We start from the raw sequence: 57671 nt of genomic DNA on the forward strand, positions 1-57671 counted from the left end.
GGAACCAAGATGATTGGCGATAGTTTCGTGAGTGATTTTCAATTCATTTGCACCTTCAATAGAGGTCTCTTCTAAAAGAAATGAAGCAACACGCTTATCCAAACTCTTCCACATGATTTGTTCAATCAGCCACATGACATCAGAAAAACGGGTAGCCATTAACTCATTGGTATAGTTTGCAACGGGAGCAGATTCCTTCATAATACCTTTATAGATTTCAGCAGGGATGATCCAAAGATCAGTATCTTTTTCTGCTTCAATGGTTACTTCAAATTGAATGGATCGTATGATACATGAGGCGGATAAAAGACACATATCCATATCGAACAGACGGTAGAGTGTAATCTCCCGTCCTTCATCTGAAAGTATGTAAGTTCGAAGCTGCCCGGATTTAACCAGTAATAATCCAGTACAATCCAGGTTTCCGTTGTGAATGACTGTTCCTTTTTTTACATGCTGTGTGATTAAATTATCTGAAATTAGTTTTTTTTGTGCTGTATTTAACTCATTCCATACTGGAAAATGATTTTCGAAGTTCATAACAGTTATCTCCTTTACGAACATAGTATACTTGCTTTTTTAGGATGCGTCAATCCTATAATTGACATATGCCATTTATAAGGTTATTATATAAGAAAAGCGAGAAAGGAGCAGTTTATGCCGAGACCAGTAAAATGCAGAAAAGTTTGTTATTTCCCCAATATTTTAGAATTCCTTCCGGCAGATAATACTGAGAAAAAAACACCTATTGTTCTGACGGTAGATGAGTATGAGACAATTCGTCTTTTGGACAAGAAAGGCTATAGTCAGGAGCAGTGTGCAGCATCTATGCAAGTCGCAAGAACAACAGTTCAACGGATTTACGAGATTGCCAGGAAGAAAATAGCAGATGCACTTATTGATGGACATCCGCTTAGAATTGAGGGAGGGGATTTCATAATCTGTGACGGTCAGAGCAGCAACTGTAGCTTTGGAGGATGTTACAAACAGGAAATTTACCAAAAATATGCAGCAGAAAAAGGAGAAGGTATTATGAGAATAGCAGTAACATATGAAAATGGACAGATTTTCCAGCACTTTGGACACACAGAGACATTTAAGATTTACGATGTAGAGGAAGGAAAAGTAGTACATTCAGAAGTAGTAGATACAAATGGAAGCGGACATGGTGCATTGGCGGGAGTTCTTAGTGCATTGAACGCAGATGTTTTGATCTGTGGCGGAATCGGAGGCGGTGCACAGACAGCGTTAGCGGCAGCAGGCATTAAGCTTTTTGGAGGAGTTTCCGGAGATGCGGATGAAGCAGTAGAAGCCTTTATTAATGAAACATTGGATTACAATCCAGATGTGAAGTGTTCTCATCACGAGCACAGTCACGAGGAAGGACATACATGTGGCGAGCATGGGTGTGGAAGCCATAGCTGTCATTAAGAAGAATAGCAAAAAATAATGTGACTGTTCAGAGCCAACCTCCAAAATGATACGTATTTTGGAGGTTGGCTCTGAACGGTTACATATTTTTATTGTTTGCTTAACTGGGAGCAGTTTTATTTTTGGTTTTCTGCCTGATATTTCTTGTATTCTTCTACAGGCATATCCAGGCCGGTATATAATTTATAAGCCGCAACGCCCTGCCACAGAAGCATACCTTTTCCACCGATAGTTTCTGCACAACCGGCTTCTTTTGCTTCCCGAAGAAGTTTTGTTTCTTCCGGATTATATACAACATCACATACGATCAAATCAGAACGAAATACAGATTTGTCCGTGATTGGGGAAAGGTCTTCGTGAGGTTTCATTCCTACCAGTGTTCCATTTACCAGAATATCTGCTTTTGCAATTTCTTCTTTCAAATTTTCTTGATCATCCAGACAAAATACCTGAACATTACAATCCGGTACTTCGCTTTTCAGTTTAGCAGCGGTGTCTTTTGCGCGATTAAGAAACGGATCGTCTGGATTGAAGACGGAAATGGATGTTGCTCCATCAAGTGCACACTGTACCAAGATGGCTGTTGCAGCTCCTCCTGCACCTAAAATCACCATTTTCTTTCCTTTTACATCTACACCATGATCTCTTAGATTTTCCACAAAACCGATACCATCTGTCATGTGTCCGATCAGTTTTCCGTTCTCATTAACAATTGTATTCACTGCACCGATAATTCTTGCAGCAGGTGATAACTCATCCATGTTCTGAGCTGCTGCCGTTTTACATGGCATAGTTACATTGCACCCTCTCATTTTGAACAGACGCATCGCATCCAATGCTGCCGGTACCTGATCTTCCTTAATGTCAAAAGCCATGTAGCTGTAGTCCAAATTATGATAACGGAAGCAGAAGTTATACATATCAGGAGATCCTGAATGTCCTACTGGACTTCCAATCAATGCTAATAAACCTGTTGTTCCTTTAATTCTCTGTTCCATTTTCTCCTCCTGTTTTGAGTCTGAATTTGAGATGCGACTTCATAAGTTTCTTTTACTCGCTGTCCATCTGGCGCAGTCTGAGAATTAGTTCTTCGCAAATCTGCAATTCATCTTTTCCGTCTGTTTCAATGATAATATCCGCTGCTGTTTCATATTTTTCTCTTCGTTTCTCCATAAGATCGGCAATAAACGGAACTGTTTTGTTATTTTCAATCAGCGGACGGTCATGGCTGTCTTTGACACGATCCAGAATAGTTTCAGGTTTGGCAGTCAGAAGAACTACACGTCCGTTTTTCTTCATCTCAACGACATTACATTCTCTCATCGGAGTTCCACCGCCACAGGAAATCACGACATTCGTTTTGGACTGCATTTCGATAAGAAGGTTGGTCTCCAGGTTGCGGAAATACTGTTCGCCATATACTTCAAAAATATCGGAAATAGTCATACCTTCTCTTTCAGCTATGATCTGATCCATCTCGATTACTTCCATTGCAAAGGAGTTTTTCAAAAACTCTGAGATGGTACTTTTACCGGCTCCCATGAATCCAATAAGCACAATATTATAGTTAAACAATTTTCTGGACTGGATTCTTTTACTGTTCAGTGTGATGCTTTCAAATACATCTGCTACTTCAGTTTTATGACGTTTTTCTTCCATTCTCTTTTCCAGCCATTCTTTCTGTTTGGCTTCTTGTTCCGGCTGTAAGATTGGAAGATCATTGGCCTCCTTATAAGCCATGATATCTTCTACAATACGATTACGCATAAGCAATGCATCCAGGATGATTTCATCACACTGGCCAAGACTCTCTCTTAATATTTCTAACTGATCCATTTTATCACCTTTCCTATCTTATTATTTTTAATATTATAACAGCTGTTTTTGTATACTACAATACAATTTAGTGATTTTCTGCTTTAAATCGCTAAAGCTTTTTGAAATAGCAATTATACCAGAATGTGTTGACGTGTAATCGTAATGACGGTACAATTATTGTAGATATTGAGAGGATACTAAGGAGGAAAATCAAATGAATGTTACTGAAATCAGACGTCCGGCTGACATGGAAAGAATTACAACGCCAGAACTTGCAAAGGCTTTTATTGACGAGCAGGTTGCATTGATCAAAGAACAGGTAGGAGATAAGAAGGTTCTTCTTGCACTTTCCGGTGGAGTAGATTCATCTGTTGTTGCTGCACTTTTGATCAAAGCTATTGGTCAGCAGTTAGTATGTGTTCATGTTAATCATGGTCTGCTTCGTAAGGGTGAGCCAGAGCAGGTGATCGAAGTATTCCGTAATCAGATGAATGCAAATCTGGTTTATGTGGATGCTACAGATCGTTTCCTTGATAAATTAGCTGGAGTTGAGGATCCGGAAGAGAAGAGAAAGATTATCGGTGGAGAATTTATCGAAGTATTTGCTGAAGAAGCAAGAAAGCTTGATGGTATTGAATTCTTAGCACAGGGTACAATCTGGCCAGATATTCTTGAGTCAGAAGAAGGAATCAAAGCGCATCATAATGCAGGCGGACTTCCAGAAGATATGAATTTTGAACTTGTAGAACCAGTTAGAATTCTGTTTAAGGATGAGGTTCGTGTTGTTGGAGACGAACTCGGTCTTCCACATGGTATGGTTTATCGTCAGCCATTCCCGGGACCGGGACTTGGAGTTCGTTGTCCGGGAGCTATCACACGCGATCGTTTGGAAGCAGTACGTGAATCTGATGCAATTCTTCGTGAGGAATTTGAGAAGAACGGACTGGAAGGAAAGATCTGGCAGTATTTTACTGTTGTTCCGGATTTTAGATCTACAGGAATTAAGGATGGAAAACGTGCTTTTGAGTGGTCTTGTATTGTTCGTGCAGTATGCTCTATCGACGTTATGACAGCAACTGTTGCTGAGATTCCACATGAATTAATGGTTCATATTACAGAACGTATCACACATGAAGTTCCGGGAATCAACCGTGTACTTTATGATTTTACACCAAAGCCGACAGGAACAGTGGAATTCGAGTAATATTCGCAGCATCTATGTAACAAGAAAGAGAAGCATCATATGAAACATACATTTACATTGGCTAATGGAGTGGAAATCCCAGCAGTGGGGTTTGGCACATATAAAGCCGCAGACAACACCGATGAAGCAATTATAAGTGAAGCAATCCGACAGGGGTATCGCCATCTTGATACGGCAGCCTTTTATTTCAATGAAAAAGCAGTAGGAAAAGCTGTGCACGAGAGTGGAATTCCACGAGAAGATTTTTTCCTGACATCAAAGGTCTGGAAAGATTATCTAGGATATGATTCAACTTTGCAGGAGTTCGAAAGCACTTGTAAAAGATTAGGTACAGATTATTTGGATCTTTATCTCATCCACTGGCCAAGACCTTCTGATCTGAATGCAGAGTGGAGAGATTTGGATGTGGAGACATGGAAAGCACTGGAAGATCTCTATAAGTCGAAAAAGGTACGGGCAATCGGTGTCAGCAATTTTCTGCCACATCATTTGAACAATCTGTTAGAGCGGACAAGCATTACTCCTATGGTGAATCAGTTAGAATTCCATCCGGGATATATACAGAAGGCTGCAGTTGATTTCTGTAAGCAGCTGGGTATTCAGGTAGAGGCATGGAGTCCGATCGGTCGAGCCAGAGTTCTCAAGGAGCCACTTCTTATGGAACTTGCAGAAAAATATCAGGTATCTGTCGCACAGATCTGTATCAGATTTGCTCTGCAGTGCGGTGTGTTACCGTTGCCAAAATCCTCTTCCAGTGAGAGAATGCATCAGAATCTGGATGTTTTCGGATTTGATATAGAGGAAAATGATATGTATCAGTTGATGACTTTACCGCAGATTGGATGGTCGGGAGAACATCCGGATCGGGAGCGGGTAAGATTTTAATACAATGAAAATAAAGCTATTGAAAATGACACCCCTAAATGAGGTGTCATTTTCTTATAAGAGCTTTTTATAGAAGAGAAGTAGTCGTTTATACAACTTCTGTCATAATCTGAATGTCTGCTCATAATTTATTTCTTATTTTTAATCTGGCCATATTTGTAGAGAGCGACCATAGCATTTACGGCTTGTTCAGCAGTCGGATAAGCTGGGATTCCATGATCTCTCAACTTCATGATAGCTTCCTGACATTCTTCACCACCCTGGCATTCCATAATGAACGGTTTTCCAAGATGCTTATATGTCTCGTAAATATCGATAACCAGATCTGTTACAGCCGGAACATCTGTTACTGCTGTCGGACAGATGGATCCAAGTATTCCATGTACATTTGGGTCACGCATTACCTGTGTGAATGCACCTTTATACTGAACAGGTGAAGCTGTTCCGGAAATATCAACAGGATTAAGCGGAGAACCAAACATTGGCATATATGCACGGATTCTTCCTGCTAGATTAGGAGAAATCTCTGCCAGCTCATGCATTGGCATTCCCCGACGTTCAAAGTGATCACAGCTGAGAAGACCTGAACCACCACCGTTGGTAATCATAACGATATTGTCACCCTTTGGTGCCGGCTGCATTCCTAATGCCATTGATATATCGAGGAATTCTTGCCATGTGGTCGCACGGATAGCTCCAGCCTTTTCAAAAATATCATCATAAAATGCATCATTTGTTCCTTTGTTTTCAGAAGCAGTATGTGCAAATGCAGCTTTTTCACCAATCTTTGAACCACCGACTTTTATTGTTACGATCGGTTTATCAACACTGCGGCAAGCTTCAATAAATGCATCAGGACTATCCAGTCCTTCAATATAAATTGCAAGACATTTACTGTTTTCATCTCTTCCAGCGTAGGATATAAACTCACAGAAATCAACGTCAGCTTTATTTCCAAGTCCTACGAAGAAGCTCATTCCAAAATGATCTTTCTGTGAGGTTCCAAGTGCCGCAAGCAAGTTGGCACCTGACTGAGAAATCATTGCTACAGGACCTTTGATTGGAAGATAAGGGATAAATCCGCAGTTGAAATTAAGGTATGGACTTCCCATTCCTACAAGGTTTGGTCCAATCAGAGGCAGCTCATGATCACGACAATATTGAGTGAGTTCATCCTGCAGTGTTCCACGTCCGATTTCTTTAAATGCACTTGTGGCAATAACAACAATCTTAACTTTCTTTTCAACACAATCTTCCAAAACAGATTTAACAATGTGTGCAGGTACAGCAAGAAAAGCAAGATCGATTTCATCAGGAATATCCTTTACAGTCTTATAAGCTGTAAATCCGGCAACTTTATCTGCTCTTGGATTTACAGGATAAATCTTTCCTTTATATCCCCATGTTAAAAGGCCATCAACAACTTTATAGCCGACTTTTGTAGAATAACGGCTGGCTCCGACTACGGCAATCGTTTTTGGATTTAATGCATATTGAAGTTTATCAACAACATATTCTCTTGGATGTTTTACGATCATATTACTGCACCTCCTCTGAGTCAGTTGAGAAACGACATTTTACGGAACCGGATTCCAGTCTGTTCTGTAAAAAGTCATCCGTCATAACGCATTCTTCCCAATATCCGTTATCATCATCAAGACGGGCTACCCAACGTCTGAACTGTCTCTTTGAATTTGCTACCTTTACTTCTTCGATCTCAGCGTATCCTTCCAACATTCTTCTGATTGCTTCTACGTCATTTACTTCGGTATAAACAGTCAGCATGCAATCGTAGAAAGAGTCACCGAACTGAAGAATATCTACGAATTCCGGCATAAGTGAGAATTCATCTACGATTTCTGCCTTCCTGTAACTCGGAACATTCTGGAACATACGAACCAGATACATATGCATTGATATTCCAAGTGCTCTGTAATTAATATAAATCATTGGTAGCATAAATTTTCGTTCATCAACACACATTACAATGTCTTTTTTCATTTGCTTGCCATCTAAGCCGGATAACTTCTCCAACATATCAAAATCAAACATATCTGCGATTGATTTTGTACTGTTAAGAGCTTCGATAATAGCAAAATCTTTTTTATCTATTTTGTTCTGAACTTTAAGGAATTTCTTCTTCTGTTCTTCTCCAAAAATAAATTTTCTGTATCTGTCTTCCGGAACATCCCACTGGTTCACCAATGATTCCCTGACATCTGCTCTGATTGGGCAAAGATGTACATATTCTACTTCCGGTCTGTCTTTCCATGGCTGGATAACATCTGCAAGAAGATTGTCCAGAACTCTCATGTGATTTCCGTTAAAGAAATCGAAATCGCCCTCTGCGAGATATCCTGTACAAATATCATCTTTATTCTGATACCACTTGGCAAATTCAGCTTTTACCTTTGGATCTGTACCGTCTTTTAATTTGACAACCCAATAATAAAGTCCCCAACCGTAAACACCAACATTTGGATTCATAACGAACATGATAAGATGTTCATCATACATTCGTTTTAATCGATCCTTGATATCAGCTGGTTTGATTCCGGTTTCCTTTGCAATATAATCGATATTCCAGACTTCCGGATAGACCTGATAAAATGACTTCGCGACATTGTATGCTGCAACTTCTGTAGCATCGAGAGAATATGTTCCCGGTTCAGAGTAACCGTATCCTCTAGGTGGAAAACAGTTTTTTTTCATCCATGCCTGCTGCTGATCCGTTCCTATTGTGTATAATGTTTCTCCCATAGAATACCTACCTCCTTCTATTTTTATATACACGCTTCTTATATACCCAACATAACATAAACAAATCGATAAACCAATCTCTTTCAGATGTGTTTGAACAAAGCTAATCAGATTGTTTAAAATAGCCTAAAATCTGGAAAAGATACTTTATTTTTATGTCAATTTATACTATAATTATATATATTGCGGAGCTTTTAAAAATATATGAAAGAAGAAAAAACAATTTTATTTCAAGACAATTTTATACATAATTCTATTAAAGATGCATTCCTGCAACTCCTTATGAAAAAGGATTATATGCAAATCACTATAACGGATCTTTGCAAATATGCAGGTGTTAGCAGAGGAACATTTTATGCTCATTTTGGTAACATAGGGCAGGTGGTTGATGAATTGTTTTCAGATGCATTATGTGATATTAAAAATATGGCGTTGCTATCAGAAAATGCATCGAATTCAAATTCAAAGAAGGGGCTTTGTTGGGTTCTTCGAAAGAATCCAAAATATCAGCCGCTTTTTTTCTCAGAAGCGTTGTTTCTTCAAGCTGTAAAGCATACTGTTGCGGCACTAAGGCAAGATTTTCTTGATTTAATGAGTGGCAAGACGGAATTGGATGAAGCTTCATTAACAGATTTATTGACAGTTCAAATTATGGGATGTTTGGGGATGTGCAGAAAGCATCTGGGAGAGTCTGATGAGGAATGGTGCAGATTCCAGGGTTGCTTTGATCTCTTCCTTAAAGCAGGTTATCAGGGGATTATTCAAAAATAAGGAGAGTATTTCTACTCTCCGTTAGCGAAGAAGGGACATTGCCATTCTTCGGTATGTATGGCGTTTTCCACGAATTGCCACGCTATAGGCTGTGATATTCTCAGGTAATGCCATGCCCATATATCCGCTGTCTCCAATATGATGAATATCCGCACCGGCCATTTTACACATAAGAGCAATCTGACGAATGGTATCTTCATCTGCACCTTCCTGAGATGTTCCAATCGTTGTCATTGCCAGAGCACCTTTCTCATGCGCCTTTTTAATTAATTTACCGGCATATTCCATTGTGATCCCAGGAACTGTTCCAGGTGCCGGAAGTAATATCACGTCGGCGCCAGCATCGATAAAATCTACAATATCTTTTTCAGTAAGAATTTTTTCGCCTGCTTCTGAAATGATTCCGGATGCATGCATTTTCCCGGCTGTAAGGATTACTCGGTCACCAACAGCATCTTTTAGCTTTGAAAGTGCCTGTATGATTGCTTCATTGTCTACCCCTACTCCAGGATTGCCTGTCAGAACAATCATGTCTACTCCCATATCGGCAGCTTTTCTTGCATTATCAACGGTTGCCTGGCGACCTGTTGTCAGATTCCAGACAGACTCCTCGTCATTGTTTTTAATTGTAGCCGGTTCTAGATTTATCGCAACCATTCTTCCGGTAAGACGTTTTACTTCACGAATAGTATCTTCCGGTGATATATGTGGCAATCCCTGGATTACAGGCTGATTGACATCGAAAATATTTAACATGATCAAGTCTGCTCCAAGTGAGGTTACAAATTCTGCATTTGTAATGTTCACTAACATCGGTGTTACTGTTCCAATTGTTTCCGCAGCAAGTGTTCTTCCTTCGCTATTTGCAATAGAAGTTAATAAATCAGACTTGCTATAGGAAGATAATTCAGTTGCTGTTGTGTCTATAAGTCGCTTTGTCATGAGAGTAGTTCCTTTCTAATAATATATATTTTTCTAAAAAATTTCCTGATTAAAGTAATTTTGATTGTCTGACATCCTTCTCATGTTAGTTTTTTTTATGATTAACAATATAAATCCCTGCGCATACTAAAACTAACGCCATCAGACTCCCTACATTAAATGCCTGTTTTACCTCTCCGAGTATCAGTGCTGATAAGATCACGCTGCAAAGTGGATTCACAAATCCGAAAATCGCAACCTTGGAAACATCATTCCATGCAAGCAGTATAGACCAGAGCGTATATGCCACTGCTGAAACCAGCGCAAGATAAAATATAATTGCCAAACCACCGGCAGTTACATTTCCCAGGCGTCCGCCCATTCCAAGTCCAATTAAAGTCAGAACAATTCCGCCAATCGTGAACTGGGTTCCGCTTAATACGACCGGTGATACTTTTTTAGAAAAAAGATTAATCAGCACAGTGGATATTCCATAAGACAACTGTGCAATCAGGATAAACCCTTCTCCAATCAACTGAAAACCCATGTCCAGAGAATTTCCCATCAGATTGATTACTACAACGCCTGCAAATCCAAGAATACATCCTGCAATTTTTCTGCTTGTCATTCGTTCATTTCGAAAGACCAGACAAGACAACAGAATTGCGATAAAATTTCTAAGTCCGGTAATGATTCCACCCTTCACTCCTGAAGTGTGAGCAACGCCTATATAAAAGAAGAAATATTGTCCTACTGTCTGAGCGAGACATACGGGAACCGCATATTTTAAAAGTTCCCGATCAGGAAGCATCATTTTCTTTTCTTTGATTGATGCAAAAATTAATACCAAAATCCCAGCTAAAGTAAAGCGGATTCCGGCAAAGACAATCTGACTTGCAGTGTCTGAAGAATCTACCTGCAGAAGGTGATACCCTGTCTTAATCACCGGGATTGCACTTCCCCACAGGATACAGCATACACAAGCAAGAAGTGCTACAATACCAGTTTGAGTCAATTTGTTTTGTTTTTGTGCCATTTTCTTATTTCTCTTTTCGTATAAATTTCGTTATTTCGATTTTTTCAGGTTTTATTTTCAATATCTGATAGTTATTCGTTGCATAACGTTCATAAATAACATTATCACAAGAATGATACAATGCCAAGCTGAATTGATAAAGCGTCTTGACATCAATATTATTTTAACATATGATGAAAAATATCTTGTTGCATAAAAGTATAGCTGGCTGATTTTAAAAAATTAGGAGAAGGATAATGGATTTGAGTAAGTTATCTATGAAAAAAATTCGAGAACTGATTATTTTTACAGTGCTGCTTGTAGTTGCATTGTGGAAATTTGAAGTAGTGATCGATGTACTGAAAACGATAGGGGGAATTCTATTTCCCTTCGTACTTGGCGGAGCAATCGCTTTCGTGATCAATGTGCCAATGAGTTTTTTGGAAAAGAAGATTTTTGGCAAGGCAAAAGAAGAGAATAAGGCAGGAAAAAAGCTCGCCAGGCCGGTAAGTTTGCTTCTTACGATCATTTTGGCTGTCGGTGTAGTTGTATTAGTAATGTTTGGTGTGATTCCACAGCTTACCCGGACAATAGCAAGTCTGATGATAAGTATTGCTAATTTTATTCCACAGATGCAAGACTGGATTCGAGAGTTTTCACATAATAATCAAGATATTATGAAATTAGTAAATCAAGTACAGTTTAATCCCGATCAGGCAATTAAATGGGGAATCAGTATCCTTGGCAGCGGAGCAGGAAATATGATGAATACGACAATGTCGGCAGTGGGCTCTATTGTCAGTGGATTTGCTACATTTTTCATTGCGTTTTCTTTTGCGTGCTACATTCTTTTTCAGAAAGAAAAACTGTATGTACAGATAAGAAAAGTATTTTTTGCATTTATTCCGAAACAAAAAGCAGAGGCATTCCTGAAAATTTGTTCTCTGACCTATCGAACATTTGCAAATTTCCTTACAGGGCAGTGTGTAGAAGCTGTGATTCTCGGAAGTATGTTTGTTGTTACACTCAGTATTTTAAAAATGCCATATGCACTTTTGATCGGAACTTTAATTGCATTTACTGCATTGATTCCGATCTTTGGAGCTTTTATCGGATGTGCAGTGGGTTGCTTTTTGATTTTTATGGTAAGTCCTAAGCAAGCAATTTTATTTATTATTGTATTTTTGATTCTTCAGCAGATTGAAGGCAATCTGATTTATCCGCATGTGGTTGGTGGCTCTGTCGGGCTTCCGTCAATCTGGGTGCTTGCTGCTGTTACGATCGGTGGCAATCTCATGGGAATCGTAGGAATGCTTATTTTTATTCCATTAGTTTCAGTTTTGTACACTATTTTCAGGGAATTTGTATATCTTCGTCTGAAGGAAAAAAATATAAAACAAGTGACAAAGACAGTGGTGGAAGAATATACGGCAGAGGAAATTGCTGCAATGGAAAAAAATATAAAAAAGAATAGAGAATAAGAGGAAAACAAAAAGCGGAAAATCTCATTAGATTCAGAGGTTTTCCGCTTTTAAGTGCTTTGCTTTACAAGAGAAACGAAGGAGAGCCGCTATTTGAAGTTTTCTTCATGATCGTTTTCTTTTGCTTTTTTCAGTTTTTTGAATGTTATTTTTTTGATGCTTTTCTTAACTATAACTACGATAACAGCTATGACTGCTGCACATACAATAAGAATCGGTAATGCACCAAGAATTCCAATGATGAGATTCCTGAAACCGTGACCTACTTTATACAGGTTGTCTCCGAATCGATCTTTAATCTCTTCGAAGAAGCCCTTATCACCCGCATCTGTCATACGTTCGACTTCAAATATCTCTACATGTACTGTGCTGTAATCAATCTGATTGTCCAGAAGTCTAAGTTGACTTTCGTAGCTTTCTATTTCATATCGAATATCGGATAATTTACTTTCAATGGCTAACAGGTCTTCCATATTTTCTGCAGTAGAAAGCAACTCCATCAAACGTGCCTGTTCCGTTTCTAAAGCTTTTTTATGACTTTCCACATCTACATACTGAAGTGTCACATCTTCCACGGACTCATTTTCTTGTGTTACATTTCCAAGTTCACCGACGATATCCACGAATTCATTTAACTTGTCTGCCGGAATTCGTATGGTGTAGCTTGCATACCGGGTTGTCGTGTAAGAATAACTGTTGCCGCTGATAGAAGAATTCTCGACATAGCCACCTAGTTCCGTAGTTTTTGTTTTTAAGTTATTGAGTACAGAATCAAATTCTTTTGTCTGCAAAGACAGAGAAACCGTTCGGATCAATTTACGTCCATTTTCTACTTGAGCTTCCAATCCATTTCCTGAAGTGATTCCTGTATCGGCTGTTTCCGCAGGTTCTTCGCAGTATTCGTTTTCTGAATAATCTGTACCGTAGACAGATTCCATGGTTGCACTGTCCTCAGATGTCGACATTGATTTGCTTCCGCATCCGACAGTCAGCAGAGCCAACATTAGTGCTAAGAAAAATGCAATTCTCTTTTTGAATTTCATACAAACACCTCCATTCTGTTGATAGGCTTTGAGTGAACATATAAAGGAACATTGATTCACATTGGACAGCTTCTTTTTTCTCCTTTGTCCATGTCTCCGCGTAAATAGTGCCCATTAAATTCCATATTAATGTCACGGATCTCTTTTTTACCTTCGATATACTCATCGTACATTTCTGAAAGTCTTGCCATGCAACCATCGCAGCTTGCAGAAATGTTGCCTAAAGATTCTTTTACGATCTGTTTTCTTTCCTCTACGGTTGTATCTTTTATTAAAATGCTTTTGAATTCCATGATAGTTACCTCTGCTTTCTTAAAAATCAAGTGATATTTCTAATAAAAGTATAACATAAAACATGATCAACTGTATAGTTCTGGGAGAATATAATCCACCCCCTGTCAATCGACAGAGGGCGGATTATCTTAAAAAGATATGAAAAGATTTATTCATATTTATCTGCAAAGCAGATGCGTTTTAATCCTAACAGTGGCGCAGCTCCGGAAGCAGTTGTTCCGAAGAACAGCACCTCCTTATCAAGATCTAAATAATCGATGATTGATCCGTTACAGAGAGTACTTCCGGTGCACAGAATCAATTCTGCATAGGAGTCGCGGATTTCTTCTTTCATGGCAGTTCCGTCTTCAACACGGATTCCAAACTTCAAACTTCCATTGATAATTGCAATAGTTACAGATAAAAGAAACATAACTCCTATTACCCCAAGGAAATAGGCTGTTGCTCTTTTCATCAGAGTTTCTGTGATATATCTTAAGATACTAAGATTTATGACATTAAATATACTTGTAAGAACCGAAATCACAACCATCAACAAAATATATTTCGCATCTATTTTCCAAATATACTTAATGCAATATAATGTATTATTAAATGTTTTATTTTTTTTCAGATAGTCATCTCTCCTAGTATGCAAATTTTAATCTATTTGTTCACCTGATGTTTTTTAAAAATCCAATAACTAAATGTTGAAAATATAATCGCTCCAAATCCATTTACTATCATTGCCATATCCGGCCATTTTATTACTACTTTGCCTATGCTATAGGTTATATATGATTGGAATGAAAAATCCGCAATCTTAGATGGTAATAATGACAACATTCGGCTCCAAGTATATCCACCTGTATCCGGTGATAAAAAGGTCGGTATTATAATTAAAAGAAAGGCAATGATAATAACACCATATGCGTTTTTTAGTACTGCAGACATCAAAAGCGTTATTCCTGCAATTCCCAAGGTAAAGAAATATGCTAAAATCAAGGCATAAATCGTTCCCTCTGCCATTGATAAGTGGTATCCAACTGATACCGCAGGGTATTTTAATTGAATTGGTAAATCTGCACCATCTGTCCCAAGGAGGCCAAGATATACCGCAGAATAAATCAACGTAATTCCCCAATATACACAAGTAGTGAATAGCCACACCACAATAATTTTTGTGGAAACCAACCTGCTTTTCCCATATTTCATACACAATATTAGCGAATCACATTTAGATTGATATTCGCCTGAAAAAATCGGTGCAATTCCAATGCAGATAATCATCATAATCAGTACCGGCCATGTCAATGCATCCAAAATCATATCCCAACCTTTATGGTAACCATACTGATATTCGGATATTTTTTTTACTTCACCCTCCCAATAATCTGCTTCTATAGAAGTAAGTTTCCCATTCTCTTCTAGTAATTGAATATATTTTTGATCTCGGTCAAGACGTGCCTGTGTAAAATCCTTTCCTGCATTATTTTCAAGAACATCTTTTATGTCACTTCCACTTCCAGGCTCTTCATATACATTTGTTATCAAACTTAACAGCTCTTTGTTTGGCAGATAAAATGTACTATATTTTTCTTGGGACAGATAATGGTATGCTTCATTGTTTGAGCTTGTATCTGGGTTATTGATATATTCCAAATATTGATCTACAATTTCATTCACTCTATCCTGTGTTAGTTCTTGCCGCTGCTGAGTATTTTGCAACACCTCAACGGCAGTCATTCCACTAACGGTCTGGCCATTTTCATCTGTTGCTGTAATTTGAAAAATACTTGAACACACACAGAAAACTAAAAACAAACTACATCCTATAACTGATATTTGTGTCAACCTGCTCGTCCAGATCTTCTTCCATTCATATTTGATCATTCCACTCATTAACTATTCTCCCCTGCTTCCATTTCATCTGAAAAATATTTCAAATATAAATCTTCCAATGTCGGTTCAACATTAATGGCGTCATCAATTGGAGCTTCTGTAGATATGATTCTGGCCTCTACATGATTTGCTAATGCATGTGAATTGGCTATACAATACTGTGTCTCAAATTTTGTCCATTCTTTATTTGGAATTTTGCAGGACCATACTTCCCCATTAACTTTATCAAGCAGTTCTTCCGGCGTACCCTGCAAAATAAAACAACCTTTTTTCATCACCAGTACCTGGTCTGAAATATATTCTATGTCTGATACGATATGTGTTGATATAATAATAATTTTATCTTTTGACATTTCAGATATAATATTTCGGAAATATGCACGTTCTTTAGGATCTAATCCTGCTGTTGGCTCATCTAAGATAAGAATTTTAGGATCATTTAACAAAGCCTGTGCAATTCCTAATCTTCGTTTCATTCCGCCTGAAAAAGTCCTTATTTTTCTGTTAGCCTCGTTTTCAAGATTGACCAGTCTTAATAGTTGTCTTGTTTTTCGCTTAGCATATTGTGGCTGCAAACCTTTAATTGAAGCAATATACAGCATGAAATCTTGTGCTGTGAAACCTGGAGTATAACCAAACTCTTGCGGAAGATACCCCAAAATGTCCCGAAATCTTTCACCCATCTGTATATTATTTTCACCATCTATTTTTATTTCTCCAGACGTAGGTTCAATTATTCCACAAATCATTTGTAAAAGCGTTGTCTTTCCTGCACCATTTGCACCTAAAAAACCATATACACCTTCCGTCAATATAGTATCTATTTGTTTCACTGCTATTTTATTTTTAAATTGTTTAGAAAGGTGTTCCATAGCTAATTTCATTTAGATTTCCTCCTGCTCTTTTAAGAAGTTTACGCATTTCTATCATCATACCAAGTAAAGCAATCAACCCTATCCCTATCCATATGCCCAAATATGAGGTTTGAAATATTTTTACATCAGATATTTTAAGTATTGTAATTATGCAACTTAAGCATGCTCCCCATGCCCCCGAATATAACGGTATATTTTCTTCTCTGCTTCTATTTAAAATTAACATACATCCAAAGCACATTATTATATAAGGAACTATTCCATATAAAATAACTTGCCAAATTACAGTTTGTTTTAACATAGATATGCCAAGTGCCATAGTCATAAAAAACAATAGATCAAACAATCCAAATATAGTTAAGCGAACCATTAAAACTTTGCTGAAAGAATTCTTTGCTGTTATCTGTATTTCCAACATCCCCGGTTGGAAGACATTACATAACTCCTTTGCATTAATGAGGCATAAAATGGGGCCAGAAATTGCGATTAATGTCCAAAACCAACTACTTATGTTAATTTGCTCTGTAATCAGCAGATATAATACTAAAGCAGAAACAATAATTTTTAAAAACCATGTTTCTGTTTTTATAAATCTCAACTGATCACAAAAAAATTCAGTGCTACTCATTCTTAAATTTTCTGGATGCAACGTTATCTTTTTCGCTTTTGCAATTGTTTCTTTGTATTTATGTGTATCATAGGCAGGTACCTCAATTTTATTTAGTTCCTTTTTTAAGCGTTTCTGAAACATTTTTATATCTCCAATCTTCTCTTTAAACTTTTTTCCGCATTCTTTAGTTTATATCTTACCGTGGAGGCTGGAATACCCATAACCTGGGAAATATCCTTGATTCTGAAATCTTGATAATATCTTAAAATTATAATTTCTTTTTCTATCTCTTCGAGTGAATTTATCGCTTCCCAAATATTTAATTGTTCTAATTTCCTATCAATCCCTCCAGAATCAAATCCTTCTATAACTGTTTCTAAATTTACTTGTTTTGCTTTTCGCAAATAATCACGGATACAATTCTTGGCAATTACATATAAATAGTTTCTCAGTTTACCATACTCTTTGTACCTATCTATATGCTTAAGAAACTTCAAAAAAACTTCCTGAGTTATATCTTGAGCCGCATTACTATTACCTACATGATAATAACAATACTTATATATACTCATATAATTTTTCTGAATTACTTGATCTATTTCATCATTGCTATTTGTAAGTTTGATCAGTCGTTTATTTTCGAACATAAAATTATCTCCCGGTTTTTCTGCTCTAATTCTCTAATAAATTATTATCCTTCTATAATGTATAACGATTAAACCTCAAAAAAAAGCAAATTTTCTTTTAAATATTTTTGTAACTCTGCCTTTTTATCCATAACTTCAATGTCCCGTTTGATAACAACCAGGCAGAACGTGATCTTCGGATGATAAAAGTCAAGACCAAAGTATCCGGATGCTTACGAAGCTATCAAAAATGCGATTACAGGTCACCCTGATTTCATCTTTGAGTATAGCTGGTTCTGAATAGTTACAGAGATCCTATAAAATAAGGACGTCAAAACTATGACCAGACATTAGACAATTCGTTGTCGAATGTCTGGTTTTTGTATATCCGGGTGTGGTTTGTCCATTGTTGGAAGATAGAAATTGAGCTAAACTATCATAATCTGCAAGACAATGCTTATTGTAGGAGCAGCACTATTAGCAGAGGGTGGAATGAGACACTACATGGTGCATTGCACAGTAAGGACAGAACCGTAAATGTTGGAAACGTGTTAGCAAAACAAAACAGGAGAAAACTACAATGAATGCAACAAATACTTTAAAGAAACTGGGAATCGAGAAAACATTTGAATATATTTATAAAGATCCGGATAAAAATATGCCGAAGATCATGGATTGGGCGGATAAATTTGCAGATGGAGAGTTCCCGACACAAAGAGAGATGATCCGTGAAGCGATTACGAATCCAGAGCATCCATATTATAATTTTATCCTACATCTGCCTGCAACCTTCACTGCACAGGATGCTGGGCAGCAGAATATGGTCACAAACTGAATCTTACTTATGACGAGATTGATGACATTATCTGTCAGGGAAAAAAGCTTGGTGTTTACTTATACATTTACACAGGCGGAGAACCCGGAAAAACTCCGTGAGATGGTTGCAAAGTCAGGAGCACATTCTACAGACCTTCAGTCTCCGGAAACGGTAGAGCATCTCTGCGCAAAATGCGATCAGTACGCAAAGGACTGGCAGCCGGCAGCAGACAGGCTTTGGATGCGTTGAATGGAAATATAATAGATGTGGATGATGATGTGAGATGACAGATTGTAGTTTTATCGACTTCAAGAAATGAAAAGAATATGCTATACTTATAAGAAAAGAAGAAAGAACGTTACTGTTCACTCCCGTGTCAATCACTCCGCTGATTGACACGGAGGATGCGTGTTTTGACTTGAATGCATCTCGCCCCATCGCCAAAGGCGATTTAAAATGGCGAGATGCGTTGCTGGTCGCACATCGTGTGAACAGTAACGAACGAACGGACGGAGAGGCGTAGGTATGGCGGAAGTACATGGGGAATCAAAGTTGACTTTTTTGGAGTCGACGAGTATTATCATAGGACACGGCGTGGGATCGGGAATTCTTTCGGTCCCATTCCTTGCATCCAGAAATAACTGGTATGATATCATCTGGATTGCAGCAGTAGCTTATTGCATGAATCTTCTGCTGCATTTTATGATTGCGGAACTGTCTTTGAATAACAATGGCGCGCAGTTTATCAAATGCTTTGAAAATGAGCTGTTTGTGGGAAAGCTGAAGATGGCATGTACATGGCTGGCGTTTGGTCTGCTTGGCTTTTCGGTTGTAGTGAATGTGAGTGGATTTATTACCGGTGCGGCAGCAGTATTTTCAGCATGGTTTCACCTTCCGTCAGTGGCCGGGATGCTGCTCTTCTATGTATTGGCGGCAAGTGTGGTCTATATCGGAATGAAACTGGTCGGTATCTGTGAAAAAATTGCAGTGATTTCTATGTTTGGAGTCATAGGAATCCTTTTTGTAGCAACGATGCTTTCAGAGACAACAGAGCTTTCGACAAAGTTCTATTCGAATAACAATATGCTGGCACTTTATAGCATGATCGCATTTTCCTTATCTGCGGTTATGTCTGTGCCACAGGTTGTGAAAGGTTTAGAAGGAGACGAAAAAGGCATTCGTAGAGCAATTGCATCAGGCACGGGATTGAATATGGGATTAATCCTTTTGATTACCTTTATGACGCTTTTGGGATGTTCAAATGTAACAGAGAACGGAGCATTAGTGGATCTTTCCGGTCATCTTGGCGGATGGGTCAGCATTATCGGATATGTATTTTCCTTGCTGGCTCTTGCAACATCTTTCTGGGCAAATACATTGAATCTTCGAGATATCGTGAATGAACAGACGAAATGGGGCGAAAAGATCAGCTGGCTTGCGGCTACAGTGCCATGCCTTGTGATCGCGCTTATGGGTGTGCAGAGCTTTGTTGGTTTCACAAGAATGGCAAGTGTGGTTCAGGTTCTGACAGGAGTAGGAGTGATTGTTGCATACAATCGTTCCAGAAAACGTGCGGGAACTAGCTTGATCTGCGGAAGACTTGGTAGTTTGCCGTTCCAGATATTAGCAGTAGCAGCTTCGTTGGTAGCATCTGTAGGAGCAGTGCTTACGGTGACAGTATGAAATTACAAATATGTTATTACAAAAGTTGATGAAGAAGGAGATTAGAAAATGCAAGAACAGATGAAAGGGAACAGTAGTATTTTAGAAAGATTTGAATTCAGGGATATTAGACAGGAAGAGGCCGATCAGGCAGTCTTGATTGAGAAAATTTGTTTCCCGCCAAATGAAGCATGTTCTGAGAAACACATGAAGGAGCGAATCGGTGTGACTCCAGAATTGTTTTTAGTTGCGGTAGATAAAACAACTGGGAAGTTAGCGGGATTTTTGAATGGAATAGCAACGGACGAGGAAAAATTCCGAGATGAATTTTTTACAGATGCATCTTTGAATAATCCAAAAGGAAAGAAAGTTATGATCCTTGGCTTAGATGTATTACCGGAGTATCGAGGACAAGGTCTGGCACGAGAGATTGTAAGATGTTATCTGCAAAGAGAAGAAGAAAAGGGAAGAAAAGAAATTGTTCTTACCTGCCTGGATGGAAAAGTAGAGATGTATAAAAGATTTGGTTTTGTAGATCTGGGAATGTCAGATTCTGTCTGGGGTGGAGAAGAATGGCATGAAATGACATATTATCTGAGATAGAAGCAAATAACGAATGATAGTGAAAGCTGTAAAGTCTAATGGAAAATATTTGCCAAAGACTTTACAGCTTTTTTCTAAAAATGTATGATAAGAAAGGAAAATGGTAACTGTTCAGAGCCAAGCAAAATTTCAAAAGCAGATATGAAATGCTTGCATTTTTAAGGCTGTTTTTGAAATTTTATTTGGCGGATACGCCACACCGACGAAATGCGTAGCATTTTGGAGGTTGGCTCTGAACAGTTACGGAAAATGAAAAACATGAGATAGATAAGACGAGGAGAAAATATCATGGAGTATTGGGATATTTATGATGCGGAGAAACGGCTGACCGGAAGAACGATGAAGCGAAATGACTGGTGCTTAAAGGATGGGGAATACCATCTGACAGTGCTTGGAGTTGTGGCAAGACCGGATGGAACATATCTGATCACGAAACGTGTAATGACAAAAGCGTGGGCACCGGGTTGGTGGGAAGTATCCGGCGGTGCAGCGCAGGCAGGAGAGTCTTCTGAGGAAGCGGTATGCCGTGAAGTGAGAGAAGAGACAGGATTAGATATTTCTAATGCAGAAGGCGGATATGTATTTACTTATAAGCGAGAAAATCCGGGCGAGGGTGATAATTATTTTGTTGATGTATATCGCTTTGTGCTTGATATTGATGAGAATGATCTGAAACTTCAGACAGAAGAAACAGATGGATATATGTTCGCAACTAAGGAGGAGATTGAAAACTTTGCCAAGGAGGGAATCTTCCTCCATTATGACAGTATTAAGAGAGTGTTTGAACAGTTACAATAATTTATAGAATGAGGAAAAGTTATGCATTCAGAAAAGAAGAAAAACAGATTTGAAATTGATATGTGCAATGGCTCGATCATGAATAAGCTGATTTCTTTTTCAATTCCGCTGATGTTATCTGGAATTCTGCAGCTTGCATTTAACGCAGTGGACATTGTTGTAGTGGGAAGATTCAGCGGAAGCGAGGCACTGGCAGCAGTCGGATCAACCACAGCACTGATCAATGTATTTACTAATTTATTTATAGGAATATCTCTTGGGGCAAATGTACTTGCGGCCAGATTCTATGCGGCAGGGCGCGAGAAAGAGATGTCGGAGACGGTGCACACAGCGATTACATTTGCAATTATAAGCGGAGTTGTGATGGCATTAGTTGGATTGTTCTTTTCCAGAGGAGCACTTGAACTGATGGGAACACCGGATAATGTAATCAATCTTTCGACACTATATATGAAGATCTATTTCCTGGGAATGCCGTTTTTTATGCTATACAATTACGGTGCGGCAATCTTAAGAGCGGTTGGAGATACGAAGCGGCCACTTTTCTTTTTGATTGTAGCAGGTGTGATCAATGCGTGTTTAAACCTTTTACTTGTAATTGTTTTTCATCTGGGAGTGGCGGGTGTTGCAATTGCAACTGTGACAGCACAATTTGTATCATGTATTTTGGTACTGCGTTGTTTATATAAATCAGAAAGCAGTTATCAGCTTCGCTTTTCGAAGTTAATGATAAAAAAAGTATATTTAGGACAGATCTTCCAGGTGGGAATTCCGGCAGGAATCCAGAGTACCGTGATCAATTTCTCAAATGTACTTCTGCAGTCATCGGTCAATTCTTTCGGATCTGTGGCAATGGCAGGATATACGGCAGCGAATAATATTTTCGGATTTTTATATGCATCGATCAATGCAGTGACACAGGCATGTATGAGTTTTACAAGCCAGAATTACGGAGTCGGAAAATGGAAACGAATGGACAGAGTCTTAGTTGACTGCCTGATTCTTTCCACAACGATTGCATTAATTCTTGGTGGAGGTGCGTATCTCTTTGGACCGGAACTTTTGAAGATTTATACTGATGATCCTCAGGTTATCAGCTGTGGTATGGAGATCCTTCTGTATACAACAGTTACTTATTTTCTATGCGGATGGATGGATCTGTTCCCGGGATCTCTTCGTGGAATGGGAAAATCAATTGTGCCGATGCTACTTTCCGTAATCGGAACAGTCGGAACGAGAATCGTCTGGATCTTTGGAATATTTCCAAAATTCAGATCGTTAAAGATTTTGTTCATTTCCTATCCTGCATCCTGGATCATTACGATCATGCTGCAAGTGATTTGCTTTATTTTTGTTAGAAGAATCGTCTATGCACCGTTGAAAAAACGAGAGGCCATGATATAGTAAAAAAGAAATGCTTTATTTCCCAAAATACAAGAGGGAAGAAAGCATTTCTTTTTTATGTGCGTATTTTGTAAATGATAATTATTGACAAATCCAACATCCTGGAATAAGCTAGTTTTGTATAACTAATTGATAAAAAATCGCAATAAACTAAAGAGGATGATAAAAAAATGACATTAAAAGAATTAGCGATTGGAAAGAGTGCTGTAATTCGAACAGTTGGAGCTTCCGGTGCGTTACGACAGCATTTTTTGGATATGGGTATGATTCCGGGTGCGGAAGTTACGGTGGTAAAGTTTGCACCGATGGGAGACCCGATGGAATTGCAGGTACATGGATATGAACTGACACTTCGTCTTGCAGAGGCAGAACAGATTGAAGTTGAGGAAATCAGCGAGAGAACAAACAGCCATTCCCGTGGAGAACGTTTGAAACCGGTAGATCATCCGGGACTTGGAGAAGAAGGAAAGTATCATTCTGAAGAAGATGCTAATCCGTTACCGGATGGAACAGTGCTTACTTATGCCCTGGTAGGAAATCAGAACTGTGGAAAGACAACGTTGTTTAATCAGCTCACAGGAGCAAATCAGCATGTAGGAAACTTCCCGGGAGTAACAGTAGACCGTAAGGATGGAACAATCAAAGGTTATCCGAATACGAATGTGACAGACCTTCCGGGAATTTATTCAATGTCTCCATACAGCAGTGAGGAGATTGTTTCAAGAAATTTTGTGCTGGATGAACATCCGAAAGCAATTATCAACATTGTGGATGCAACGAATATTGAGCGAAATCTTTACCTGACAATGCAGTTGCTTGAGATGGATATTCCAATGGTTGTTGCGCTGAATATGATGGATGAGGTGATTGGAAATCATGGCTCTATTGATGTGAATACAATGGAGGCACTGCTTGGAGTTCCGGTTATTCCGATTTCAGCGGCGAAGAATGAAGGTGTGGACGAAGTAATACGTCATGCACTTCATGTGGCGAAATACCAGGAACGTCCGCTGCGTCAGGATTTCTGTGATAAGAGTGATCATGACGGTGCGGTTCACAGATGTATTCATGCAGTGATCCATCTGATTGAAGATCATGCGGAGGAAGCGAAGCTTCCGGTGCGTTTTGCTGCGACGAAGGCAATCGAGGGCGATCCGCTGATTTTGGAGCAGTTAAAGCTTGATCAGAATGAGTTGGATATGCTGGAACATATCGTGCAGCAGATGGAGACAGAACGTGAGGTTGACAGAAGTGCGGCAATCGCAGATATGCGATTCGATTTTATCGAGCGTCTTTGTGAGCAGACGGTTGTGAAACCGAAAGAGAGTAAAGAGCGTGTCAGAAGTGAGAAGATAGACAAAATCTTGACAGGAAAATATACAGCGATCCCATGTTTTATCGGAATCATGGTGCTTGTATTTTATCTGACATTTAATGTAATCGGTGCATTTCTGCAAGGAATTCTGGAAATGGGAATTGATCAGTTGTCAAGAATGGCTGAGGCGGGACTGATCGCACTCAATGTAAATGATGTAATCCGAAGTCTTGTAATCGACGGAATCTTTACAGGAGTAGGAAGCGTGCTTAGTTTTCTTCCGATTATTGTTACTTTGTTCTTCTTCCTCTCTATGATGGAAGACAGTGGATATATCGCGCGAGTGGCATTTGTAATGGATAAACTGCTTCGTAAGATCGGTCTTTCCGGTCGAAGCATTGTGCCGATGTTGATCGGATTCGGATGTACAGTTCCGGCAGTTATGGCAACAAGAACATTGACCAGTGAAAGAGACCGTAGGATGACGATCCTTCTGACACCGTTTATGAGCTGTACAGCAAAACTTCCGATTTATGCATTCTTTGTAAGTACATTTTTCCCGGGTAAGGGCGGACTGATCATGTCGGGTCTGTACGTGCTTGGAATTGTAGTTGGAATTTTAATCGCATTCCTTTATCGAGGAACTCTGTTTAAAGGAGAACCGGTACCATTTGTTATGGAACTTCCGAATTATCGTCTGCCGGGTGCGAAGAATGTGGCACAGCTTCTTTGGGAGAAAGCGAAAGATTTTTTACAGAAAGCATTTACAGTTATTCTGATGGCAACGATTGTTGTATGGTTCTTGCAGAGTTTTGACTTGCATCTGAACCTTGTGGAGAATTCAGCAGATAGTATTCTTGCTATGATAGCAGGTGCACTTGTTCCAATCCTTCGTCCGCTTGGACTGGGAGACTGGAGAATTTGTACAGCACTGATCAGTGGATTTATGGCGAAAGAAAGTGTAGTATCAACACTTGAGGTATTGTTCGGAGGTGGAATTGCATCCGTACTAACTCCATTGTCAGCCGGTGTCCTGCTTGTATTCAGTCTGCTCTACACACCATGTGTTGCAGCGGTCGCATCAGTAAGGCGTGAGCTTGGTACAAAATGGGCTGTCGGAATGGTATTCTGGCAGTGTCTGATCGCATGGGTTGTGGCAATCATCACGAGAGGAATCGGAATGCTACTTTTCTAATGGGGAAAGCTGTTACTGTGACAGTAACGAAATGTCTCGGAATAAATCGTCTGGGAATAAATGATAAAATTTATTGACAAAACAGAATTCATTCGTTATAGTAAGAAACGATGTGTCAGTGAGGCAGTTGTTCATGAGACGAACCGAGCCGAAAGATAAATTAAATATATTCCGTGAGGGAGTAGTTCGCATGAAAATGTGATTTGTCAACATACCGGTGAGAATGAGTTTTAAAAGATCACCTGGCAAATCTTAAAGAATGAGACTCATGTATGTTTTAAATAAGAGGATAAGTTTGTTATGTCAAGCAGGCAGTTCTCTTATCATAGAACATACGTGGGTCTCTTTGTTATATTAGGAAAGTCCTTTCCTAATATATAAAAAACGCTCCGCTCAGGATGCGCACTGCAATTGTAGCGGAACAGATACAGAAGAAAAAAGAAAAGAGGAGAAACATGGCACTATTTATCGAGCTTTTGTTGATGGGGGTCGGGCTTGCGATGGATGCATTCGCAGTGTCCGTCTGTAAGGGCCTTGGAATGAAGAAGCTGAATAAGAAACAGGCGGTAGTGATCGGATTGTATTTTGGAGGGTTCCAGGCATTAATGCCGCTTGTGGGATGGATTCTTGGAATTCAGTTTCAAAAGTATATTACAAGTATTGATCACTGGATCGCATTTATTCTGCTTGGCTTTATCGGTGGGAAAATGATTCTGGAGGCAGTAAAAGAATGGAACGAAGAAGATATTGTTGAAGTAAAAGATCAGCCGTTGGATCATAGAAATATGTTTGTACTTGCCGTTGCGACGAGTATCGATGCGCTGGCAGTCGGAATCACATTTGCATTTCTGGACACACCGATTCTTGAGGCAATTACGATCATCGGAATTACGACAATGGTTATTTCTATTGTTGGTGTAGTGATTGGAAATTATTTTGGTGGGAAATATAAACATAAGGCAGAACTGGTTGGTGGAATCATCCTGGTGCTTTTAGGTGTTAGGATTTTGATCCAGCATCTGTCTGGATTAGCATAAAATGAGGTTGAATATAGTATAGCAGAAAGGAAATAAAAGATGAGTGATTTGTTTCAAAGTGTGCCATTTGCAGTGGTACTTTTAATTATTGGATTTGTGTTTCTTGTAAAAGGTGCAGATGCATTTGTTGAGGGGTGTAGCAGTATCGCAAGACGGTATCATGTTCCGTCACTGATCATCGGAATGACGATTGTGGCGATGGGGACGAGCCTTCCGGAGACTGCGGTCAGTGTGACAGCAGCAGTTACGGGAAACAATGCACTTGCAGTCAGTAATGCGGTAGGATCTAATATTTTCAATCTCATGGTTGTAGTCGGAGCCTGCACGCTTTTTACTTCCGTGGCAGTTCAGATTAATACGTTAAAGATTGATTTTCCGATATCTATTCTGTGTGCGGTATTGCTTCTGATTCTTGGTGCAGCCGGAATGTCACTGGGACATATAGATGGAGTTGTATTTATTATCTTATTCCTGGCGTTTATCCTCTACATGATTCGCTCAGCACAGACATCTCGTGAGAAAAATGTGGAGCCGGGAGTGGAAGAGGAAGAGTATCTTCTGGAAGCAGAGGAGATTCAGGAAATGTCTATGGGAAAGAGTGTGATTTACATTCTTCTCGGCGCAGTAGCGATTGCGGTCGGAAGTGACTGGGTAGTAGACGGTGCCTGTACAGTTGCGGCGGCAATTGGAATCAGTCAGACTCTGATTGGTCTTACTGTAGTTGCATTTGGAACAAGCCTTCCGGAGCTGGTTACATCGATTGTAGCAGCAAAAAAAGGTGAGGTGGATATGGCACTTGGAAATGTAATCGGTTCCAATATCTTTAATATTCTCATGGTGCTTGGTATTGCGGCAGCAATTTCACCGGTCGCATTTTTGACAGAAAATATCATTGATATTGCAGTGCTGATCGTGTTTAGTGTTATTGGATGGATCATGGCGTGGACGAAAAAGGAACTTAATAGAAAAGAAGGTATTATCATGTTGATTCTTTATGCAGTGTATGTTGTGTACATTTGTATGAGATAGTTTGTGATAACTCTGAAAAAAGGATTATGTGAAAGGCAAAAAGTACTTGTGCCAATCACATAATCCTATTTTAGTTTCCTATAATTAATGCAAAGTAGCCCCAGTCCCATAAGAGGGATTCGAAACTGTTTTCCAGATATTCATAAATATCCGCTGTTTCATATCCGGTCATTCGTGTAATGATCACAAGATATTGTCTCAACGTTTCGTAAGAAATTTCAGAAACGTTTGCGTCTGTGCCATCCAGCATCCATCTTAAGAAAATGCTGTGGCGGATTGATGCATATTCAAGGGCAATCCATTGCATCTGTACCAGTACGTTTTCCAGGTCACTGTCAGGAAGCAGGAGATCGGAGAAAATCTCGTTGCGCAGGAAATTGCGAAGCAGTGGTTCGTAAGGGCTCAAGTATTGTGTGAATTGTTCCCATTGTTCCAGTAAAGTGGATTCGTAAGCTTTAGTATCATCAGGATTTTCAGTACTGTCCGAAAGTGATTCCGATATTTCTTCAGCCAAAGCAAGAATTGGATTCAGAGTATCCTGATAGAGCCCTTCTTTTTGATAGTTTACGGAAAGATCTTGTAACAGTTCGTTACATTCGCTGATCAGATCCAAAGGTGGAAGGTCTATATCTGAGATCGCATTTCCAAGTTCTCTTACTGTGTTATCAGAAAAATAATCTTCTAACAGTTCTTTTGTTAATGGCTGATGCTGGTACAATTCCTGAAGAATATAGAAGCTTTCCAAAAGTTCTTCTTCGATTGTTCTGGAAGAATCATCTAAAAGATTGAGTAGTTTTTCACGCAAGAGGAAAAGGACAGAAGTATCTGTATCGCCAGTATCGGACAAAGTGTCTGATACATTTGGAAAATGCAGGGACTTCTGTTTGTTCCACAGGTCAATCACTGCAGGGCAGCAAGGCATCAGCATTTTCTCGTTATGTGTCGGAAAGCGATGTTCCTCTCGTGGAAATGTAGTGCATGTTTCTGATAGGACTTTGTCGCCGTAAGCAACAACAAGGCGGCAGAGCTTCTCAGAGTTAAGGAATGGACAGCGATGATCACTGTCCAGGCCTATCACACGCTGTCCATCTTTTTTAATCGTATAAGCGCTTAAATTTTTCTTTTGTTCAGGTACGGTTTCCGGAGCCTGGAGTTTCTTCCATTTACGGTTCGTATCTGCATCGACGCCAATCTTCCATTCCTGGCAGCAGGTGATCGGACAGCGGTCGGCGATGCAGGTGAACTTAGAATAATAATCAGGTATCAAATAATTAATTTCTGTCATCACGGTTATGGAATTCTGTATGCTGCCCAACATATTTGTATGCCGGACGGATGATCTTACCGGCATTTAACAGTTCTTCCAGACGATGTGCACTCCACCCGGTGATACGCGCAATCGCGAAGAGTGGTGTGAAAAGCTCTTCCGGAATATTCAGCATTGTATAAACAAATCCGCTGTAGAAGTCAACGTTAGCACAGACAGGTTTCAGCATCTTTCTGTGTGTCATGATCTCTTCACCGGCGATTCGTTCTACACGGTCATAAAGAGCAAATTCTTCATCAAGTCCCTTTTCGGAAGCAAGCTGTTTTGCATAGCTTTTCAGAATCTTTTCTCTTGGGTCGGAGATTGTGTAGACGGCATGTCCCATTCCATAGATCAGTCCCGTCTTATCAAAGGCTTTTTTATCAAGAATCAGGCGGAGATACTCACGAATCTCATCCTCGTTAGTCCAGTCTTTGACAGACTTTTTAATATCATCAAACATCCCCTGCGCTTTCAGGTTTGCACCACCATGACGTGGTCCTTTTAGAGAACCGATGGAAGCAGCGATTGCAGAATAAGTATCTGTTCCTGAAGAAGTAACAACGTGAGTAGTGAAAGTAGAGTTGTTACCACCACCATGCTCTGCATGAAGAATCAGTGCAACATCAAGTACCTTAGCCTCGAGTTCTGTATATTGTCCGTCCGGGCGAAGCATATACAGAATATTCTCTGCAAGAGAGCGGCCTTTCTCCGGATTACGGATCAGAAGTGTCTCATCTTTACGGAAATGTCTGTATGCATGATAAGAATATACTGCGATCAGTGGAAGCTTTGCAATAAGTTCAAGAGCCTGACGCAGTGCATTTTCAACAGAAATATCTTCCGGGTTCTCATCATATGTATATAAAGTAAGAACACAGCGCTGGAGTGCGTTCATGATGTTAGAGCTTGAGGCCTTCATGACAACGTCACGAACAAAACGTCCGCTTAGATCTTCTAATTCAGATAAAACTTTCAGAAAATGCTTTAATTCATCTTTTTTTGGAAGACGTCCGAAAAGGAGCAGGAAAGTTGTTTCCTCAAATCCAAAACGTTTGCCTTTCAGACCGTTGATAAGGTCATTGACATTGATTCCCTGATAGTAAAGTCCACCTTCAGCAGGAATTTTACGTCCGTTTATAACATCAAATCCACAGACATCGGATACTTCAGTCAGTCCGGTAAGAACTCCTCGGCCGGTTGAATCACGAAGTCCGCGCTTTACATCATATTCTTCATAAAGATTCGGATCAATGCGGTGTCCTTTCAAAAGTGTTTTCTCTAAATAGTCCATATCACTGCGCAGATCGTCAGTGTTTGCAATTAATATATCATTTGAATTCATAGCTTTCATCCTCACAATACATATATGTTTTCTAGTGTCTTGATAATGCATTTTAATGTAATTATAAACAGTCGAGGTGAAATTTGCAAGAAATATATATGTATTCTTGCAAAAACATGAAAAAAATCAAGAAAAGCACGCATAAAACAGAATAAAATGAATATTGAATTGTTAGATAACTCAAAAATAAGAATGCTTAAATGAATTTTCTGAATCGTCAGAAAGAAAATGATGTGGCTGTGGTCATACCAGATGCCAAAGCGCAAATCTATTGTAAAAATACAAAAATATGGAGAGATATTTTATTATAAAGTGCTGAAAAATAGGAGAAACAGATGCATTTATTGACGCATAATAATAAGAAGAGTATAATGTTAAAAAGATAACAATAGGTTGGTATAACCAATTAAAAGAAGGAGGGGGATAATTATGTTATTCCAAATTTATGGCGATGGTGCCGGCTGGCAGCTGTTAGGGTGGGTACTGGTGTTTGCCGGACTTGTTCTTGCAAATGAATTCGCAAGACGTACAAAAATCGGTGGACTGATCTGTTTTGGAGCTATTCCGGCTATACTTACAGTGTATTTTATCGCAATCTATATCTGTGCAGCAAATGGTGCAGAATGGGCACTGAATAACGATACTTATGTACATATGACAAGTTGGTTCCATTATGCAAAATTGTATGCTGCAACAGCAGGGTGTATTGGTTTTATGATGCTGAAATACAAATGGGGAATTGGTAAGACAGAATGGTTCAAAGTATTCCCGTTTGCAATCGTTGCAATCAATATTCTGATTGCAGTAGTAAGTGATTTTGAATCAGGTATCCGTGGATTCATGGCAATGAAAGAATTCGGTGACCGCTGGTGGCTGTCTTCAGAAAATGTATGGCTCTACGGAGGATGGTGGAACTGGGTGAACGGAATTGCCGGAATCCTGAATATCTTCTGTATGACAGGATGGTGGGGAATCTACACATCCAAGAAACATGATGATATGCTTTGGCCGGATATGACATGGTGCTTCATTATTGCATATGATCTGTGGAATTTTGAGTACACATACAATAACCTGACAACACATGCATTCTACTGTGGTGTTGCATTACTTCTTGCTCCGACATTTGCAAATATGTTCTGGAACAAGGGTGGCTGGATCCAGAATCGCGCGAATACACTGGCACTGTGGTGTATGTTTGCTCAGGTATTCCCATTATTCCAGGATGCAAGCCGTTTCTCAGTAATTCCGGCTCTGTATTCTGACGGATTCATGGATGCAGCAGTAAGACCGACAAGTGCTAATCCAACCATGCAGGGTGTGATCGCGGTAATTGCACTTGCAGCGAATGTGATCTGTCTGGCTGCAATTATTAAGAGAGCAAAACAGCAGAAGAAGAATCCTTATAAGAATGAGATCTTTACAGATCAGAAGGATTATAAGGAAGCAATGGCGAGAGTAGAAGTTTAAATTTGTATTTAGACGTTTGAATTCTGGGTAATGAAGCAAAAACTTTTGTTGGATAAGGGCGTGATGTGGATACTTTATTGCATCGGACACCGGCCCGCTCCTCTTCATCCCTTTGAATGAATGTAACGAAAAAGCCCAAACAGGCATCGTGAGTGATTTCTGTTTGGGCTTTTTCAAACATTCAGAACAAAGTGTATTCAGAACCGCTCCTGCCTTAAAATGTGTCCTCAACAATAAAGTATCCACATCACTTACATTATCCAGGACAGAAGGGATTGCCGTGGAACGAATTCAACACTTAAATACAGAATTCTGGACGGAAGTAAAAAAGGAACGCTATCGACTGAACCTGAGTCTATCTTCTCGTTTACGTGCAACAAATCAAAACTTGTATGAAGTCTTTCAGATTCGTCCCATTAAGCAAACACTTCTGTTTGGAATAAAGAAGCGAGGATGGTGCTATATTGTTGAGGACACATGTAAGGCAGGAGCGTTCCGGTGTCCGATGCAATATAGCATCATCCTTGCGGCCTTATTCACCACCAAATCCTTTGCTTCAATATGGAGAATCAGACAGACAAATACAAATTTATACAAACTCATTGGAATAGTAAATCTGATGCTTCCCATCAATGCAGTCCTGCATGGATTCCTGAATCCATTCAATTGTTCCTTGGGTATCCCGGTCTCGGATATAGGTCCAGGTCTTATAATTGCTTCGATATAATTCTTCTATCCCATAGAGTTCACAATAATGTTCCCACATATTAAAAATTGGTGCTCGGAAAGACTGGAAAATAAGTGGAATCAATGTATTCCCGGAAATCAGGGCAAACTCGTGTTGGAATTCGTAAGCAGCTTCAATGGCAGTGGTGACATCCTGTGCATCACGGATCTGATTAACGAATTCGAGGAGACGCTGGATGTTTTTGTCGCTGATCGTGTCGATGGCGAGCTGTGCAGCAAGTGTATCAAGCGCAATGCGGACTTCGAAGATGGAACGGATCTCCTGATCACGCATGCGTCCGCCGTTGTAATTCATGATCGCGATCAATGTATCCAAAGTTCCTTTTCTTCGGAAATCTGCTACATAAGTCCCACTGCGGGGTTTTACGGTAAGAAATCCTTTCTTTTCCAGCTCACTGATCCCGCTGTTGACAACCGCACGGCTGACCTGCATCATTTCAGCAAGCTGGCGTTCCGGCGGAAGTTTCTCTCCGATCTGTAGCTTGCCGGAAAGAATCAGATGTTCTAATTGTTCAATAAACAGATCCCTCAGGGAAGGGGAACTAATCTTCTGAAATTCCATAATAAATTCTCCGTTTCGTAAGCGTTATCTTCACAAAGTGTGTTTTGATGAGATGAAAATGTTGAAAATCTCGTAAAAAATAACGTTTATTGTTGATAAGTTTATTATAGGGAAAACAGGCGGTGGATTCAATACTCTATATTTATATCAGACGTGGGAGAGAGTAGGAAATTTGCGGAAAAACTCGTTATATTGAATTGAACTTGAAGGAGAAATCTGTTTGACATATCTAATGTATGATGCTAATATGATTATATGAAAGGTGCTACCGATAGACGGTTAGCCCACATTATGATTAATTAAAAAATAACCGTTCAGTTTGCGAGGCTGGGGCGGTTATTTTTTTGTGTGATTGCATCCTATTGCGTAACCAAGTCCAAAGGCTGTTAAGCATAAGCTGATAACAGCAATCAGACCTTCGAGAGTCAACATTAGCATCCCCTCCTTTAGCAAGATTTCCACAGATAGTCTGGGGATTTCTATGTAAACAGAGGGTCACAGTCCCTCTGGAGAAGGACTAACCGCCTACCGTGAATGGTAGCACCATGGGGAAATTATAGCAGAAGTGTTTAAAATATACAATGCTTTGTGTATCCTAAAGCCCCTTTGTGTTAAAAATAAAATAATTGTATCAATTTTTATAAAACATGTAATTTTTCATAAATTTAATGTGTCTAAAAAGTAGAAAGGAGATAAAAAATGCCGGCAGAACAAATTTTGGAAAGACTTATGCGAGAGTACGGAGAGTCTGTTTTTCGCATGTGCTATTTGTATTTGAAAGATTATTATTTAGCAGAAGATGCAACACAAGAAACTTTTATTAAGGCTATGAAATCCTATGATTCTTTTTTACACAATTCTAATGAAAAGACATGGTTGATACGCATTGCTATTAATTCTTGTAAAAATATTATGAGAACAAAATGGTTCCGTTTTCCAATGATGAATGTTGATGATCAACAATATATAGCGGATGATCATTCTATCGAAGAGGTAGTAAAAAAAGACAGTAGTAGCAACCTTAGCTATTTTAATGCTTGGGGGAACAACAGTAGCAGCTAGTTATTCTTTTACAAATAAAATCAGTGTAAATGATGAAGTATTAACTGAATTAGATGAAATGCATGTTATGGTATCGACCTATTGGATACTGAGTTGGCAGATAACAACGATTATCTTCAAGGGCATATCACAACAGATGATAAAGATTATGCAATGATTACGATGAATAATTATATTATAGGAGATACTGCAAATTTCCGTTATTTGGAAGAGGAAGACAGATATGAATACGAACATGGTAAAACCTACTATTCACCAGTCAGCTTAAATATTGATTTGATCTTAAGTGACGAACAGTTGAAAAATGGTTGGGATACTGATTATTTGGGAATGTATGAAAGTATGGAAGAATATCAGTCAGCGCAAGGATATAAGGTCAATCTGATACAAGATAATAGTGATGACGAGAAATTAAATGAGGGAGTTGTGTCAGAAAAAATTGCAGTATTTGTTTCAGACGGAATAAGATATACGTTAAAAGGGCGCGTATCAGTTGATACAATGAAATAAATTTATTAAATATTCTAAAATGTGAAGAGGGTATATCTGCTGAATGGATATATCTTCTTTTTGGGTAATTAAGTTGAGGCTAAAGGATGGACTGAATCTGAAAAGTACAGTAAAATCTACATTAAAAATATTATCGGGAAATATTCGTGGAGGGGAACGCCCTTCTTCGGAAAAACAGGAAGCTGAGGTCGTGCGTTTGCAACAGACTTTCAATAAAATGAAAAAGCAGAATTAAAGAAAGTTCAACAGGCACAGAAAGAATGGAGATGACTAATTTAGACAAAGTCATCAGTCTTTTATTAATTACAAGTAAATATTGATATGGTATACTAAAATAAAGTTTGTATACAAATAAATTGTGCGAGAGGAAAAATCATGGTAAAGATAGATTTGATTACAGGTTTTCTGGGGGCAGGAAAGACAACATTTATAAAAGAGTATGCATCCTACCTGCTTCGTCAGGGTCTGAATATCGGAATTCTGGAAAATGATTTCGGTGCGGTGAATGTGGATATGATGCTTCTTCAGGAGCTGCAGGGAGAAAAATGTGAACTGGAAATGATTTCCGGAGGGTGTGATAAAGAGACACACCGCAGACGATTCAAGACAAAGCTGATTTCTATGGCAATGTGCGGATATGACAGAGTGATCGTGGAGCCGTCAGGAATCTATGATGTGGACGAATTTTTTGATGGATTGAGAGAAGAACCATTGGATCGTTGGTATGAAATCGGAAGTGTAATCACAATCGTAGATGCGGGACTGGAAGAAAATCTGTCAGATCAGGCAGAATATTTGCTGGGATCTGAGGCGGCGGATGCGGGTGTGATCGTGTTGAGCAGGCTGGATAAGGACAATGCTTGTGAAGAACAGGAAAACAGAATTATTTCACATGTCAATCGCTCTCTTGAACGCATTGGATGTACCAGAAGAATTGGGGAAGAAGTAATCGCAAAAGACTGGGATATGCTGACAGAGGAAGACTTTGCTCAGATTCAGAACAGTGGCTATCAGATTGAGTCGTTTCGCAGACCGAAAGGTACAGAAAAGGATGGATTCCAGACCTTATATTTTATGAATCTGAATCGGACAGAAGAAGAACTGGTTCCGGCTGTGGAAAAATTGTTTGGTAAACGTAAATATACAGATGATTTTGAAAAGGAAAACAACAAAAATTATGATGATATCGGAAAAGTGTTCCGTGTAAAAGGATTTATGAAAAATGAATCCGGTGACTGGATGGAGCTGAATGCGACAACGCAGAAGATGACGGTAAATCCAATCAAAGAAGGACAGGAGATTCTGATCGTGATCGGTGAGGATTTGAAAGAAGAAAAGATTTGTGAGTTTTTGGAAGATAAATGCACTGAGGGAGCAGAAAATGAGTGAAATTCAATTGCCGGAAGCATTTCAGAAATTAGGAGAAGCGCTGGAGCAGGGACAGTTTGAACTGCTTTTTACAGAAGAAAAACTGCGGTTGGTTTATTTGATGAATGATGCAGTAGAGAGTTTTCTTGTCTTTGAAAACGCAAGGATGACAGGTCAGTATAGAGAGGATTATCAAGGTGAACTAGAAGCGGAGTTAAGTGTAACAGAAGAGCCAGAGGAGTCTTATGTCCTTGTAGTTCATCAGGGTGAGACCGTGGTTACGATTTTTTTTGAGGATTTAAGTGAAGAAGTACACTTATATGACTATGGAGAAATCGGGCATTTCTGGGTGAAAGGTGCGGAATATCTGCGTCAGATAGAATATAAGATTGCAATCGTACGGGATAAACTGGATTATCTGGGAGCAAAATACTGTAATCAGACGGAACGGAAACTAGCTGTACTGGTGGACTTTCCGCCGCTGAATCATTGCTGTTACCCGGCAGTTTCAGAACAATATGTAGTTCCGAGGGAAAATCCGTGGGTACCGTCAGAAGAGGCACATCAAGTGATGCAGGAGCTTGCGGCAACAGTAGAAGATAAAAAGTTACTAAGATGTCTAAAGTTTTATCAGAAACATCCATGGAAGCGGAGTGCAAAAAAGATTGCCGGGATGCTGCAGGAAAAGCGTCATGCAGAAGTTACAGATCTTCTGATGGAAGAATTGAAGATGGCGGCAGCAAATTACCCGAGAAGAAAATTCACAGATGAAGAAGAAAATCAGAATCGTAAGATTGAGAAGAGAGCATCGGAGAGGAAAAGAGAGTTAGAAGAACAGGGATTTCGGATAAATATATTTCGTGAGGAACCATTTATTGCATCAAGAGATTCACTCCAATACAAAATCAGTCTGATGATCTGGGAAAAGAAAGGAAAAAAACGAAAAGTTCAGATAGAAGAATTTTCTGCTGACCGGAGAGGATAAGTATGGAACTATTTTATTATAGTAAGATGAATAAGATGCAGCAGGCGGCGTATCATGCAATCTGCCAGGGCGTCTTGCAGATGGAGAAGGAGATTCAGGTACCGCGTATGAGTGGGGAAGAATTGTATAATGTATTCTTTCAGATGCGTCTGGATCATCCGGAGATTTTCTGGGCAACGGGATTTAAGTATCGTTATTATCAGGAATCGCCGAACATTCAGTTTCTGCCGGAATATTTGTTTGATCAGGCGAAGGTGAAAGAACATCAGAAGGCAATGAAATCAAGAGTAGAGAAACTTGCACGACTAGCGCAGAAATTATCAGAATCAGAGAAAGAAAAATACATTCATGATTTCATTTGCGAAAATGTAAAATATGATAAATTGAAGAAACCTTATTCTCATGAGATCATCGGTCCGTTGGGACATGGCGTCGGAGTCTGTGAAGGAATTGCAAAAGCGGTAAAAGTGCTGTGTGATGAGCTTGGAGTCTGGTGTATGATCGCTATTTGCGGAAATAATCCGGATAAGGGAATCAAATACCGTCATACATGGAATATCGTGCGAATTAATGGGAAATATTATCATTTAGATGCGACATTTGATAATACACTTACAAGAAACTGTACGATCGGAGAAGAAATCCGTTATGATTATTTCAACCTGGAAGACAAATCAATTTTCCGGGATCATGAGCCTTTGATCGCTCCGGCTATGAAGTGTATGGACGGAGATCATTTCTATTATAAAGAAAAGAAACTGTCTTTTACAAAATCGGAAGAAGTTTATAAAAGAGCACTTCAGATGGCAAAGAAAGGAAGAATTCTGACGTTTCATTGGCGCGGAGGTTATCTGACCAAAACAGTTCTGGAAGAATTACTTGATCTGATTGAAAAAGCAGGTGCAGAGAAAGGAAAAAAACCAAGAATCAGTCTTAACTGGCCACAGGCAGTAATCCGTTTTGGTTATGTTGATGCAGATATAGCAGGAAGTGGCGTAGTAGAAGAAGTGAAAATAGAAGAAGCGAATGAAGGTGAGATGCATTCTGACTAAAATACATATCTTATACATGTTTCAGACTGTGATTGGCATCAGAGTGATAGTTGAGAATTTACAAGAAAAAGTTAGTGTGATAGAATAGGATTGAACTGTGAAAGTTGTTGATATCCGTAGGATATAAGCGGGAGAAGAAACAACTTTCAAAAACCAAAGCTGGTGACAAAAGAGAGGTTAAACAGATGATAATTGTAAAAACATACAGAGGACATATTCGTAACTGGGAAGAACTTTGTGAGAGACTTGGAATTGATCTTACACTTTCCAGAGAAGAAAGAGAACATGAGATTTTGATTAAGGCATATCAGACATGGGGATGCGAGATGGCAGATCATATGCACGGAATGTTTGCATTTGCTCTGTGGGATGAGGAAGAGCAGAAACTTTTCTGTCTGAGAGATCAGTTTGGAACAAAACCATTCTATTACTATGAGACAGAAGATGGAGAGCTTCTTTATGGAACGATGATCCGTGATATTATCGATCAGCCGGGATTTAAGAAAGAATTGAATGAAGAGATGCTTCAGCTGTATTTAAGTCTGACCTATGTTGCCGGAGAGAATACATTTTTCCGTGGACTGAAAAAACTGTTGCCGGGACGCTATCTGATCTGGCAGGATGGAAAGCTTGAGATTCACAGATACTGGAAACCGGAATTTCATCCGGATGAGAGCAAGACTCTGGAAGATTGGGCTGATGAGATTCATAATACTCTGAAAGAAATCATGCCAGAGGTAAAAACAGCGGATGAAAAAGTAGAATCATTCCTGTCTGGCGGAGTTGATTCTTCCTATGTGCTTGCAATGTCTGACGCAGAGCAGGCAGATTCCTGTGGTTATGAAGAGGAAAGATTTGATGAATCTGTACTTGCAGAGAAGACAGCACAGCTTCTTGGAAGAAAATTCTCCAGAAGCATCATTACACCGGAGCAGTTCTTTGATATTGTACCTTATGTTATGTACAATATGGAGCAACCACTTGGAGATGCATCTGCGATTGTATTTACACTTGGATGTAATGCGACAGCAGAACATACAAAAATCTGTTATTCCGGAGAGGGTTCTGACGAATTCTTCGGTGGTTATAATATGTACAGAAACGCAGAACGTTATGGTGAGAATCTGAAGAATTTCTATGTTGGAAATACCAATATCATGAAAGAAGACGAGAAGCAGAAGATTCTTAAGAAATACGATCCAGACGTACTGCCAATCGAACTTGCACGAGGAATCTACGAGGAGACAGAAGGTCTTGATCCGTTGACAAAGATGTCTGATGTAGATATTCAGATCTGGCTGGAAGGTGATATTTACCTGAATGTTGATAAGATGAGTACAGCAGCCGGACTTGAGATCCGTATGCCGTTGACAGATAGAAGAATTTTTGATATCGCATCTCGTATGCCGTCTCGCTTTAAAGTAAATGAAGAGCAGAATAAGGTGGCATTCCGTACGGCAGCTGCGAAGGTTCTTCCAGAAGAAATTGCATTCCGTAAGAAGTTAGGATTCATCGTACCAATTCGTATCTGGATGGCTGATGAGAGATACAATCAGGACGTACAGCGTCTCTTCCACAGTGATATTGCAGAGAAATTCTTTGATGTGGATGCAATCAATGCGATTTTTGATGAATATGTTGGAGGAAATTCTGATAACTGGAGAAAAGTATGGACAATCTATACGTTCCTTGTATGGTATGAAGAGTACTTTGTGAAGAGATAATAAAAAGACTATGTATTAAGACTTTAAACATTTTTAAGTGATGGGGTGGAAGCATAAAAAGCTTTGCCCCTTTTTGTTATCCCATTTGATTATCCGAGATATCCACGAAAAAGAGACAAAAGAAAATCCACCGTATGCACCTACGCTATACAGTGGATCTTCACTTTGTTATTCCATCCATTGGAATATTCCTCCTTATTTACTTGATATCTATCTGAAACTATTATCTCAAATAGTGATTTTATATTTTATTTCATTTAATTATCCCATTGGAATATCCTTCTTTCGATTCTTCTTTTATCTATTTTGGATTTTAACTTATCGTCCCATTGGAATTTACCTCTTTCAATTTATTTGTTTGATGATTTAATGAACTATCCCATTGGATTCTACCTCTCTCTCTTTAAATATCGTTTCCGTTTTTTAAATTACTCTTTCTGGTGGTCTGTACCTCTTTCTTTAGATTTTTAAGGATTTAATTTACCTTCCCATTGGACTATACCTCTGTTTCTTTAAAATTAATTTTAATGAAAGGATTAAGTGTCTGGTGGTTTTTCCTCCTTTTTGTTTTTTATTTCGTTTCCTTTTGTTGATTCTATATTAACTCACAGATAGGCATTTGTCAATAGAAAATCAGAAAAAAGTTAAAAATAATTCAAATATACAGAAAATAAGAAATAAAATACAAAAAATACAGGCTATTAATTGCGTTTAAGGTAATTGCATTAGACAGAAAAGTGGACGCAATCTATGGAAACATGGTATGATACTAAGAAAAGAGTTGCCAGCTGCACATAGAACGAACAGCAACAGAATGCAATGCTACAGGTCCTTGCAACGGGCGGGAAATGGAGAGAGAAAATTGAGTAAAGAGTCAAGAACCAGCTGTGAAACATGCACGTATTATATTTATGATGAGGAGTATGAGTGTTATCTCTGTGATAAGAATATGGATGAGGATGATTACATCCGTCTGATGACAAATCAGCATTATCAATGTCCATATTATCGGAATGGAGATGATTATCTTGTTGTTAGAAAACAGCTGTAGAATCATAGAAAAAGCAAGGAAGTATAAAATTAAAAGAAAGAATAAGAAGAAAAGCGGGAGAATCGTTGGATCAGATTCTCCCGCTTTTTAAGAAAGACCTTTGTGCAAGCACCGGTGGTTTCAGACCGTTTGACCTTGGTATCATTAAATTGTTCTCAATACTTTTAAGAGCCGATTATTGTCTTCTGGTTTCATAATGCAGAAGCGGATGAATTCGCCATCCAGACATTGGAAAGAAGAGCAGTCACGGATCATAAGTCCTTCTTTTATACAAGCTTCGAATACATCGAAAGAAGTTACTTCTGGCTTTAAAATCTTCACAAGGATAAAGTTTCCATATGGAAAATAAACCTTGAAAGAAGACATCTTTTTTAATTCAAGAAACATCCGGTCACGTTCCGTCAGGATTAATGCACGTGTCTGGCGGATGTAGGAAGTGTCTTTGAACATCTGCTCACCGGCATATGCTCCAAGGCTGTTTAAGGACCATGGAATCTGCTTTTCTTTCATCTGAGATAAGAACTCTTTATTTCCGGTAATGCCGTATCCAAAACGCATTCCCGGAGCTGCATAGAATTTTGATACACCGCGCAGTACCATGAGATTAGAGAATTCTTTCGTGTATGGAACAGCGGTTACTTCCTGAACGGAAGGTGCAAATTCTACATAAGTTTCATCAATCATGACAAAGATATCGCGGTTTGCACAGAAGGAAAGCAATGCACGCATTTCATCTTTTAAGATGGCAGAAGAAGTTGGATTGTTCGGATTGCAGAGAATCAGAAAATCATATCCGTTTAACAAAGTCCGGCAAAGATCTTCTACATCTAATTCAAAATCTTCCGCTTCCTGAAGATGATAATAGTCCTGTGTACTTCCGGAGAAAGAAAGTTCTCTGGAGTATTCAGAATAGGTTGGACCAAGAATCAGAGTACGCTTTGGTGCTCTTGTTTCAATCAAAAGTGAAATCAGTTCGCTTGAACCGTTGCCCGGCAGGATGAAATCAGCAGGAACATCGCAGTACTCAGCAATTGTGTTGCGAAGTGATTTATAATCTCGGTCAGGATAAGAAGAAAAGAGGTCCACATGAGCCGCAACAGCTTCCTTAACAGAAGGGGAAAGTCCAAGTGGATTTACATTTCCGGCAAAGTTTGTAATACTGTTTTGGTCGATATGATAATATTCACTGATTTTTTCAATATCACTTCCATGAAAAACAGGTTTTGTATTCGTCATAGGCGTCTCCTCCTTAGCAGGTTTCAAATAAAATTCCAAGCGTATTTGGTCCACAATGGCTGGAAATCGTACAGCTTGCTTTCGTTATATGGATTTCATCAAAATGCATGGTTCCTTCAAGCGTATTCTTAACAAGTTCAATGTATTCAGGGGCAATTCCTGAATGCGTGATAAAGATCAGAGATGGATCAATATCCGGATAAGCAGCAAGTTTGTCTTTTACATATTTCACAAGAACTTTATCAAGCGTTCCACGATATTTCTTTCCTACATTCATACTGCCATCTGCTGTGCTGACTTCGATACACGGCTTTAATTTCAAAACATTTGCTCCGAGAGCAGCGACCGTCGAACAGCGCCCACCAGCATGGAGAAATGTCAGCGTATCCAAAATAAAGCTGGCATGACAATGCTTTGTGCGTTCGCGAAGAGCTTCGGCAATGTCTTCCGCTTTCAATCCCTGCTCGATCATCCGACCGGCATCTGTTACAAGAAGTCCGGTTCCGGTGGAAAGAGAACAACTGTCAATCACATGAACATGCCCGAGCTCTTCAGCAGCAATACAGCAGTTTTGATGAGCACTGGAAAGTGAACTTCCAAGATTGATATGGATCACCTCATAGCCTTCATCAATCCAGGGTTTAAAATGTTCAATATATTCCGCAACATTGACGGCGGCTGTTTTTGGAAGGATTTTTTCATCGTAATATTTCTGATAAATTTCTTCCGGTGTAATGTCAATGCCGTCCTTATAATCTTTTCCATCCAGAATGATGTGGAGTGGAAAATAATGTACATGATAACGTTCTTTTAGTTCCTGATCCAGGTCACAGGTACTGTCGGCACTTAAAATGATCTTATTTGTAACAGAATCAGTCATAATTCTCCTCCTAAATTAGTTTGAAAACTTGAATTGTATGGCTAGTATGTATTTATACTGCATAATGTGTACACAAATTATAACATATTTTTCACATAGAGTATAGTTTTTGTATCCAAAAAACAATACAAAATAAGACTTTTTTGCTATTGTTCGCTCCCAATTACTGTTTGTTCGCCCTTGCTGTATTAAAAATGCAAAGAATATTGGAAGCTTTTATTGACATATATAGATAATCGATATATAATCAAGCCAAGATATATAGATAACCGATATATCAGCTGGGAGTCAATCCCACAGCTGATATAGCCTCCGGCAGGATTGCAGAGGTGCGCGTCATTCTGCAGTGAGAATGTTAAAAAGTGTACGGTTAACGTAAAATCAGAAAGATTAGGAGGAATTGTTATGGCAGTTGACAGAAGTCTGGTATCAGGAAGCACAACGATGTTGTTATTAAAGCTTTTATCTGAAAAGGATATGTATGGTTACGAGATGATCGAGACCTTAAGAGAAAAGTCCCAGAATGTGTTTGAATTAAAAGCAGGCACATTATATCCATTGCTTCATGGAATGGAAGATAAGAAATATCTGACAGTTTATGAGAAAGAGGTCGGAGGTAAGGTTCGTAAGTATTACAGTATTACGAAAACCGGGAGGAAAGTTTTAGAAGAGAAGAAAGAAGAGTGGAAAATTTATTCATCGGCTGTAGTGAATGTGATGAATGCAGCAGTTTGTTAGAAAGGGTGATGTTTGATGAGACGAGAGGAGTATTTGCATACATTAACAGAACAGATTCGCTGTAAGATGGCAAGAGGGACGATAGAACAGGAGATCAATGATCATATTGAGGATCAGAAAGAGGAATTCCTAAGTGAAGGAATGAGTCAGACAGAAGCAGAAGAAGCTGCGGTTCGAGAAATGGGTGATCCGGTAGAAGTCGGGCTTGAGATGGATAGAATCCATCGGCCGACAATGGCGTGGGGAATGATTGCGCTGATTGTTGGGTTAAGTCTTGCAGGCTATCTTTTACGAAGTGTTATGTATCAGACCGTTTTAGGTATTGAGCAGAGTGCGGGAAAAACAGAAGACTTGTTCTGGGTAGGAACGTCATTGAGCTGGCATACATCGCTGGAACTGCCGGCACTTTTGCTTGGACTTGTGCTGATGATTGGTATTTGCTATATGGATTATACGAGGATTGCGGTTTATGCAAAACCAAGCTTGATCGCATATCAGGTGTTACTTTTCATTGGACTGCAGGTTGCCGGTTTGAAAATGAATGGATCAACCAGATATATTAGAATGCCATTCGGCATTGGATTGAATCTGATTGATTTACTCTGGCTGACAATTCCGTTGTTTGCAGCTGTATTATATAGTTACAGAGGTCAGGGATATCGAGGAATTTTAAAGGCAATCCTTTGGATGGTCATTCCAACATATTTCCTGATTATAAGAAGCCAGAGTCTGATTGGGGCAATGATACTGGAATTGGTTTATTGTGTGGTTTTGGCGGTGGCTGTTCACAAAGGCTGGTTTCAGGTTTGTAAAAAAGCAGTACTTACGGGAATCGGAGCAGTAGTCGTTCTGATACCGGTGCTGCTTGCGGGAGGCCTCTGGTGTTTTGGCAAGGCTTACCAGAAAGAGCGTATAGCGGCTATATTATCAATCGGTGATCATGCAGCAGATTTCCCACGCGTCAATGTGATTCGGGAAATGCTTTCCGGAAGCTCAGCATTTCATGGCAATCCGCAGTTTAAAGAACTTCTGACATCTGTAGACGGAAGTGTCCATCTGCTTGCCAGTGTGGTAGCTGCTTATGGAATACTGGCAGGCGTGTTGTTGGTTCTCTGTCTGGTAGTGCTCGTTCTTCGGTTTGCTAAGATTTCTTTAAACCAGAAGAACCAGCTTGGTATGGTGATGGGAATAGGATGCACAGCATTGTTCCTGATTCAGATCGTAGTTTTTATATTAGAAAATCTGGGAGGAGTCTGTAATATGGGAATCTACTGTCCGTTCTTTGGAACAGGAGGATCAGGTATGCTGACATCTTATATCCTGCTCGGATTACTGCTCAGTATCTGCAGATATCAGAAGACAGCGCCGGAACCGGTAATCAGGTCCTGGCGCTGGAGACAACGTTCTCAATCATGAAAAAAATTATTTTGTTGTATTACGGCGAATTAATACAGGGGCAATTTGTTTATGAATAGGTTCACCTAATGGTTTGGGAACACGCTTTTTCTGCTCTTCCATCTGTTGGACAAGAAGATCCATGGCAGTCTTTGCAATCACATCAATCTGCTGGCCGATGGTTGTGATTGGAAGGATTGCCTCGCTGGCAATCGGAGAGTTGTCAAATCCAACGATCTCATAAGTAGAAGGAAATGTTCCATATTTTTGGAAAATTAAATTAAGAAACATATTTGCATAGGTATCATTCGCGAGAAAGATACCTTTTTTTTGATTGGGATATTTTGCTTCTATTTTATTGAAAATCTCTCGGATTACGTTTAAAATCTCATGATAAGAATCACCTTCTACACTAAGATCTATATCATATGGAATATGATATTCTTCGCAAGTAGCCTGAAAGGCCCGGATTCGGTCATAAGCCGGGATGGATTTATTCACATTGACATTTATATGAATTAATATGTCACATTTATCCCGAATCAACAGGGAAGTAGCTTGAAGTGCACCCATATAGTTATCAGTATTGACACTGCTGATATATTCTGCTTCGCGTTCAATTGCGATGACAGGAATCTGATAGGAAGCAAGTTTCTCAGATGGAAGAGTGTGACTTAAAACAATCAGTCCTTCAATCTGATAAGACAGAAGTTCTTCAATGTACTGTTGTTCTTCTTCAGCGCCATGTTCACTGGCGAAAACAAGAAATTTATAGTGATAATCACTGTAACTGGAAAGGAATTGTGTCAGCATCTCAGAATAATAGTGCAGGTAAAGGTTTGGAACAATGATTCCGATAAATTCGCTTTTTCCATTTGCCAGAACCTTTGCCAGCTTATTCTTTTTATATCCAAGTGTATCAAGAGCCTGTGAAATCTTTTCCTGGTTTTCAACCGTCAGTGAATCCGGGTGATTGAAATATCTTGATATTGTAGTTTTTGAAAAATTGGTATATTCCGCAATATCTGCAAAAGTTACCTGTTTTTTACTCATAAAAGTTGAATCTCCTTCAATATGATGGCTGATGGTTCATAATATCTTTTAGTATAGCAATTTTCATGGAAAAACGCAACACTAAAATAACCAGTTACGTAACCGGTTATTTTAGTGCGCAAAAGTGTTGACAGAAAGAGAAGAATATAGTAATATCAAACCATAAAGTAACCGGTTACGTAACCGGTTTTCCATAGAGTTAAAGGAATGGAGGAAGAAGTGCATGAAAAGAATGCAAAATCAAGTAAAGTCCGTAAGCAAACGAACGTGGAGAGAAAAGATGACTTATATGAAGAAAAACTGGCAGTTATATCTTTTCTTCCTAATGCCAGGGCTTTTACTGACAATTATTTTTAAGTATCTCCCAATGGGTGGTCTCCTGATAGCTTTTGAAGACTACAATGTAATAAAAGGAGTTCTTGGCAGTCCCTGGGTAGGACTTGAGTATTTTAGGCGATTTTTATCTTCACCAGATTTTATGAATTATCTGATGAATACATTAAAATTGAGTATCTATGGACTGTTGTGGGGATTCCCGGTTCCGATTATTCTTGCATTGCTTCTAAATCGCATCCGTAAGACAGGGATTAAAAAGAAAGTTCAGCTTTTGATCTATATGCCGAATTTTATTTCAGTCATCGTACTTTGCGGTATGGTTCGTATGCTTTTATCACCTGTAGGACCGCTGAACAAAGTGCTCGGAATTAGCACAAACTGGATGACAATGCCTTCTGCATTCCGAACAATTTATATTGCAAGCGGAATCTGGCAAGCAGCAGGATGGTCCTCTATCATGTATACAGCAGCATTGGCAAATGCAAGCAAGGAGCTGGAAGAAGCAGCGACCATGGATGGAGCAAATCTTCTGCAGCAGATCTGGTATGTAGAGTTGCCGGCAATTAAAAATATTATCGTAATTCAGTTTATTTTACAGGCCGGAAATATTATGAGTATAGGTTTTGAAAAAGCATATGCTTTACAGACAGACATGAACTTGCCGGCATCAGAAATCCTGTCTACATATGTATATCGTATTGGACTTCTGAACGGAGATTATGGATATTCGACAGCGGTAGGTCTCTTCAACTCGGTTGTAAATGTTATCTTGTTGATCTTTGTAAACTGTGTTGTTAAGAAACTGAATGACGGAGAAGGATTATAGAAAAGAGGGAGAAGAGATGGAGAAAAAAAAGAAGAAAAAATATTCAAGGACAGACAAAGTAATCCTTGGAATCGGATTTACCATTCTTGGTTTATTCGTCCTTTCTATAGCAATACCGATTATCTATGTAGTACTTGCATCCTTTATGGATCCGACTGTTTTGAATAACCAGGGATTGAGTTTTAATATTAAGGACTGGACATTAGATGCATATCGAAGAGTATTAGAGAATGAAATGATCTGGCGTGGCTTTTTAAATTCCTTCCTGTATTCACTTGCATTTACAGTTATTTCTGTTTTTGTGACATTGTTGGCAGCGTATCCACTGTCCAAAAAAGAATTTGTAGGAAGAAAGGTTTTTAATATTATCTTCTTAATTACTATGTTTTTTGGCGGTGGAATGATTCCTACATTCATTTTGATCAATCAACTGCATATGGTTAATACAGTGTGGGCAATCCTGATTCCAGGAGCATTTAATGTATGGAATATGATTCTTGCAAGAACTTATTATCAGTCAATTCCAACAGAATTAAGAGAAGCATCTGCGATTGATGGAGCGAATGAAATCCAACATTTCTTTAAAATTATGATTCCGGTATGTAAGCCAATCATTGCAGTACTGGCGCTTTGGTCTTTCGTTGGAATGTGGAACAGTTATTTCGACGCAATGATTTATTTGAATGATGCGAATTTGCAGCCATTACAGTTAGTACTCCGTTCTATCTTAGTACAGAATACACCACAGCCGGGCATGATTGCCGATATTCAGAGCACAGCGGAAATGGCAAAAATAGCAGAACAGCTCAAATATGCAACCATTGTAGTATCAAGTTTACCACTGTTAGTAATGTACCCATTCTTCCAGAAGTACTTTGACAAAGGAATTATGGTTGGATCGGTAAAAGGCTAATAAGAAAGGAATGATACAGATATGAAGAAAAGAAAAGTAAATGCATTACTTGCAATTGTACTATCTCTGACGATGCTGGTGGGAGTTACAGGTTGTGGAAAAGAGCAGCAGCTTGAAGCTGAAATCAACCCGGATACACCTGCAACGGAAGTGCAGTTTCCATTGAAGGAAACTGCAGAACTTTCCTTTATTACAAGTGCACCGGCTACATCAACGCAGGAGCCAAATGAACGAGTAATCTTTTAGAGAATGGAAGAGCAGACGAATGTTCATATTGATTGGACTTGTTTTGTATCGGATCAGTTTTCTGATAAGAAAAATCTGGCACTTGCTCAATTTGGAAATCTACCGGACGGATTATTCAATGCAGGAATGAGTGATTATGATCTATTGCGTTATGCAAAGCAGGGTATCATTATTCCATTAGAGAATCTGATAGATAAATATATGCCGAATTTACAGGCAGTATTTGAAAAATATCCAGAATATAGGACAATGTGTACAGCACCAGATGGACATATTTATTCATTCCCTTGGATTGAACAGCTTGGAGCCGGGAAAGAAGCCATTCAGGCAATCGGAGATGTTCCATATATTAACAAAAAATGGCTGGATTATCTAGGACTTGAGATTCCGACAACAACAGATGAATTGGAACAGGTATTGATTCAATTCCGTGATCATGCAGATGAACTTGAAAAAGAATTTTCAATCGAAGGTGATGTGATTCCAATGTCATTTATTATCAATAATGGAGACCAAGATCCGGCAATTCTAATTAATGGGTTTGGAGAAGGTTATGGAGACACGGGAGATCATTTCGCTGTAACGGATGAAGGAAAAGTTATTTACACAACTGTTCAGGAAGGTTATAAAGAAGGAATTGAATGGTTACATAAACTTGTGACAGAGGATTTAGTTGACCCAGAAGCATTTACACAAGAGTGGTCCACCTATGTAGCAAAAGGTAAGAACCATCGATACGGTCTCTGTTTTACATGGGACATTGCAAATATTGATAACAATGAAGATTATGTGATGCTACCGGCGCTGACAGGACCGAATGGTATGAGAAATATCACGAGACAGAATAACAGTGAAACAAGTGGATTTGACCGTGGAAGATGTGTTCTTACATCAAGTTGTCGGAATACAGCACTTGCTGCTGCATGGATTGATCAGATGTATGCACCACTTCAATCACCACAGAATAACTGGGGAACTTATGGAGAAAAGGACTCCTTTAACATTTTTGAACTGTCCACAAACAAAGATGGTGGAAAAATGCTAAAGCATATGGATCTTGGAACACAGTCTCCGGTAGAAGTTCGTGAGGCACAATCGGTAAATGGTCCTCTTGCAGTTTTAAATGAATATTATGATGTATATGTAACACAGCCGGAAGATGCAAAATGGCGTTTGGATAATATGCATGAAACTTATTTACAGGATATGAACAGTAAATATGTTTATCCAAATGTCTTTATGAGCATTGATGATACGAATAAAGTATCTCAGTACGATACAGATATAAAAAAATATGCAGAACAGAAGAAAGCAGACTGGATCCTGAATGGAGGAATTGAAAAAGAGTGGGATTCCTATCTAAAGAAAATGGAACAGTATGGGCTTTCAGATTATCTTTCAATTAAACAGAAGTACTTTGATGAGTATCAGAAGTCATTAAGTGAAGAAAAATAACGATACGAACAACAGGAGAATTTGCATGAGTGAGATGTTAGAAAAGGCTAGAAAATATGAAGATGAACAGGGAAAGCAGATAAAAGCAGAAGACAGACCGGCTTTTCATGTGAGTCCGTATGTAGGCTGGATGAATGATCCGAATGGATTTTCATACTATCAGGGAGAATATCATTTATTTTATCAGTATAATCCATACGATACACATTGGGACAGTATGCATTGGGGGCATGTGGTAAGTAAAGACTTATTGCATTGGGAATATCTCCCGGCAGCTCTTGCACCAGATGAAGACTACGATAAGATTGGCTGTTTCTCAGGAAGCGCAATAGAGCTGGATGATGGCAGACAATTGCTTATGTATACAGCCGTAGATCATGAAACATTAGAAGATGGAAGTAAAAGAGATATGCAGACACAGGCGGTAGCTGTCGGAGACGGAAGAGATTATGTGAAGTATGAGAAGAATCCGGTCTTGACAGAAAAGGATCTTCCGGAAGGTGCAAGTAAAGTGGATTTCCGTGATCCAAAGATCTGGAAAGGAAAAGATGGAAACTTCTATTGTGTGATTGGAAGCAGACCGGCAGACGGAAGTGGACAGATTCTTCTTTACAGAAGTGCAAATGGATTTGACTGGGAATTTGTCAGCATCCTTGCAGAAAATAAGAAACGTTTTGGAAAGATGTGGGAGTGTCCGGATTTCTTTGAACTGGATGGAAAACACGTTCTCCTGACAAGTCCGCAGGATATGTTACCGGAAGGCTTGGAATATCATACCGGAAACGGCACTTTATGTATCATAGGAGAAATGGACAAGGATACATATACCTTAAAAGAGCAGTTCAATCAGTCTGTGGATTATGGAATTGATTTTTATGCAATGCAGACAGTGGAAGCACCGGATGGTCGCAGAATTATGATCGGCTGGATGCAGAACTGGGATACGCTTGCTCATCGTTGTAACGACTCAAAATGGTTTGCGCAAATGAGTCTGCCGAGAGAATTGTCTGTGAAGAACGGAAGACTTTATCAAACTCCAATCAAAGAACTCGATGCACTGCGCAAAAACAGAGTTGAGTACAACGATGTAGTAATAGATAATGATACGATCACATTAGATCGCGTCGAAGGACGAACCATCGACATGGAACTCGTGATACGTCCGGAAGATAAAGAAAATGTATATAAGAAATTCGCATTACGTTTTGCACAGAATGAGAAATTCCATACAGAATTGAGCTTCCGCCCGTATGAGTCTGTATTGAAAATTGACAGAAAATTTTCAGGAACCGAACGAGCACTGGTTCATCAGAGAAGATGTCAGGTGAACGGAGATGCCAATGAGTTAAAGCTTCGTGTGATTCTGGACAGATTCAGCGCAGAAGTATTTATTAACGATGGCGAGCAGGTTATGTCTGCTGTTATGTTTACAGAACAGGAAGCAAACGGAATTTCATTCTTTGCTGATGGTGCAGCTAAAATCGATGTAGTGAAATATGATCTGGTATAGAAGTTACATGATAAATATACATTGAGATTGAAAATGCATGGATAATGATAGGGGGGATTCCTGATTAAGGAATCCCCTTATGTAGTATAGGAGTATAGTATTGATGATAGAAGTAAGAAGAAAAAGACATGAAAACGAACTGCACGAAAAATATATGCAGTTGTATCATAATGAACAATGTTATGAAGAATTAATGCAGTCATTGGAAGAGGCTTATCAGAACAGACCTGCTGAACTTAGACGGTTAGATAATAAAAGAGAAAAAGAACCGAATTGGTATCGAAACAGAAATATGCTTGGGATAACGATGTATCCGAAGCTATTTGCAGGGGGATTAAACGGTGTGATAGAGCATTTGGATTATTTGTCTGAGCAGAAGATCACCTATCTTCATCTGATGCCGCTTCTGAAAATGCCGCATCCATATAATGACGGTGGCTATGCGGTAGAGGATTTTAAACAGGTAGATCCTGAAATTGGAACAAACGAAGAGTTGGAAAAGTTGACAAAAGAGCTGAGAAAACGCGGAATCAGTCTGTGTCTGGATGTTGTTATGAATCATACAGCAGATACGCATGAGTGGGCAATGCGAGCCAAGAGAGGCGAACAGGAATATATGGATCGCTATCAGTGCTATGAGACACGCGAGATTCCGGATCAGTTTGAGAAGACGATGCCGCAGGTGTTCCCGGAAACTGCGCCGGGCAACTTTACATGGTGTGAAGAGATGCACAGACATGTGCTCACAACATTTTATCCTTATCAGTGGGATCTGAATTATCACAATCCGAAAGTATTTAATGAAATGATAGGAAATATCCTGTATCTGGCTAATATGGGAGTGGAAGTATTTCGTATTGATGCAGTTCCGTATATTTGGAAGGAGTTGGGAACCAACTGCAGAAATCTTCCGCAGGTTCATAGTATCGTCCGTATGCTGCGTATGATCCTTGAAATGGTTTGTCCGGGTGTAATCTTAAAAGGCGAGGTTGTTATGGAGCCAAAAGAACTTCCGGTTTATTTTGGAACAGAGCAAGAGCCGGAATGCCATATGTTATACGGTGTTTCCAGTATGGTGAATCTGTGGGCAGCACTGGCTACAAGAGACACAAGAATGTTGAAGCATCAGATGGATGTGATTCACAGTCTTCCGAAGAACTGCTATTTTGTCAATTACCTTCGCTGTCATGATGATATCGGCTGGGGCCTGGATGAAGAGCAGGAGAAGAAGCTGGAGATAGATCCGATTCAGCACAAGGAATATTTATATCATTTCTTTGAGGGGACATATCCGTACAGCTTTGCTCGTGGAGAGCTTTATAATTACGATCCGGTGACCAAAGATGCCAGAAGCTGTGGAACAACGGCAAGTCTGTGTGGAATTGAAAAAGGTGGATTTGAAGGAGATCTTGAGCAGGTGAAACAGGGAATCCAGAGAGTGCTGATGATGCATGCGGCATGTATGAGCATGGAAGGTTTTGTGATGCTTTCATCTGGAGATGAGATCGGTCAGGTCAATGATTACAATTATAAGAAAAACCCGGATACTGCTGCGGACAGTCGATATCTGCATCGAAGTCCGTTCCAGTGGGAGAATGCAGAGAAGAGAAAAAAACCAGGTACTGTACAGTATGCGATCTGGAATGGTTTGAAACAGATGGAAGAATTCAGACGTGAGGAAAATTGCTTTGGAGAGACTGCCGGTATCTCTACATGGGATACAGGAAATTCTTCAGTCTTCGCAATCAGAAGGACAGCAGGAAGAGAAGAACTGATCTGTCTGGCTAATTTCTCGGAGTATGGGCAGAATGCATGGCTGAATTGTCTGGAAGGTGAATATGAAGATTTATTTACAGGAGAAAAACTGGAAATGAACTCGGTATGGATGAATCCTTATCAGTACAGATGGTGTGTGAAAAAATAGAAATCTGTTGAGAATAGAAAAAATGTTGTCGCTTTGGCAGCAGAATGGAGAAGAAAATGAAAAAATATGATGTAGTAGCACTTGGAGAATTATTGATTGATTTTACAGAAAACGGAAAGAGCAATCAGGGAAATCCTCTTTTTGAGGCAAACCCAGGAGGAGCACCGTGTAATGTGCTTGCGATGCTGACAAAGTTAGGACATAAGACAGCATTTATCGGAAAAGTAGGTGAAGATTTTTTCGGAGAGCAGTTAAGAGATGCAATTACAGAAGTTGGGATCGACGCATCCGGATTATGCACAGATAAAGAAATCCATACAACACTTGCTATGGTACATACTTATCCGGACGGAGATAGAGATTTTTCATTTTATCGTAATCCGGGAGCAGATATGATGCTGAACAAAGAAGAGATTTGTGAAGAACTTATCAAAGAAACAAAGATCTTCCATTTCGGAACATTGTCTATGACACATGAAGGAGTGCGCGAAGCAACAAAAGAAGCCATTCGTATTGCGGAAGAGTCCGGTGCGATTATTTCTTTTGACCCGAACTTACGTCCTCCACTTTGGAATTCACTGGATGAGGCAAAAGAGCAGGTGTTATACGGTCTCGGACATTGCCATATTCTGAAAATCTCTGACAATGAGATTCAGTGGCTGACAGGAGAAGAGGATTATACTGCAGGTGTAAACTGGATCAGAGAGAGATATCAGATTTCGCTGATTCTTGTATCTATGGGAAAAGAAGGAAGCCGTGCATACTATAACGGAAGCATCGTAGAGGTAAAACCGTTCCTTCAGAAAAATACAATTGAGACAACAGGAGCCGGAGATACGTTCTGCGGTTGTGTATTACATTATATCTGTGAACATGGAATGGAAGACTTAAAGGAAGAAAACCTGAAAGATATGCTGACATTTGCAAATGCGGCAGCTTCTGTGATCACAACAAGAAAAGGTGCACTGCGCGTAATGCCTACAAGAGAGGAAATCCAGAATCTGCTGATCGAGCGAGCTGCAGAGTAATGTGTGCTGAAAAATAGTTGAGAAGAATAATACTCTGAAAAACGAAACAGAGAGGATACGAAAGTTACAAACGTATTCTCTCTGTTTTGTTCTCTCTTATATCTAGTAACTGTTCAGAGCCAACCTCCAAAATGCTACGCATTTCGTCGGTGTGGCGTATCCGCCAAATAAAATTTCAAAAACAGTCTTAAAAATGCAAGCATTTTACACCTGTTTTATGAAATTTTGCTTGGCTCTGAACAGTTACATTTCCTATAAGCAAATTTCGGCAGTCCGCCTTCTTCCGGTACTTTTACAGAACCCTGGATGAGAGGCAGTGCATAGTCAATGAACTGCTGTCCGATATCGGAACCATTTTCTGTGATCCAGTCTAGAGGAACTGTCTTCTCCTGATTACAGATAAGGTTCACATCTTCCGGAGCGTAAGTAATGTGGTAATCCGCATCGTCTGTACGGTGGAAGGCGATCATCATTCCTGTTGTTCCCTTCAGTGCAGTCTGCACACCGAAAGAACCGGAAGCAATCGCTTCTTTCTCGTCTGTCGCAGAGAGCATAGCGGAAGAACAACGCTGGTTGACATTGAGCTCGATAGAACGAACTTTTACGCCAAGGCGGTCTTTAACAAGGTTTTCCAGATATTTTCCGGAACCTGTCAGCATTTTATGTCCGAATGTATCTACGCCTACATCACTTGCAAGCTCGCAGACAAACTTACCGTTTCCATCATTGATTCCTTCGGAAATGCAGACAACCAGATTGGAAGTATGCTTGAAAGCTTTCTGAACATCTGCAAGGAACTGTTCCTGATCAAATGCAACTTCCGGAAGATAGATCAGAACCGGATTGTCGCCTTCGAATTTACGGGCAAGGACACTGGCAGCGGCCAGCCATCCGGCATGACGTCCCATGATCTCAACGATCGTAACGGATTTTTTATTATCATAAACAGAAGCGTCGATCGCAATCTCACGAACAGTGGATGCTACATATTTGGCAGCACTTCCGAATCCCGGTGTGTGGTCTGTCAGGACAAGGTCATTGTCGATTGTCTTAGGGATTCCGATGAAACGGATCTCGCTGTTTACAGTCTCGGCATAGCGGGAAAGCTTGCTTACTGTATCCATGGAATCATTTCCACCGATGTAGAAGAAGTAGCCGATATTGTACTTCTCAAATTTCTCAAAGAGCTGCGGATAGACAGCGTCTGTCAGGTCTTCCGGAAGTTTGTAACGGCAGGAACCAAGATAAGATCCCGGTGTTGTCTTGATCAGTTCAAGCTCACCGTTCACTTCTAAAGGTTTCATATCCATCATATTCTCATTCAGGAAACCTTCGATTCCGTTGATCATTCCATAAATTGTTCCAATGACATCCTCACGATTCAGTGCTTCGTAAACAACCCCATAAAGGCTGGCATTAATAACTGCGGTTGGTCCGCCGGACTGTCCGACGATTGCATTCTTCTTCATAAAGTTTCTCCTTTGGTTTAAGTTGAGATAGTCGATTTCTGTTGTCAATATATTCTAAGAACTCAATAATATATTAATGATTCGTTATTACTATAGCTGAAAAAAAGAAAATTTACAACAATAAGTCGAAAAGATGCTATAATGAGCGTAAAAGAAAAGGAAGCGACGCCGTAGGCGGGCATTAAAAAATGGAGGTTAAACAATGAAATATATTTCATTTGCAATTCCATGTTACAATTCAGAAGCATATATGGAAAAGGCAATCAATTCCATTCTTGTTGGGGGCGAGGATGTTGAGATCATTGTAGTGAATGACGGTTCAAAAGACGGAACTCAGGAAATCGCAGAGCGATATCAGGAAAAATATCCGACGATCGTAAAAGCAGTTGCGAAACCGAACGGTGGACATGGAGATGCAGTGAACTGTGGACTGGAGCATGCGACAGGAAAGTATTTTAAGGTTGTAGATAGTGATGACTGGGTAGACGAGGAAGCACTGTTAAAGGTTCTTGACACAGTCAAAGGATTTGTAAAAGATGAGTCTGAAGTAGATATGGTCATTGCGAACTATGTATATGAGAAGGTTGGCATGACGCATAAGAAAGTCATTCGTTACGATAACGTTCTTCCGGAGAATCAGATTTTTAAATGGGAGGATATCGGACATTTCCGTCTGGATCAGTATATCTTGATGCATTCTGTAATTTACCGTACAGAGATGCTTAAGCTTTGTCAGCTGGAATTACCGAAGCATACATTTTATGTAGATAATATTTATGTATATTATCCGTTGCCACATGTACGTACACTTTATTACATGAATGTAGATCTTTACAGATATTTCATCGGACGTGAGGATCAGTCAGTCAATGAGAAGGTGATGATCAGCAGAATCGACCAGCAGCTTTTCGTAACGAAGAAAATGATCTCCATGTATGAGCTTCGTCTGATCGGAAGCAAGAAGCTGAGAAAATATATGGTGAATTATTTGGCAATCATGATGACAGTTTCTTCTATTTTATGCATTCGCTCTAAGAAGAAAGAGAATCTCGAGAAGAAGAAAGAACTGTGGGCTTATCTGAAGAAAAAAGACTATAGGACTTATATGAAGATCCGTTATGGAATTCTTGGACAGACGATGAATCTTCCGGGAAGATCAGGAAGAAGAGTGTCTTCACTTGCGTATACGGTTGCAAGAAGATTGATCGGGTTTAATTAAATAAAAAAATTCCTATGAATATTTAGGACGGGTGAATGAAAAAAACAGTCATGACATATACTGATTTGGATGAATTTAGCTTTTAGAAAAGAGTAGAAGATCTGAAGAAAGGAAGTATATGACATGGCTGGTTTATTTTCAGAAAGCAAGACAAAACAAAATCTGATGCGTGCGTTCGCAGGAGAGGGACAGGCGCGAAACCGTTATACATTTGCGGCGGAGCAGGCACGGAAAGAAGGAAAACCTGCAATTGCAGACATTTTCTTATACACAGCAGATCAGGAGCGGGCACATGCGGGAAGATACTATGAATTGTTAAAAGAAGCATCAGGAACGAATATCTTTATTGATGGAAGTTATCCGGTAGATGAGACGAAGACTCTGGTTCAGCTGTTGCGTGCGTCAGAACATAATGAGCAGGAAGAGGCAGAGGATGTGTATCCGGCATTTGCAGATGTAGCGAAACAGGAAGGATTCTTTGAGGTAGCAGCAACATTTCAGCAGATTGCAGAGATAGAAGCAGCACATAGCCAAAGATTCCGTAAGATTGCAGACAGCCTGGAGAATAATACGTTTTATATGTGTGAAAATGCGGATGGAACAAAAAAATGGATCTGTACAAATTGCGGTCACATCTACGAAGGGAAAGAAGCACCCGCATTATGTCCGGTATGTAAGCACCCACAGGGATATTTTCTTCCTGGTTTTCTTGATTTGCACATTGGATTTTAGGCAATGAGGCATTTCAGAAGTTTTTGAAAAAACGGGCAGATTTATAAATGAAGA

The 57671-nt window shown here is 39.4% G+C and carries 52 protein-coding genes and 3 pseudogenes (1 of these 55 running past the window's edge); 34 read left to right on the top strand and 21 right to left on the bottom strand.

All coding sequences use genetic code 11. The features are described 5' to 3' along the window. Positions 1–540: the 5' portion of a Crp/Fnr family transcriptional regulator gene (locus tag ACZ47Z_RS02625; protein WP_464525839.1), read on the bottom strand. Its footprint begins 120 nt before the window's first position; 540 of the gene's 660 nt are visible here — the first part of the coding sequence; the start codon lies at positions 538–540; its stop codon lies off the left edge, out of view. A gap of 117 nt (positions 541–657) precedes the next feature. On the opposite strand from ACZ47Z_RS02625, the gene ACZ47Z_RS02630 reads away from it, so the two are divergent. After that, entirely contained in the window at positions 658–1431 is a 774-nt protein-coding gene (locus ACZ47Z_RS02630) for a NifB/NifX family molybdenum-iron cluster-binding protein (protein WP_464525840.1), read from the top strand. Between the two features lie 116 nt (positions 1432–1547). On the opposite strand, the gene aroE is transcribed toward ACZ47Z_RS02630, so the two are convergent. Further along, positions 1548–2429: a shikimate dehydrogenase gene (gene aroE, locus ACZ47Z_RS02635; protein ID WP_464525841.1), complete on the bottom strand. Its 882-nt coding sequence runs from the start codon at positions 2427–2429 to the stop codon at positions 1548–1550. 52 nt (positions 2430–2481) lie between these two features. Next, positions 2482–3267: a shikimate kinase gene (locus tag ACZ47Z_RS02640; protein ID WP_464525842.1), complete on the bottom strand. Its 786-nt coding sequence runs from the start codon at positions 3265–3267 to the stop codon at positions 2482–2484. A gap of 229 nt (positions 3268–3496) precedes the next feature. On the opposite strand from ACZ47Z_RS02640, the gene guaA reads away from it, so the two are divergent. Together guaA and ACZ47Z_RS02650 are read left to right on the top strand one after the other, a co-directional pair. Further along, positions 3497–4453, top strand: coding sequence for a glutamine-hydrolyzing GMP synthase (gene guaA, locus ACZ47Z_RS02645; protein WP_334296011.1), 957 nt, complete (start codon positions 3497–3499; stop codon positions 4451–4453). A 39-nt stretch (positions 4454–4492) separates the two neighbouring features. Further along, positions 4493–5338, top strand: a complete 846-nt coding sequence (locus tag ACZ47Z_RS02650) for an aldo/keto reductase (protein WP_054754301.1) — start codon at positions 4493–4495, stop codon at positions 5336–5338. A gap of 128 nt (positions 5339–5466) precedes the next feature. Here the strand turns inward: ACZ47Z_RS02650 and ACZ47Z_RS02655 are convergent, their stop codons facing one another. Further along, the gene (locus tag ACZ47Z_RS02655; RefSeq protein ID WP_055146702.1) at positions 5467–6876 is read right to left on the bottom strand and encodes an acetate--CoA ligase family protein; all 1410 of its coding nucleotides are present in this window, start codon (positions 6874–6876) and stop codon (positions 5467–5469) included. A gap of 1 nt (position 6877) precedes the next feature. Next, a complete protein-coding gene (locus ACZ47Z_RS02660) occupies positions 6878–8098 on the bottom strand; it encodes a hypothetical protein (protein WP_054754306.1) in 1221 nt (406 codons plus the stop codon). A gap of 204 nt (positions 8099–8302) precedes the next feature. On the opposite strand from ACZ47Z_RS02660, the gene ACZ47Z_RS02665 reads away from it, so the two are divergent. Beyond that, the gene (locus ACZ47Z_RS02665; protein ID WP_117542309.1) at positions 8303–8869 is read left to right on the top strand and encodes a TetR/AcrR family transcriptional regulator; all 567 of its coding nucleotides are present in this window, start codon (positions 8303–8305) and stop codon (positions 8867–8869) included. Positions 8870–8890: 21 nt separating this feature from the next. On the opposite strand, the gene ACZ47Z_RS02670 is transcribed toward ACZ47Z_RS02665, so the two are convergent. Then, positions 8891–9811, bottom strand: coding sequence for a DUF7916 family protein (locus ACZ47Z_RS02670; RefSeq protein ID WP_464525843.1), 921 nt, complete (start codon positions 9809–9811; stop codon positions 8891–8893). Between the two features lie 85 nt (positions 9812–9896). Beyond that, positions 9897–10826: a DMT family transporter gene (locus ACZ47Z_RS02675; RefSeq protein ID WP_464525844.1), complete on the bottom strand. Its 930-nt coding sequence runs from the start codon at positions 10824–10826 to the stop codon at positions 9897–9899. A 236-nt stretch (positions 10827–11062) separates the two neighbouring features. Between ACZ47Z_RS02675 and ACZ47Z_RS02680 the strand changes: the two genes are divergently transcribed. Continuing rightward, a complete protein-coding gene (locus ACZ47Z_RS02680) occupies positions 11063–12286 on the top strand; it encodes an AI-2E family transporter (RefSeq protein WP_464525845.1) in 1224 nt (407 codons plus the stop codon). 89 nt (positions 12287–12375) lie between these two features. On the opposite strand, the gene ACZ47Z_RS02685 is transcribed toward ACZ47Z_RS02680, so the two are convergent. The 7 genes from ACZ47Z_RS02685 to ACZ47Z_RS02715 all read right to left on the bottom strand — a co-directional run bounded on the left by ACZ47Z_RS02685 (position 12376) and on the right by ACZ47Z_RS02715 (position 17636). Continuing rightward, positions 12376–13329, bottom strand: a complete 954-nt coding sequence (locus tag ACZ47Z_RS02685) for a DUF4349 domain-containing protein (RefSeq protein ID WP_054754314.1) — start codon at positions 13327–13329, stop codon at positions 12376–12378. Between the two features lie 56 nt (positions 13330–13385). After that, positions 13386–13622, bottom strand: a complete 237-nt coding sequence (locus ACZ47Z_RS02690; RefSeq protein WP_015528065.1) for a hypothetical protein — start codon at positions 13620–13622, stop codon at positions 13386–13388. A gap of 149 nt (positions 13623–13771) precedes the next feature. Continuing rightward, complete coding sequence (locus ACZ47Z_RS02695) at positions 13772–14077, bottom strand: hypothetical protein (protein WP_147340821.1); 306 nt, start codon at positions 14075–14077, stop codon at positions 13772–13774. A gap of 191 nt (positions 14078–14268) precedes the next feature. Beyond that, positions 14269–15504, bottom strand: a complete 1236-nt coding sequence (locus ACZ47Z_RS02700; protein ID WP_118142514.1) for an ABC transporter permease — start codon at positions 15502–15504, stop codon at positions 14269–14271. After that, positions 15504–16388: an ABC transporter ATP-binding protein gene (locus ACZ47Z_RS02705; RefSeq protein ID WP_464525846.1), complete on the bottom strand. Its 885-nt coding sequence runs from the start codon at positions 16386–16388 to the stop codon at positions 15504–15506. Before ACZ47Z_RS02705 ends, ACZ47Z_RS02700 begins: the two co-directional genes overlap by 1 nt. After that, the gene (locus tag ACZ47Z_RS02710; RefSeq protein ID WP_118175787.1) at positions 16360–17130 is read right to left on the bottom strand and encodes a hypothetical protein; all 771 of its coding nucleotides are present in this window, start codon (positions 17128–17130) and stop codon (positions 16360–16362) included. Before ACZ47Z_RS02710 ends, ACZ47Z_RS02705 begins: the two co-directional genes overlap by 29 nt. Before the next feature lie 2 nt (positions 17131–17132). Beyond that, entirely contained in the window at positions 17133–17636 is a 504-nt protein-coding gene (locus tag ACZ47Z_RS02715) for an RNA polymerase sigma factor (protein WP_054754325.1), read from the bottom strand. 122 nt (positions 17637–17758) lie between these two features. Here ACZ47Z_RS02715 and ACZ47Z_RS02720 point away from each other — a divergent pair. The 11 genes and pseudogenes from ACZ47Z_RS02720 to ACZ47Z_RS02770 all read left to right on the top strand — a co-directional run. Beyond that, a pseudogene (locus ACZ47Z_RS02720) lies at positions 17759–17854 on the top strand (IS66 family transposase); the annotation flags it as partial. 341 nt (positions 17855–18195) lie between these two features. After that, positions 18196–18450, top strand: a complete 255-nt coding sequence (locus ACZ47Z_RS02725) for a hypothetical protein (protein WP_054754327.1) — start codon at positions 18196–18198, stop codon at positions 18448–18450. Beyond that, a pseudogene (locus ACZ47Z_RS02730) lies at positions 18387–18536 on the top strand (radical SAM protein); the annotation flags it as partial. The gene ACZ47Z_RS02725 and the pseudogene ACZ47Z_RS02730, both read left to right, overlap by 64 nt. Continuing rightward, the gene (locus ACZ47Z_RS02735) at positions 18502–18681 is read left to right on the top strand and encodes a hypothetical protein (RefSeq protein ID WP_181966565.1); all 180 of its coding nucleotides are present in this window, start codon (positions 18502–18504) and stop codon (positions 18679–18681) included. The pseudogene ACZ47Z_RS02730 and the gene ACZ47Z_RS02735, both read left to right, overlap by 35 nt. A gap of 276 nt (positions 18682–18957) precedes the next feature. Then, complete coding sequence (locus ACZ47Z_RS02740; RefSeq protein WP_157050504.1) at positions 18958–20115, top strand: aromatic amino acid transport family protein; 1158 nt, start codon at positions 18958–18960, stop codon at positions 20113–20115. Positions 20116–20163: 48 nt separating this feature from the next. Next, on the top strand, positions 20164–20697 hold the full coding sequence (locus tag ACZ47Z_RS02745; protein ID WP_464525847.1) for a GNAT family N-acetyltransferase: 534 nt from the start codon (positions 20164–20166) through the stop codon (positions 20695–20697). 288 nt (positions 20698–20985) lie between these two features. Then, a complete protein-coding gene (locus ACZ47Z_RS02750; protein ID WP_117835182.1) occupies positions 20986–21495 on the top strand; it encodes an NUDIX hydrolase in 510 nt (169 codons plus the stop codon). Between the two features lie 21 nt (positions 21496–21516). Continuing rightward, the gene (locus ACZ47Z_RS02755; RefSeq protein ID WP_464525848.1) at positions 21517–22899 is read left to right on the top strand and encodes an MATE family efflux transporter; all 1383 of its coding nucleotides are present in this window, start codon (positions 21517–21519) and stop codon (positions 22897–22899) included. A gap of 170 nt (positions 22900–23069) precedes the next feature. Next, positions 23070–25409, top strand: coding sequence for a ferrous iron transport protein B (feoB, locus tag ACZ47Z_RS02760; protein ID WP_054753156.1), 2340 nt, complete (start codon positions 23070–23072; stop codon positions 25407–25409). Positions 25410–25864: 455 nt separating this feature from the next. Further along, the gene (locus tag ACZ47Z_RS02765) at positions 25865–26446 is read left to right on the top strand and encodes a manganese efflux pump MntP (protein ID WP_054753158.1); all 582 of its coding nucleotides are present in this window, start codon (positions 25865–25867) and stop codon (positions 26444–26446) included. Positions 26447–26485: 39 nt separating this feature from the next. Further along, on the top strand, positions 26486–27475 hold the full coding sequence (locus tag ACZ47Z_RS02770; protein WP_054753160.1) for a calcium/sodium antiporter: 990 nt from the start codon (positions 26486–26488) through the stop codon (positions 27473–27475). A gap of 70 nt (positions 27476–27545) precedes the next feature. On the opposite strand, the gene fliB is transcribed toward ACZ47Z_RS02770, so the two are convergent. Both fliB and ACZ47Z_RS02780 read right to left on the bottom strand, forming a co-directional pair. Next, a complete protein-coding gene (gene fliB, locus ACZ47Z_RS02775; protein ID WP_117915855.1) occupies positions 27546–28760 on the bottom strand; it encodes a flagellin lysine-N-methylase in 1215 nt (404 codons plus the stop codon). Continuing rightward, the gene (locus ACZ47Z_RS02780; RefSeq protein ID WP_054753163.1) at positions 28747–30126 is read right to left on the bottom strand and encodes a citrate/2-methylcitrate synthase; all 1380 of its coding nucleotides are present in this window, start codon (positions 30124–30126) and stop codon (positions 28747–28749) included. The genes fliB and ACZ47Z_RS02780 overlap by 14 nt, the downstream gene beginning before the upstream one ends. Positions 30127–30555: 429 nt before the next feature. Between ACZ47Z_RS02780 and ACZ47Z_RS02785 the strand changes: the two genes are divergently transcribed. Continuing rightward, entirely contained in the window at positions 30556–31596 is a 1041-nt protein-coding gene (locus ACZ47Z_RS02785) for a DUF5692 family protein (RefSeq protein WP_054753164.1), read from the top strand. Positions 31597–32185: 589 nt separating this feature from the next. Here the strand turns inward: ACZ47Z_RS02785 and ACZ47Z_RS02790 are convergent. Continuing rightward, the gene (locus tag ACZ47Z_RS02790; RefSeq protein WP_054753166.1) at positions 32186–32905 is read right to left on the bottom strand and encodes a FadR/GntR family transcriptional regulator; all 720 of its coding nucleotides are present in this window, start codon (positions 32903–32905) and stop codon (positions 32186–32188) included. A gap of 699 nt (positions 32906–33604) precedes the next feature. Between ACZ47Z_RS02790 and ACZ47Z_RS02795 the strand changes: the two genes are divergently transcribed. The 7 genes from ACZ47Z_RS02795 to ACZ47Z_RS02825 all read left to right on the top strand — a co-directional run bounded on the left by ACZ47Z_RS02795 (position 33605) and on the right by ACZ47Z_RS02825 (position 40657). Next, a complete protein-coding gene (locus ACZ47Z_RS02795) occupies positions 33605–33967 on the top strand; it encodes a sigma-70 family RNA polymerase sigma factor (protein WP_464525849.1) in 363 nt (120 codons plus the stop codon). A gap of 93 nt (positions 33968–34060) precedes the next feature. Continuing rightward, positions 34061–34477, top strand: coding sequence for a hypothetical protein (locus ACZ47Z_RS02800; protein ID WP_054753169.1), 417 nt, complete (start codon positions 34061–34063; stop codon positions 34475–34477). 375 nt (positions 34478–34852) lie between these two features. Continuing rightward, positions 34853–35866, top strand: a complete 1014-nt coding sequence (locus tag ACZ47Z_RS02805) for a GTP-binding protein (protein ID WP_270376774.1) — start codon at positions 34853–34855, stop codon at positions 35864–35866. Next, entirely contained in the window at positions 35859–36830 is a 972-nt protein-coding gene (locus ACZ47Z_RS02810; protein WP_464525850.1) for a DUF3878 family protein, read from the top strand. Before ACZ47Z_RS02805 ends, ACZ47Z_RS02810 begins: the two co-directional genes overlap by 8 nt. Before the next feature lie 2 nt (positions 36831–36832). Further along, on the top strand, positions 36833–37882 hold the full coding sequence (locus ACZ47Z_RS02815; RefSeq protein WP_054753173.1) for a transglutaminase domain-containing protein: 1050 nt from the start codon (positions 36833–36835) through the stop codon (positions 37880–37882). 185 nt (positions 37883–38067) lie between these two features. Further along, positions 38068–39606, top strand: a complete 1539-nt coding sequence (asnB, locus tag ACZ47Z_RS02820) for an asparagine synthase (glutamine-hydrolyzing) (RefSeq protein ID WP_117860707.1) — start codon at positions 38068–38070, stop codon at positions 39604–39606. A gap of 862 nt (positions 39607–40468) precedes the next feature. Beyond that, positions 40469–40657, top strand: coding sequence for a DUF6472 family protein (locus ACZ47Z_RS02825; RefSeq protein WP_054753175.1), 189 nt, complete (start codon positions 40469–40471; stop codon positions 40655–40657). A gap of 144 nt (positions 40658–40801) precedes the next feature. Here the strand turns inward: ACZ47Z_RS02825 and ACZ47Z_RS02830 are convergent, their stop codons facing one another. Together ACZ47Z_RS02830 and ACZ47Z_RS02835 are read right to left on the bottom strand one after the other, a co-directional pair. Next, positions 40802–41893, bottom strand: coding sequence for a pyridoxal phosphate-dependent aminotransferase (locus ACZ47Z_RS02830; protein ID WP_054753177.1), 1092 nt, complete (start codon positions 41891–41893; stop codon positions 40802–40804). A 13-nt stretch (positions 41894–41906) separates the two neighbouring features. Next, complete coding sequence (locus tag ACZ47Z_RS02835) at positions 41907–42773, bottom strand: DegV family protein (protein WP_464525851.1); 867 nt, start codon at positions 42771–42773, stop codon at positions 41907–41909. A 405-nt stretch (positions 42774–43178) separates the two neighbouring features. On the opposite strand from ACZ47Z_RS02835, the gene ACZ47Z_RS02840 reads away from it, so the two are divergent. Continuing rightward, the gene (locus ACZ47Z_RS02840; RefSeq protein WP_020437081.1) at positions 43179–43511 is read left to right on the top strand and encodes a PadR family transcriptional regulator; all 333 of its coding nucleotides are present in this window, start codon (positions 43179–43181) and stop codon (positions 43509–43511) included. A 15-nt stretch (positions 43512–43526) separates the two neighbouring features. Next, positions 43527–44927 carry a permease prefix domain 1-containing protein gene (locus tag ACZ47Z_RS02845; RefSeq protein WP_270346880.1) on the top strand — a complete coding sequence of 467 codons (1401 nt, stop codon included), beginning with the start codon at positions 43527–43529 and terminating at the stop codon, positions 44925–44927. A gap of 6 nt (positions 44928–44933) precedes the next feature. Here the strand turns inward: ACZ47Z_RS02845 and ACZ47Z_RS02850 are convergent, their stop codons facing one another. After that, positions 44934–45959, bottom strand: coding sequence for a LacI family DNA-binding transcriptional regulator (locus ACZ47Z_RS02850; protein WP_117826949.1), 1026 nt, complete (start codon positions 45957–45959; stop codon positions 44934–44936). 223 nt (positions 45960–46182) lie between these two features. On the opposite strand from ACZ47Z_RS02850, the gene ACZ47Z_RS02855 reads away from it, so the two are divergent. From ACZ47Z_RS02855 to ACZ47Z_RS02880, 6 genes and pseudogenes are all read left to right on the top strand, one after another. Continuing rightward, a complete protein-coding gene (locus tag ACZ47Z_RS02855; protein ID WP_464525852.1) occupies positions 46183–47121 on the top strand; it encodes an ABC transporter permease in 939 nt (312 codons plus the stop codon). 16 nt (positions 47122–47137) lie between these two features. Continuing rightward, the gene (locus ACZ47Z_RS02860; protein WP_054753288.1) at positions 47138–48034 is read left to right on the top strand and encodes a carbohydrate ABC transporter permease; all 897 of its coding nucleotides are present in this window, start codon (positions 47138–47140) and stop codon (positions 48032–48034) included. A gap of 21 nt (positions 48035–48055) precedes the next feature. Then, positions 48056–49735: pseudogene (locus ACZ47Z_RS02865) on the top strand (type 2 periplasmic-binding domain-containing protein). Between the two features lie 25 nt (positions 49736–49760). Then, entirely contained in the window at positions 49761–51245 is a 1485-nt protein-coding gene (locus tag ACZ47Z_RS02870) for a glycoside hydrolase family 32 protein (protein WP_054753185.1), read from the top strand. 103 nt (positions 51246–51348) lie between these two features. After that, complete coding sequence (locus tag ACZ47Z_RS02875; RefSeq protein ID WP_055158233.1) at positions 51349–53169, top strand: amylosucrase; 1821 nt, start codon at positions 51349–51351, stop codon at positions 53167–53169. Positions 53170–53225: 56 nt separating this feature from the next. After that, a complete protein-coding gene (locus tag ACZ47Z_RS02880) occupies positions 53226–54197 on the top strand; it encodes a carbohydrate kinase family protein (protein WP_054753187.1) in 972 nt (323 codons plus the stop codon). A gap of 215 nt (positions 54198–54412) precedes the next feature. Here ACZ47Z_RS02880 and ACZ47Z_RS02885 read toward each other — a convergent pair whose 3' ends face one another. Continuing rightward, positions 54413–55666, bottom strand: a complete 1254-nt coding sequence (locus tag ACZ47Z_RS02885) for a 6-phosphofructokinase (protein WP_464525853.1) — start codon at positions 55664–55666, stop codon at positions 54413–54415. A 202-nt stretch (positions 55667–55868) separates the two neighbouring features. On the opposite strand from ACZ47Z_RS02885, the gene ACZ47Z_RS02890 reads away from it, so the two are divergent. Together ACZ47Z_RS02890 and rbr are read left to right on the top strand one after the other, a co-directional pair. Continuing rightward, complete coding sequence (locus tag ACZ47Z_RS02890) at positions 55869–56885, top strand: glycosyltransferase family 2 protein (RefSeq protein WP_054753189.1); 1017 nt, start codon at positions 55869–55871, stop codon at positions 56883–56885. A 123-nt stretch (positions 56886–57008) separates the two neighbouring features. Then, complete coding sequence (gene rbr / locus ACZ47Z_RS02895) at positions 57009–57617, top strand: rubrerythrin (RefSeq protein WP_054753190.1); 609 nt, start codon at positions 57009–57011, stop codon at positions 57615–57617. The last annotated feature ends 54 nt before the right edge of the window (positions 57618–57671 follow it).

It is taken from the genome of Mediterraneibacter faecis (assembly GCF_055383675.1).

Coding starts and splice junctions, on each gene's coding strand:
- ACZ47Z_RS02630 (WP_464525840.1), top strand. CDS start 658: ATGCCGAGACCAGTAAAATGCAGAAAAGTTTGTTATTTCCCCAATATT.
- aroE (WP_464525841.1), bottom strand. CDS start 2,429: ATGGAACAGAGAATTAAAGGAACAACAGGTTTATTAGCATTGATTGGA.
- ACZ47Z_RS02640 (WP_464525842.1), bottom strand. CDS start 3,267: ATGGATCAGTTAGAAATATTAAGAGAGAGTCTTGGCCAGTGTGATGAA.
- guaA (WP_334296011.1), top strand. CDS start 3,497: ATGGAAAGAATTACAACGCCAGAACTTGCAAAGGCTTTTATTGACGAG.
- ACZ47Z_RS02650 (WP_054754301.1), top strand. CDS start 4,493: ATGAAACATACATTTACATTGGCTAATGGAGTGGAAATCCCAGCAGTG.
- ACZ47Z_RS02655 (WP_055146702.1), bottom strand. CDS start 6,876: ATGATCGTAAAACATCCAAGAGAATATGTTGTTGATAAACTTCAATAT.
- ACZ47Z_RS02660 (WP_054754306.1), bottom strand. CDS start 8,098: ATGGGAGAAACATTATACACAATAGGAACGGATCAGCAGCAGGCATGG.
- ACZ47Z_RS02665 (WP_117542309.1), top strand. CDS start 8,303: ATGAAAGAAGAAAAAACAATTTTATTTCAAGACAATTTTATACATAAT.
- ACZ47Z_RS02670 (WP_464525843.1), bottom strand. CDS start 9,811: ATGACAAAGCGACTTATAGACACAACAGCAACTGAATTATCTTCCTAT.
- ACZ47Z_RS02675 (WP_464525844.1), bottom strand. CDS start 10,826: ATGGCACAAAAACAAAACAAATTGACTCAAACTGGTATTGTAGCACTT.
- ACZ47Z_RS02680 (WP_464525845.1), top strand. CDS start 11,063: ATGGATTTGAGTAAGTTATCTATGAAAAAAATTCGAGAACTGATTATT.
- ACZ47Z_RS02685 (WP_054754314.1), bottom strand. CDS start 13,329: ATGAAATTCAAAAAGAGAATTGCATTTTTCTTAGCACTAATGTTGGCT.
- ACZ47Z_RS02690 (WP_015528065.1), bottom strand. CDS start 13,622: ATGGAATTCAAAAGCATTTTAATAAAAGATACAACCGTAGAGGAAAGA.
- ACZ47Z_RS02695 (WP_147340821.1), bottom strand. CDS start 14,077: ATGAAAAGAGCAACAGCCTATTTCCTTGGGGTAATAGGAGTTATGTTT.
- ACZ47Z_RS02700 (WP_118142514.1), bottom strand. CDS start 15,504: ATGAGTGGAATGATCAAATATGAATGGAAGAAGATCTGGACGAGCAGG.
- ACZ47Z_RS02705 (WP_464525846.1), bottom strand. CDS start 16,388: ATGAAATTAGCTATGGAACACCTTTCTAAACAATTTAAAAATAAAATA.
- ACZ47Z_RS02710 (WP_118175787.1), bottom strand. CDS start 17,130: ATGTTTCAGAAACGCTTAAAAAAGGAACTAAATAAAATTGAGGTACCT.
- ACZ47Z_RS02715 (WP_054754325.1), bottom strand. CDS start 17,636: ATGTTCGAAAATAAACGACTGATCAAACTTACAAATAGCAATGATGAA.
- ACZ47Z_RS02725 (WP_054754327.1), top strand. CDS start 18,196: ATGAATGCAACAAATACTTTAAAGAAACTGGGAATCGAGAAAACATTT.
- ACZ47Z_RS02740 (WP_157050504.1), top strand. CDS start 18,958: ATGGCGGAAGTACATGGGGAATCAAAGTTGACTTTTTTGGAGTCGACG.
- ACZ47Z_RS02745 (WP_464525847.1), top strand. CDS start 20,164: ATGCAAGAACAGATGAAAGGGAACAGTAGTATTTTAGAAAGATTTGAA.
- ACZ47Z_RS02750 (WP_117835182.1), top strand. CDS start 20,986: ATGGAGTATTGGGATATTTATGATGCGGAGAAACGGCTGACCGGAAGA.
- ACZ47Z_RS02755 (WP_464525848.1), top strand. CDS start 21,517: ATGCATTCAGAAAAGAAGAAAAACAGATTTGAAATTGATATGTGCAAT.
- feoB (WP_054753156.1), top strand. CDS start 23,070: ATGACATTAAAAGAATTAGCGATTGGAAAGAGTGCTGTAATTCGAACA.
- ACZ47Z_RS02765 (WP_054753158.1), top strand. CDS start 25,865: ATGGCACTATTTATCGAGCTTTTGTTGATGGGGGTCGGGCTTGCGATG.
- ACZ47Z_RS02770 (WP_054753160.1), top strand. CDS start 26,486: ATGAGTGATTTGTTTCAAAGTGTGCCATTTGCAGTGGTACTTTTAATT.
- fliB (WP_117915855.1), bottom strand. CDS start 28,760: ATGACAGAAATTAATTATTTGATACCTGATTATTATTCTAAGTTCACC.
- ACZ47Z_RS02780 (WP_054753163.1), bottom strand. CDS start 30,126: ATGAATTCAAATGATATATTAATTGCAAACACTGACGATCTGCGCAGT.
- ACZ47Z_RS02785 (WP_054753164.1), top strand. CDS start 30,556: ATGTTATTCCAAATTTATGGCGATGGTGCCGGCTGGCAGCTGTTAGGG.
- ACZ47Z_RS02790 (WP_054753166.1), bottom strand. CDS start 32,905: ATGGAATTTCAGAAGATTAGTTCCCCTTCCCTGAGGGATCTGTTTATT.
- ACZ47Z_RS02795 (WP_464525849.1), top strand. CDS start 33,605: ATGCCGGCAGAACAAATTTTGGAAAGACTTATGCGAGAGTACGGAGAG.
- ACZ47Z_RS02805 (WP_270376774.1), top strand. CDS start 34,853: ATGGTAAAGATAGATTTGATTACAGGTTTTCTGGGGGCAGGAAAGACA.
- ACZ47Z_RS02810 (WP_464525850.1), top strand. CDS start 35,859: ATGAGTGAAATTCAATTGCCGGAAGCATTTCAGAAATTAGGAGAAGCG.
- ACZ47Z_RS02815 (WP_054753173.1), top strand. CDS start 36,833: ATGGAACTATTTTATTATAGTAAGATGAATAAGATGCAGCAGGCGGCG.
- asnB (WP_117860707.1), top strand. CDS start 38,068: ATGATAATTGTAAAAACATACAGAGGACATATTCGTAACTGGGAAGAA.
- ACZ47Z_RS02830 (WP_054753177.1), bottom strand. CDS start 41,893: ATGACGAATACAAAACCTGTTTTTCATGGAAGTGATATTGAAAAAATC.
- ACZ47Z_RS02835 (WP_464525851.1), bottom strand. CDS start 42,773: ATGACTGATTCTGTTACAAATAAGATCATTTTAAGTGCCGACAGTACC.
- ACZ47Z_RS02840 (WP_020437081.1), top strand. CDS start 43,179: ATGGCAGTTGACAGAAGTCTGGTATCAGGAAGCACAACGATGTTGTTA.
- ACZ47Z_RS02845 (WP_270346880.1), top strand. CDS start 43,527: ATGAGACGAGAGGAGTATTTGCATACATTAACAGAACAGATTCGCTGT.
- ACZ47Z_RS02850 (WP_117826949.1), bottom strand. CDS start 45,959: ATGAGTAAAAAACAGGTAACTTTTGCAGATATTGCGGAATATACCAAT.
- ACZ47Z_RS02855 (WP_464525852.1), top strand. CDS start 46,183: ATGAAAAGAATGCAAAATCAAGTAAAGTCCGTAAGCAAACGAACGTGG.
- ACZ47Z_RS02860 (WP_054753288.1), top strand. CDS start 47,138: ATGGAGAAAAAAAAGAAGAAAAAATATTCAAGGACAGACAAAGTAATC.
- ACZ47Z_RS02870 (WP_054753185.1), top strand. CDS start 49,761: ATGAGTGAGATGTTAGAAAAGGCTAGAAAATATGAAGATGAACAGGGA.
- ACZ47Z_RS02875 (WP_055158233.1), top strand. CDS start 51,349: ATGATAGAAGTAAGAAGAAAAAGACATGAAAACGAACTGCACGAAAAA.
- ACZ47Z_RS02880 (WP_054753187.1), top strand. CDS start 53,226: ATGAAAAAATATGATGTAGTAGCACTTGGAGAATTATTGATTGATTTT.
- ACZ47Z_RS02885 (WP_464525853.1), bottom strand. CDS start 55,666: ATGAAGAAGAATGCAATCGTCGGACAGTCCGGCGGACCAACCGCAGTT.
- ACZ47Z_RS02890 (WP_054753189.1), top strand. CDS start 55,869: ATGAAATATATTTCATTTGCAATTCCATGTTACAATTCAGAAGCATAT.
- rbr (WP_054753190.1), top strand. CDS start 57,009: ATGGCTGGTTTATTTTCAGAAAGCAAGACAAAACAAAATCTGATGCGT.